The sequence below is a fragment of the Mesorhizobium sp. M1273 genome, from assembly GCF_040318195.1.
GTDB lineage: Bacteria > Pseudomonadota > Alphaproteobacteria > Rhizobiales > Rhizobiaceae > Mesorhizobium.
The window spans coordinates 56,592-114,262 of sequence record NZ_JAMYLV010000008.1 but is presented as its reverse complement, the minus strand read 5'-3'; the positions used below and the strand labels follow the sequence as shown (position 1 = coordinate 114,262).

The 57,671-nt window shown below is 62.8% G+C and carries 41 protein-coding genes, 1 tRNA gene and 1 pseudogene (2 of these 43 cut by a window edge); 35 read left to right on the top strand and 8 right to left on the bottom strand.

Translation table 11 applies throughout. From position 1 onward, the window contains the following. On the bottom strand, positions 1 to 530 hold the 5' portion of the coding sequence (gene cmk / locus NKH30_RS11605) for a (d)CMP kinase (RefSeq protein ID WP_352995505.1). 121 nt of this gene lie to the left of the window's left edge; only the first 530 of its 651 coding nucleotides appear in the window; the start codon lies at positions 528 to 530; its stop codon lies beyond the left edge, outside the window. A 273-nt stretch (positions 531 to 803) separates the two neighbouring features. Then, complete coding sequence (aroA, locus tag NKH30_RS11600; protein WP_352995502.1) at positions 804 to 2,162, bottom strand: 3-phosphoshikimate 1-carboxyvinyltransferase; 1,359 nt, start codon at positions 2,160 to 2,162, stop codon at positions 804 to 806. 194 nt (positions 2,163 to 2,356) lie between these two features. On the opposite strand from aroA, the gene NKH30_RS11595 reads away from it, so the two are divergent. Further along, positions 2,357 to 2,746, top strand: a complete 390-nt coding sequence (locus NKH30_RS11595) for a TIGR02300 family protein (protein ID WP_023676282.1) — start codon at positions 2,357 to 2,359, stop codon at positions 2,744 to 2,746. A 163-nt stretch (positions 2,747 to 2,909) separates the two neighbouring features. Beyond that, a tRNA-Ala gene (locus NKH30_RS11590) sits at positions 2,910 to 2,985 on the top strand. Positions 2,986 to 3,214: 229 nt separating this feature from the next. Here NKH30_RS11590 and NKH30_RS11585 read toward each other — a convergent pair. After that, positions 3,215 to 3,763: a hypothetical protein gene (locus tag NKH30_RS11585; protein WP_352469899.1), complete on the bottom strand. Its 549-nt coding sequence runs from the start codon at positions 3,761 to 3,763 to the stop codon at positions 3,215 to 3,217. A 44-nt stretch (positions 3,764 to 3,807) separates the two neighbouring features. On the opposite strand from NKH30_RS11585, the gene NKH30_RS11580 reads away from it, so the two are divergent. The 16 genes from NKH30_RS11580 (at position 3,808) to NKH30_RS11505 (ending at position 32,072) form a co-directional block, all read left to right on the top strand. Next, complete coding sequence (locus NKH30_RS11580; protein ID WP_352501159.1) at positions 3,808 to 9,519, top strand: HAMP domain-containing protein; 5,712 nt, start codon at positions 3,808 to 3,810, stop codon at positions 9,517 to 9,519. A 52-nt stretch (positions 9,520 to 9,571) separates the two neighbouring features. Then, entirely contained in the window at positions 9,572 to 11,638 is a 2,067-nt protein-coding gene (locus NKH30_RS11575; protein ID WP_352995499.1) for a PAS domain-containing hybrid sensor histidine kinase/response regulator, read from the top strand. 150 nt (positions 11,639 to 11,788) lie between these two features. Next, positions 11,789 to 13,288: a helicase HerA domain-containing protein gene (locus NKH30_RS11570; protein WP_352813848.1), complete on the top strand. Its 1,500-nt coding sequence runs from the start codon at positions 11,789 to 11,791 to the stop codon at positions 13,286 to 13,288. 496 nt (positions 13,289 to 13,784) lie between these two features. Beyond that, positions 13,785 to 14,891: an efflux RND transporter periplasmic adaptor subunit gene (locus NKH30_RS11565; protein WP_352470181.1), complete on the top strand. Its 1,107-nt coding sequence runs from the start codon at positions 13,785 to 13,787 to the stop codon at positions 14,889 to 14,891. Further along, a complete protein-coding gene (locus NKH30_RS11560; protein WP_352540391.1) occupies positions 14,888 to 18,091 on the top strand; it encodes an efflux RND transporter permease subunit in 3,204 nt (1,067 codons plus the stop codon). The genes NKH30_RS11565 and NKH30_RS11560 overlap by 4 nt, the downstream gene beginning before the upstream one ends. Positions 18,092 to 18,534: 443 nt before the next feature. After that, positions 18,535 to 19,134, top strand: a complete 600-nt coding sequence (locus NKH30_RS11555; RefSeq protein ID WP_023676288.1) for an ANTAR domain-containing response regulator — start codon at positions 18,535 to 18,537, stop codon at positions 19,132 to 19,134. Between the two features lie 2 nt (positions 19,135 to 19,136). Continuing rightward, complete coding sequence (locus tag NKH30_RS11550) at positions 19,137 to 20,375, top strand: CmpA/NrtA family ABC transporter substrate-binding protein (protein ID WP_352681461.1); 1,239 nt, start codon at positions 19,137 to 19,139, stop codon at positions 20,373 to 20,375. A gap of 359 nt (positions 20,376 to 20,734) precedes the next feature. Then, complete coding sequence (locus NKH30_RS11545) at positions 20,735 to 22,051, top strand: CmpA/NrtA family ABC transporter substrate-binding protein (protein ID WP_352681459.1); 1,317 nt, start codon at positions 20,735 to 20,737, stop codon at positions 22,049 to 22,051. A 75-nt stretch (positions 22,052 to 22,126) separates the two neighbouring features. Further along, on the top strand, positions 22,127 to 23,023 hold the full coding sequence (gene ntrB, locus NKH30_RS11540) for a nitrate ABC transporter permease (protein WP_352995496.1): 897 nt from the start codon (positions 22,127 to 22,129) through the stop codon (positions 23,021 to 23,023). An 11-nt stretch (positions 23,024 to 23,034) separates the two neighbouring features. Continuing rightward, positions 23,035 to 23,832, top strand: a complete 798-nt coding sequence (locus NKH30_RS11535) for an ABC transporter ATP-binding protein (RefSeq protein WP_352681456.1) — start codon at positions 23,035 to 23,037, stop codon at positions 23,830 to 23,832. Between the two features lie 391 nt (positions 23,833 to 24,223). After that, the gene (locus NKH30_RS11530) at positions 24,224 to 24,421 is read left to right on the top strand and encodes a twin-arginine translocation signal domain-containing protein (RefSeq protein WP_352469909.1); all 198 of its coding nucleotides are present in this window, start codon (positions 24,224 to 24,226) and stop codon (positions 24,419 to 24,421) included. Between the two features lie 58 nt (positions 24,422 to 24,479). Further along, positions 24,480 to 25,781 (top strand): MFS transporter, encoded by a 1,302-nt coding sequence (locus NKH30_RS11525; protein WP_352995494.1) that lies wholly within the window; start codon positions 24,480 to 24,482, stop codon positions 25,779 to 25,781. A 19-nt stretch (positions 25,782 to 25,800) separates the two neighbouring features. Beyond that, positions 25,801 to 28,251: a nitrite reductase large subunit NirB gene (nirB, locus tag NKH30_RS11520; protein ID WP_352995491.1), complete on the top strand. Its 2,451-nt coding sequence runs from the start codon at positions 25,801 to 25,803 to the stop codon at positions 28,249 to 28,251. 66 nt (positions 28,252 to 28,317) lie between these two features. Then, positions 28,318 to 28,647 carry a nitrite reductase small subunit NirD gene (nirD, locus tag NKH30_RS11515; RefSeq protein WP_023676297.1) on the top strand — a complete coding sequence of 110 codons (330 nt, stop codon included), beginning with the start codon at positions 28,318 to 28,320 and terminating at the stop codon, positions 28,645 to 28,647. 3 nt (positions 28,648 to 28,650) lie between these two features. Further along, on the top strand, positions 28,651 to 31,482 hold the full coding sequence (locus NKH30_RS11510) for a nitrate reductase (RefSeq protein WP_352995488.1): 2,832 nt from the start codon (positions 28,651 to 28,653) through the stop codon (positions 31,480 to 31,482). A gap of 104 nt (positions 31,483 to 31,586) precedes the next feature. Further along, a complete protein-coding gene (locus NKH30_RS11505; protein WP_352454703.1) occupies positions 31,587 to 32,072 on the top strand; it encodes a hypothetical protein in 486 nt (161 codons plus the stop codon). 27 nt (positions 32,073 to 32,099) lie between these two features. On the opposite strand, the gene NKH30_RS11500 is transcribed toward NKH30_RS11505, so the two are convergent. Next, positions 32,100 to 33,131, bottom strand: a complete 1,032-nt coding sequence (locus NKH30_RS11500) for a hydroxyacid dehydrogenase (protein WP_352995485.1) — start codon at positions 33,129 to 33,131, stop codon at positions 32,100 to 32,102. A 175-nt stretch (positions 33,132 to 33,306) separates the two neighbouring features. Here NKH30_RS11500 and NKH30_RS11495 point away from each other — a divergent pair, with 175 nt between their 5' ends. Continuing rightward, complete coding sequence (locus NKH30_RS11495) at positions 33,307 to 34,743, top strand: aldehyde dehydrogenase family protein (protein WP_352970037.1); 1,437 nt, start codon at positions 33,307 to 33,309, stop codon at positions 34,741 to 34,743. A gap of 37 nt (positions 34,744 to 34,780) precedes the next feature. Further along, positions 34,781 to 35,362, top strand: coding sequence for a DUF1349 domain-containing protein (locus NKH30_RS11490; protein ID WP_352540401.1), 582 nt, complete (start codon positions 34,781 to 34,783; stop codon positions 35,360 to 35,362). Positions 35,363 to 35,402: 40 nt separating this feature from the next. Here NKH30_RS11490 and NKH30_RS11485 read toward each other — a convergent pair whose 3' ends face one another. Further along, a complete protein-coding gene (locus NKH30_RS11485) occupies positions 35,403 to 36,155 on the bottom strand; it encodes an SDR family NAD(P)-dependent oxidoreductase (protein ID WP_352448445.1) in 753 nt (250 codons plus the stop codon). 342 nt (positions 36,156 to 36,497) lie between these two features. On the opposite strand from NKH30_RS11485, the gene NKH30_RS11480 reads away from it, so the two are divergent. Further along, a complete protein-coding gene (locus NKH30_RS11480; RefSeq protein ID WP_352995482.1) occupies positions 36,498 to 37,769 on the top strand; it encodes an O-antigen ligase family protein in 1,272 nt (423 codons plus the stop codon). Between the two features lie 125 nt (positions 37,770 to 37,894). On the opposite strand, the gene NKH30_RS11475 is transcribed toward NKH30_RS11480, so the two are convergent. Continuing rightward, the gene (locus tag NKH30_RS11475; protein WP_352540403.1) at positions 37,895 to 39,106 is read right to left on the bottom strand and encodes a polysaccharide biosynthesis/export family protein; all 1,212 of its coding nucleotides are present in this window, start codon (positions 39,104 to 39,106) and stop codon (positions 37,895 to 37,897) included. A 207-nt stretch (positions 39,107 to 39,313) separates the two neighbouring features. Next, positions 39,314 to 39,991, bottom strand: coding sequence for a sugar transferase (locus tag NKH30_RS11470; protein WP_023676307.1), 678 nt, complete (start codon positions 39,989 to 39,991; stop codon positions 39,314 to 39,316). A 558-nt stretch (positions 39,992 to 40,549) separates the two neighbouring features. Between NKH30_RS11470 and NKH30_RS11465 the strand changes: the two genes are divergently transcribed. The 8 genes from NKH30_RS11465 to NKH30_RS11430 all read left to right on the top strand — a co-directional run bounded on the left by NKH30_RS11465 (position 40,550) and on the right by NKH30_RS11430 (position 49,362). Beyond that, positions 40,550 to 40,870, top strand: coding sequence for an exopolysaccharide production repressor protein (locus NKH30_RS11465; protein WP_352995479.1), 321 nt, complete (start codon positions 40,550 to 40,552; stop codon positions 40,868 to 40,870). Positions 40,871 to 41,325: 455 nt separating this feature from the next. Then, the gene (locus NKH30_RS11460; protein WP_352681441.1) at positions 41,326 to 42,348 is read left to right on the top strand and encodes a glycosyltransferase family 2 protein; all 1,023 of its coding nucleotides are present in this window, start codon (positions 41,326 to 41,328) and stop codon (positions 42,346 to 42,348) included. Positions 42,349 to 42,617: 269 nt separating this feature from the next. Further along, positions 42,618 to 43,019, top strand: coding sequence for a hypothetical protein (locus NKH30_RS11455; protein ID WP_352469921.1), 402 nt, complete (start codon positions 42,618 to 42,620; stop codon positions 43,017 to 43,019). Between the two features lie 131 nt (positions 43,020 to 43,150). Next, complete coding sequence (gene exoK / locus NKH30_RS11450) at positions 43,151 to 44,017, top strand: endo-1,3-1,4-beta-glycanase ExoK (protein ID WP_352969973.1); 867 nt, start codon at positions 43,151 to 43,153, stop codon at positions 44,015 to 44,017. A gap of 85 nt (positions 44,018 to 44,102) precedes the next feature. Next, positions 44,103 to 45,434, top strand: a complete 1,332-nt coding sequence (locus tag NKH30_RS11445) for a UDP-glucose dehydrogenase family protein (protein ID WP_352995476.1) — start codon at positions 44,103 to 44,105, stop codon at positions 45,432 to 45,434. A gap of 31 nt (positions 45,435 to 45,465) precedes the next feature. Further along, complete coding sequence (locus NKH30_RS11440) at positions 45,466 to 46,545, top strand: glycosyltransferase (protein ID WP_352681437.1); 1,080 nt, start codon at positions 45,466 to 45,468, stop codon at positions 46,543 to 46,545. Positions 46,546 to 46,615: 70 nt separating this feature from the next. Then, entirely contained in the window at positions 46,616 to 47,902 is a 1,287-nt protein-coding gene (locus NKH30_RS11435; RefSeq protein ID WP_352469925.1) for a glycosyltransferase, read from the top strand. Continuing rightward, complete coding sequence (locus tag NKH30_RS11430; RefSeq protein ID WP_352469926.1) at positions 47,899 to 49,362, top strand: lipopolysaccharide biosynthesis protein; 1,464 nt, start codon at positions 47,899 to 47,901, stop codon at positions 49,360 to 49,362. The genes NKH30_RS11435 and NKH30_RS11430 overlap by 4 nt, the downstream gene beginning before the upstream one ends. Before the next feature lie 222 nt (positions 49,363 to 49,584). Here the strand turns inward: NKH30_RS11430 and NKH30_RS11425 are convergent. Next, positions 49,585 to 50,637 (bottom strand): annotated as a pseudogene (locus tag NKH30_RS11425) (polysaccharide pyruvyl transferase family protein); the annotation flags it as partial. A 293-nt stretch (positions 50,638 to 50,930) separates the two neighbouring features. On the opposite strand from NKH30_RS11425, the gene NKH30_RS11420 reads away from it, so the two are divergent. The 6 genes from NKH30_RS11420 to NKH30_RS11395 form a co-directional block, all read left to right on the top strand. Then, the gene (locus NKH30_RS11420) at positions 50,931 to 52,103 is read left to right on the top strand and encodes a glycosyltransferase family protein (protein WP_352995473.1); all 1,173 of its coding nucleotides are present in this window, start codon (positions 50,931 to 50,933) and stop codon (positions 52,101 to 52,103) included. A gap of 11 nt (positions 52,104 to 52,114) precedes the next feature. Continuing rightward, positions 52,115 to 53,107, top strand: coding sequence for a glycosyltransferase family 2 protein (locus tag NKH30_RS11415; protein WP_352469928.1), 993 nt, complete (start codon positions 52,115 to 52,117; stop codon positions 53,105 to 53,107). Beyond that, positions 53,107 to 54,057, top strand: coding sequence for a glycosyltransferase family 2 protein (locus tag NKH30_RS11410; protein ID WP_352681433.1), 951 nt, complete (start codon positions 53,107 to 53,109; stop codon positions 54,055 to 54,057). The genes NKH30_RS11415 and NKH30_RS11410 overlap by 1 nt, the downstream gene beginning before the upstream one ends. Next, on the top strand, positions 54,047 to 54,997 hold the full coding sequence (locus NKH30_RS11405; protein WP_352540411.1) for a glycosyltransferase family 2 protein: 951 nt from the start codon (positions 54,047 to 54,049) through the stop codon (positions 54,995 to 54,997). The genes NKH30_RS11410 and NKH30_RS11405 overlap by 11 nt, the downstream gene beginning before the upstream one ends. A 75-nt stretch (positions 54,998 to 55,072) precedes the next feature. Further along, the gene (locus NKH30_RS11400) at positions 55,073 to 55,969 is read left to right on the top strand and encodes a UTP--glucose-1-phosphate uridylyltransferase (protein WP_352540412.1); all 897 of its coding nucleotides are present in this window, start codon (positions 55,073 to 55,075) and stop codon (positions 55,967 to 55,969) included. A gap of 149 nt (positions 55,970 to 56,118) precedes the next feature. Then, positions 56,119 to 57,671, top strand: partial view of a polysaccharide biosynthesis tyrosine autokinase gene (locus NKH30_RS11395; RefSeq protein ID WP_352995469.1) — the 5' portion only. The gene runs 868 nt beyond the window's last position; only the first 1,553 of its 2,421 coding nucleotides appear in the window; it begins with the start codon at positions 56,119 to 56,121; its stop codon lies beyond the right edge, outside the window.

Below are 57,671 nucleotides of genomic sequence, written 5' to 3'. Positions count from 1 at the left end.
GAGTCCATGCGGCCCATATCGCGCTCGTCGCGGCGCACGATATCGGCAAGGATTTCGTCGAAATTGGCAGTGCCGCCGATGCTCTCGATTTCATCCAGCCGCCGCTTTGCCCGCACCTCGGCACTTGCCGTGACATAGAGTTTTACGTCGGCATCGGGACAGACGACGGTGCCGATGTCGCGGCCGTCGAGCACCGCGCCAGGCGGTGTTCTTGCGAAGTCACGCTGTTTCTCGACCAGGATGCGCCGCACCGACGGGATCACTGCCACTTTCGAAGCCGCCTCGCCAACGGCGTGTGCCGAAAGCACTGCGCGGTCGAGCTTTGCCAGATCGACCTGCCGGGCCGCGGTTTCAGCGGCCGAAACATTGTCGAGCGGCAGGCCGAGCCGGAGCAGCGCATGCGCCACCGCGCGATAGGTAAGGCCGGTGTCGAGCAGGTTCAGCCGGTAGTGATCGGCGAGTCGCCGAGCGAGGGTGCCTTTGCCGGCGCCGGCAGGTCCGTCGATGGCGATGGTGAAAGTTGAGGTCATTGGCCGCCCACCGGAATCGAAAAGCGCAATGATCCAGATAGGCGTGGCGATCCTTCGCGCCCCCCTCTGTCCTGCCGGACATCTCCCCCACTTGGGGGGAGATCGGCGGCCATCGCGGCTTTCGCCAATTGTCTACGTCGCAGGATTGAGCGGAGCGCCGAAGCTGCCAATCTCCCTCCTTGTGGGGGAGATGTCCGGCAGGACAGAGGGGGGCGCTGTCCCGCCGACGTTCCAGTTTGGCCCCAACCCCCAAGGCTATTGATTGCTATCAAGCTACTCGATCTCCGCCCCAAGCCCTTTCATCAGACCCATGAATTCCGGAAAGCTGGTCGCGATCATCGCCTGGTCGTCGATGGTCACGGGCTTTTCCGTCGCCAGCCCCATAACCAGAAAACTCATGGCGATGCGGTGGTCGAGATGGGTCTGGACGATGGTGCCCTGTCCGTTGGGATGCTGGCCGAGGCCCTTGCCGCCGGGTTTTCCGCGCACGACAAGCGAGGCCTCGCCTTCGCTGCAGTCCACGCCGTTGAGCTTCAGCCCTTCGGCCACTGCCGACAGACGGTCGGATTCCTTCACCCGAAGTTCTTCCAGCCCGAGCATCAGCGTCTCGCCCTCGGCGAAGCTGGCCGCCACGGCAAGCACCGGATACTCGTCGATCATGGTCGGCGCCCGTTCGGGCGGCACGGTGACGCCTTTCAGCTCGGAGTAACGCACGCGCAGATCGGCAACATCCTCGCCGCCTTCGTTGCGCGGCTCGATTATATCGATCCGGCCGCCCATTTCCTGCAGCGTCAACAGAAGTCCAGTGCGGGTCGGGTTCATCAGCACGTTTTCGATTGTAATGTCCGAACCCGGCACGATCAGCGCCGCCACCAGCGGAAAGCCGGCCGAGGAGGGGTCGCCAGGCACCGCGATCGTCTGCCCCATGAGCTTGCCCTGGCCTTCGATGAAAATGTGGCGCACGCCGCGCTCGTCGGTCTCGGCCGACAAATTGGCGCCGAACCCCTTGAGCATTTTTTCGGTATGGTCGCGCGTCATAACCGGCTCGATGACGGTGGTGATGCCCGGCGTGTTCAGCCCAGCCAGCAGCACCGCCGACTTGACCTGTGCCGATGCCATCGGCACGCGGTAGGTGATCGGAGCGGCGTGCTTGGGCCCGTGCAGCGTGATCGGCATGCGGTCGCCGGGCGTCGCCTTCAGCACCTGCACGCCCATCTGGCGGAGCGGCTCGAGCACCCGGCCCATCGGCCGGCCGGACAGCGAGGCGTCGCCGATGAAGGTGGTTTCCATGTCATAGGTGCCGACCAGGCCCATGGTGAGGCGTGAGCCGGTGCCGGCATTGCCGAAATCGAGCGGGCCTTCCGGCTGCAGCAGCGCGCCGTTGCCGGTACCGCGGATCACCCACTCAGCGCCATGCTTCTCGATATGGGCGCCCATGGCCTTCATGGCAGCGCCCGTACGCATCACATCCTCGCCTTCCAGCAGCCCGGTGATGCGGGTTTCGCCGGAGGCCAGGCCACCGAACATGAACGAGCGGTGCGAGATCGACTTGTCGCCCGGCACCCGTGCCGCGCCTGAAAGGCCAGATGATTTGCGGGCGGTGGCCTGCTTCGGGGCGGCAGTGTGCGACATGGTTCTTTCCTGGAAACGCCGGCGGCCGGCCATTTTCTGCTGGTTTGCGGGGTCTCCTATCATGGCGTGCCGAAATGGTCATCCCCTTGGTATGAAGGCCTTCGAATTCAAGCTTTTTGGGACGCCGGCTTTTCGCTTTGACAGCGCCGTAAACTCTGGTTAAGGGGACCAAACTTTCATCGACGAGGCTTGCTGTGGCAAAACCCGAACTTGGCACCAAACGCATCGACCCGGAGACAGGTCGAAAATTCTATGACTTGAACAAGGACCCGATCGTCTCGCCTTACACGGGCAAGAGCTATCCGCGCTCCTATTTCGAAGAAGGCAAGATCGCCGCCCTCGAGGAGGAAGAGGAAGTTGCCGAGAAGGAAGTGGACGCCGAGGAGGAAGAGGGCGTCGAGGTCGTCTCGCTCGAAGAGGCGGACGAGGACGCGAAGGCCGACGAGCTTCCCGATCTCGGCGATGACGAAGACGACGTTGACCTTGGCGATGACGAGGATGACACGTTCCTCGCCGACGAGGAGGAAGAAGACGACGACGTTGCCGACATGATCGGCGTCGGCGAAGACGACGACGAAGTCTGAGCGAACCGCATTCGCCGGCTTTCGCGGCGCTGCTTAGAAAAAGCGGTTCTTGAAGGCTTGATATTGACTGAAGGCGGGGTTAGAAGCCGCCTTCACTAACGGCGCGGTCTAGAACCCGCGCCGGATCTCTTCGCCGGAAACGGCGCCGGTGAACTGCCGGAGTGGGGCCATAGCTCAGTTGGGAGAGCGCTTGAATGGCATTCAAGAGGTCGTCGGTTCGATTCCGATTGGCTCCACCAGTTCTCTCCGCGAAAATCAGCAGAACGGCCGCCCCGCCCGCCGGGCTGGCCGCCGCCTATCGCAGAACCTAGCTGAGACTAGTTAATCGGCCGCCCGGCTTGGGCTCGCCGATCCATTCAGAAGTAATGAGCCCGTGCCCGGTCTGTGCATATTTCTGGCTGTGGTTTGAACCGCGAGCACCGGTCTGGACCAGGCCGCGGGCTGAAATGACCGCTGCGCAAAACTCCGTTACTTGTTGCAGTTCTGCATATCCGACGTCATAGCGCCGCTGGGTGTGTTGTTGTCGGTATCGCTGCCCGCCGTATCCTTGCAGCGATCCTCCATACCGTTTGTCTGCGGCGTGGTAGCGTTCGTTGCGTTCGGATCGATTGTGTTCGGGGTAGTTGCGCTGCCGGTCCCGGTGTTGCCGCCGGAAGTGCCTGTGTTGACGCCGGTATTGCCATCGGCGCTTCCGGTCCCGGAGCCCATGGATTGTGCCATGGCAGATGTGGCCAGGCCGATAGCAAGTAGGGATGCAGAGAGAATTTTCATCATCTTAGTGTCTCCATCGAGTTGCATCGCTGGATCGCGATCTATACCAACGAGAGTTTTTTCGAGATGTTCCGTTGGGCAGAAATATTGATCGATACAATCATTATGGATCTTTGTTGCTCGTCGTTTCGTGAATGCGGCTGCGAAATTCCTGCCGCATAGCGGCAATTTCGTCTGGAACCAAATCGAGCATGCCGCGTTCTTGCGCTTGCGGGGAGTTGTGTCGGCCGCAGGGGACAGTTTCACCGGGACATTCAAGAAATCCGTGAGCTGGGAGGGGCGCTGTGAGCGTGCTTGCATCCACAAGGCAATTGGACCGTCGTCAAATACTGAACGCGCTGAAGGCTTTTCGGAGCGGTGATTTCTCCGTTCGCATCGACAATGTCTACGCCGGCCTTGATTCCGAGATCGCCGACACCTTCAACGAAATCGTAGAACTCAACGATCAGGTCACGCGCGAGTTCGAACGCCTCAGCAAGGTCGTCGGCAAGGATGGCCGGATCGGCGAACGCGGCCGTGTCCGCAACGCCACCGGCAGTTGGGAATCGAGCGTCCGTTCCGTCAACGATCTGATCGAGGACATGGTTCAGCCGACGGCCGAAGTGGCGCGCGTCATCGGCGCGGTGGCCAAGGGTGACCTGTCGCAGACGATGATGGTCGAAATCGACGGCCGGCAGCTGCGCGGCGAGTTTCTGCGCATCGGCAAGATCGTCAACACCATGGTCGGGCAACTGGCCTCCTTCGCCTCGGAAGTGACGCGCGTGGCGCGCGAGGTCGGCACCGAAGGCAAGCTGGGCGGCCAGGCTCGCGTGAAAGGTGTGGCCGGAACCTGGAAGGACCTGACCGACAACGTCAACGCCATGGCGACGAACCTGACCGGGCAGGTGCGCAACATCGCCGAGGTGACGACCGCCGTCGCTTCCGGCGACCTGTCGAAGAAGATTACCGTCGACGTGAAAGGCGAAATCCTCGAACTCAAGAACACCATCAACACGATGGTCGACCAGCTCAATTCCTTCGCCTCGGAAGTGACGCGCGTCGCGCGCGAAGTCGGTACAGAAGGCAAGCTCGGCGGTCAGGCGCGCGTCGAAGGTGTCGGCGGCACCTGGAAGGACCTGACCGACAACGTGAACCTGATGGCCGAAAATCTGACAGGCCAGGTGCGCAATATCGCCGAGGTGACCACGGCCGTGGCGCTTGGCGACCTGTCGAAGAAAATCACGGTCGACGTCAAGGGCGAGATCCTCGAACTGAAATCGACCATCAACACCATGGTCGACCAGCTGAACTCATTTGCCGGCGAAGTGACGCGTGTCGCCCGCGAGGTCGGCACCGAGGGCAAGCTCGGCGGCCAGGCTCAGGTGCGCGGCGTCGCCGGCACCTGGAAGGACTTGACCGACAACGTCAATTCGATGGCCGAGAACCTGACCGGCCAGGTCCGCAACATCGCCGAGGTGACGACTGCGGTCGCTTCGGGCGACTTGTCGAAGAAGATCACCGTCGCCGTGCAGGGCGAAATCCTCGAGCTCAAGGACACCATCAACACGATGGTCGACCAGCTCAATTCCTTCGCCTCGGAAGTGACGCGTGTGGCGCGCGAGGTCGGAACCGAAGGCAAGCTCGGCGGCCAGGCCGAGGTGAAGGGCGTCGGCGGCACCTGGAAGGACCTGACCGATAACGTCAACCTGATGGCCGCCAACCTGACCGGCCAGGTCCGCAACATCGCCGAGGTGACGACCGCCGTTGCCCGCGGCGACCTGTCGAAGAAGATCACCGTCGACGTCAAGGGCGAAATCCTCGAGCTCAAGGACACCGTCAACACGATGGTCGATCAGCTCAATTCCTTCGCCTCGGAAGTGACGCGTGTGGCGCGCGAAGTGGGGTCGGAGGGCAAGCTCGGCGGTCAGGCGCATGTCGAGGGCGTCGGCGGCACCTGGAAAGATTTGACCGACAACGTCAATGCCATGGCCGGCAATCTGACCGTGCAATTACGCGACGTCTCCAAGGTAGCAACCGCGATTGCGACCGGCGACCTGACCCAGAAGATCACCGTCGATGCATTGGGCGAGATCCTGCAGATCAAGGACGTCATCAATACGATGGTCGACCAGCTGAATTCCTTCGCCTCCGAGGTGACGCGCGTGGCGCGCGAAGTCGGTTCGGACGGCAAGCTCGGCGGCCAGGCGCAGGTGCGCGGCGTCGCCGGCACCTGGAAAGACCTGACCGACAACGTCAATGCGATGGCCGCCAATCTGACCGGCCAGGTGCGCAACATCGCCGAGGTGACGACGGCAGTGGCGCTGGGCGACCTGTCGAAGAAGATCACCGTCGATGTGCGCGGCGAGATCCTCGAGCTGAAGGACACCATCAATACGATGGTCGACCAGCTGAATTCCTTTGCCTCGGAGGTGACGCGCGTGGCGCGCGAGGTCGGCACCGAAGGCAAGCTCGGCGGCCAGGCGCAGGTGCGCGGCGTTGCCGGCACCTGGAAGGATCTGACCGACAATGTGAATTCGATGGCCGAGAACCTGACCGGCCAGGTCCGCAACATCGCCGAGGTGACCACCGCTGTGGCGCGCGGCGACCTGTCGAAGAAGATCACCGTCGACGTCAAGGGCGAGATCCTGGAGCTGAAATCGACGATCAACACCATGGTCGACCAGCTGAACTCCTTTGCCGGCGAAGTGACGCGTGTCGCCCGCGAGGTCGGCACCGAGGGCAAGCTCGGCGGCCAGGCGCGGGTCGAGGGCGTCGCCGGCACCTGGAAGGACCTGACCGACAACGTCAATCTGATGGCGACGAACCTGACCAACCAGGTGCGCGGCATCGCCGATGTCGTGACCGCGGTCGCGCAAGGCAATCTCAAGCGCAAGCTGACGGTCGATGCCAAGGGCGAGATCGCCTCGCTCGCCGACACCATCAACGGCATGATCGAGACGCTGGCGACCTTCGCCGACCAGGTGACCAACGTCGCCCGCGAAGTGGGCATCGAAGGCAAGCTCGGCGGCCAGGCCCGGGTGCCCGGCGCTGCCGGCCTTTGGCGCGACCTGACCGACAACGTCAATCAGCTCGCGGCCAACCTGACCACCCAGGTGCGCGCCATCGCCGAGGTGTCGACGGCGGTGACCAAGGGCGATCTGACCCGCTCGATCAGCGTCCAGGCCTCCGGCGAGGTGGCGGCGCTGAAAGACAACATCAACGAGATGATCCGCAATCTGAAGGACCAGACGCTGAAGAATGCCGAGCAGGACTGGCTGAAGACCAATCTCGCCCGCTTCTCGCGCATGCTGCAGGGCGAGCGTGACCTGGCCACGGTCTCGCGCCTCATCATGTCCGAACTCGCCCCGCTGGTGAATGCGCAATATGGCGTGTTCTATGTGACCAACCGCGACGAGGATGAATTCTATCTGGAGCTCGCCGCCTCCTATGGCGCCGAAAGCAAGGCGGAAATCAAGCAACGCCTCGATCTGCGTGAAGGGCTTGTCGGGCAGAGTGCCGCCGACAAGCGCGCCATCATGCTGGACAATGTGCCGCCGAATTTCCTGCGCGTTACCTCCGGCCTTGGCAATGCCGCGCCGGCGAACGTGATCATTCTTCCGGCTCTGTTCGAGGACGAGGTGAAGGCCGTCATCGAACTCGCCTCGTTCAGCGAATTCCGCGACACGCACCAGTCCTTCCTCAACCAGCTGATGGAATCCGTCGGCATCGTTCTCAACACCATCGCCGCCACCATGCGTACCGAAGGCCTGCTCAAGCAGTCGCAGCTGCTGACCTCGGAATTGCAGGCGCGTCAGACCGAACTGACCAAGAAGCAGGAGGAGCTGCACGCCACCAACGAGGAGCTGCAGGAAAAGGCGCAGCTGCTCGAGAACGAAAAGAAGCAGGTGGAGAACAAGAACCTGGAAATCGAGATGGCGCGGCGGGCGCTGGAGGAGAAGGCCGAGCAGCTGGCGCTTACCTCGAAATACAAGTCGGAATTCCTCGCCAATATGAGCCACGAACTGCGCACGCCGCTGAACTCGCTGCTCATCCTTTCAAACCTGCTCGCAACCAACCAGCAGGGCAATCTCAACGACAAGCAGGTCGAGTTCGCGCGCACCATCAATTCGGCCGGCACCGACCTTTTGAGCCTGATCAACGACATCCTCGACCTGTCGAAGATCGAATCGGGCACCGTCTCGATCGACATCAACGACATGCCGGTGGTGCATCTTCGCCAGCACATGGAGCGAACCTTCCGGCAACTGGCGACCGACAAGGGACTTGGCTTCACCATCAACGTCGATCCCGAGCTTCCGGAGACCGTCCGCACCGACGAGAAGCGATTGCAGCAAATCGTGCTCAACCTTTTGTCGAACGCGTTCAAGTTCACCTCGCAAGGCGAGGTCCGCTTGAATTTCCGGGCCGAAAAGGCGGGCCGTCACAACGGTTCGGCGCAACCCATGGAGGCGCTCGCGATCGTCGTCAGCGATACCGGCATCGGTATTCCGCAGGACAAGCAGAAGCTGATCTTCGAAGCCTTCCAGCAGGCCGACGGCACCACAAGCCGCAAATATGGCGGCACTGGGCTTGGGCTTTCGATCAGCCGGGAGATTGCCCGGCTGCTTGGCGGCGAATTGAGGGTCGAGAGCACGCCGGGCAAGGGTTCGACGTTCACTCTGGTCATTCCATTCGACGGACCCCGGATGGCCTTGGCCCCGCAAGCGGCGTTGCTGCCGGCGATGGAGGTGGCCGCGACGACGGCGCAGCCGAGCCCGCCGTCCTCCGAATTGCTCGATGACCGCGACACGATCTCGTCGGAAGATCGGGTCGTGCTGATCGTGGAGGACGACCCGACCTTCGGCGGTTTGCTGCTCGGCCTTGCACGTTCGGCCGGGCTGAAAGGCGTCCTGTCGACCGCGGGCTCCGGCACGCTGGCTTTGGCACGCAAGCTGGTTCCCGACGCGATCACGCTCGATCTCGGACTGTCGGATATCGACGGCTGGGTGCTGTTCGATCTGCTTCGCCATGACCCGAAAACCAAGGACATTCCCGTTCATGTCATCTCGGGCGCCGAAGACATCGAGGTGCTTGCCCGCAAGGGTGCATCCAGCATTTCAACCAAGCCCGTATCGTCGGACGAACTGATGAAGGTCTTCCAGGATATTCATTCCAGAAAGCTCCGCGTCCAGAGCCGCGTCCTGATTGCCGATCCCGATCCCGAGCGCCGCCTTTCGCTGATCGAGGCGATCCGCGACGGCGTCACCTCGGTCACCGCGATCGGCCGCGTCGCCGCGAATGCGGACGATATCGGCATCGCCAACTATGATGCCGTTGTGCTCGGCTTTGGCCGCTCGGCCAAGGACAACGCCCAGATGCTGGATGAGATTGCCGTCCTGTTCGGACAGTCGGTGTCGCGGCTGCTGTTCTTTGCGCCTCATCCGGAAGCGCTGCAACAGTCGCTCGCCTTGCATCCGGCATTGGCGGACGTTCCGCGGGCGGAGAATTTCGCGCAGCTGGCTCTCCTGATATCCGCGACGCTCCCGGGGCGAGGCCACGACAACAATAGTGCGGCAGCCGAACAGCCGGACAAGTTCGACCTCGCCGGCGCAAAGGTCCTCATCGTCGACGACGACATCCGCAACATCTATTCACTCACCAGCGTTCTCGAGACCTATGACATCCAGGTGCTGCATGCGGAGCGTGGCCGGGAAGGTATCGCGCTTCTGGAGCAGAGCCCGGACATCGATGCGGCACTGATCGATATCATGATGCCGGAAATGGATGGCTACGAGACGATGCGGCAGATCCGCAGCATGCCGGCGATCGCCCATATCCCGTTGATCTCGGTCACAGCCAAGGCAATGAAGGGCGACCGGCAGAAGTGCCTCGACGCCGGCGCCTCCGACTACATCGCCAAGCCTGTCGACCTTGATCTGCTGCTGGCATTGCTGCGTGTCTGGATCGGCCGTTCGCGATCCCGTGTTCATGGTCCGGAAAAGACGCTCATGGCAGTGAACTGACGGCCGCTCGATGCAGAAACTGTCGAGAAACGGAGCAAGGAAGCTGGAGGTTATGGCGCCGGCAGCAGGGCCGGCAAAGGCGCGCATCCTGGCCGTGGATGACGACGAGCGCAATCTGCTGGCGATCGGCGAGGTTCTGGCCCCTATCGGTGAAGTCGTCTGCGTGCAGTCGGGCGAAGAGGCGTTGCGCGCACTGCTGAAGGAGGATTTCGCAGTCATCCTGCTGGATGTGCTGATGCCCCGGCTGGATGGCTACGAGACCGCGGGATTGATCCGCCAGCGCGAGCAATCCAGGCGAACGCCGATAATTTTTCTCACCGCCATCAACAAGGAAGACGCGCACATGCTGCGCGGCTACGACGCCGGCGCGGTCGATTACGTGTTCAAGCCTTTCGACCAGGCCATGCTGCGTTCCAAGGTCGCCGTGTTCGTCGAACTTCATGAGAAGACGCTGGAAATCCAGCAAAAGGCGGCTGCCGAGCAACGGCTGCTGGCCCAGGCACTGCAGGCGCAGAAGGAAAAGCTCGAGGCCGAGCGAGCCCTGCGCAGCGCCCAGGAGCGGCAGCATGCCATTTTGAGCTCTCTTCCGGTCTGCTTCCACGCAAGGGCGGCGGAGCCGCCGTTCGGCGCCAGCTTTGTCACCGAAGGGGTCGAACGCCTGACCGGCTTTCCTGCCGAACGGCTGATCGCCGATCCAGGCTTCGGCCTGAGCCGGGTTCATCCCGACGATCTGCCGAGAGTGAGGGAGGTCCTGCTCGCAACCAAGGCCGCCGGCTCCTACACCTGCGAATTCCGCTGGCAATGCGCCGACGGCAATTACCGGATTTTTCTCGACCAGGGCGTCCTGTCGAATGGCTCCGACGGCGAAGAGCCTGAGATCCTCGGCACGTTGCTGGACGTTACCGAGCGGCGCGAGCTTGAGAACCAGCTGCTGCAATCGCAGCGCCTCGACGCGATCGGCAAGCTTACCGGCGGGCTGGCGCATGATTTCAACAATCTGCTTGCCGCAATTCTCAGCGGATTGGGATTGCTCGAGCGCCACGCCGAGTTCGATGGACAGACCAGGCAGGTTCTGGAACTGACACGCCGGTCGGCAAAACAAGGCGCCGAGCTCGTCAACCGCATGCTTGCGTTCTCGCGCCGCCAGACGCTGAGGCCGCAGGCCGTGCGCCTCGCCGCGCTCGGCGATACAATGAACGGGTTGGTGGCCCCGGTCCTGGGCGGCCTGATCCGTTTCGATTGGCTTGTCGACGACACTGTGTGGCCGGCGCATGTCGATGCCAGCCAGCTGGAGCTCGCGCTGATGAACCTGGTCTTCAACGCGCGCGATGCCATGCCGTCCGGCGGCACGATAATCGTGGAGGCGCAAAATCGAACGCTAGGCCGTGCAGCCGAGGATATTTCGGCGGGCGACTATGTCGTGGTCACCGTCAAGGACACCGGGTCGGGCATACCGGCTGACATTCTCGCCAAGGTCGTCGAACCGTTCTTCACCACAAAACCGGTCGGCAAGGGCACTGGCCTCGGTCTGAGCACGGTGCATGGTTTCGTCAAGCAATCGGGCGGCACGCTTCGCATTGAAAGCACCGTCGGCAGTGGAACATCCGTCCAGCTCTGGCTGCCGCGTTCAATCGAGCGTCCGGTCGAAATCCCCGAGAAATCCGATGCCGACGACAGCGTCGTGAATGCCGGCGAGGACTATCCATCGGTCCTGCTGATCGACGACAGCAACGTACTGCGGGAACTGACGGCGCAATCGCTTCGCCAACACGGCTTTGCGGTTACCTGTGCCGCGGGCGGTGCCGAAGCGCTGGCGATGATCGAGCGCGCGCCGTACGATTTCGATGTCATCGTCACCGATTTTGCCATGCCGCTCGTCTCGGGCCTGGAGGTCATTCGGTTCGCCCGCAATCTGCGGGCCGATTGGCCGGCGGTGATGATAACCGGATATGCCGATGCCGACGCGATCGCCGGCCGGCCCCCCGACGTGCCGCTGCTCGGCAAACCGCTGCGCGACAAGGATCTTGTGGAGAGCATTCTTGCAGCGGCCGCGCGCGCCGGCTCGCAGAAAGCCAGGCAGGCCCAGCCGGTGAAAGGCGGGTACCGGTTTTCGACCTGAGGAGACAAGCCTCATCGAATCGAAACGGTACGTTCCGTATCCTCGATCGTCCGCGACATCCAGCCTGTGCGCAACACGGAGCGCCGGCCATGCCGCGCTCGACGGGCTGTGATGCGATTGATAAGCCCTCTCCGCAAGGAGAGTCGAGACATGACCGTTGCGATCGAGATGGGCCAGACGAGCGCAGGCGCCCCGGCGGCGCTGGATCTCGAGGAGCTGCTGGCGACCCGCCTTTTGGTGCAGGGCAATTCGGGCTCCGGCAAGTCCCACCTGCTGCGCCGGCTCTTGGAGCAGAGCGCGCCCTGGGTGCAGCAGACCATCATCGACCCCGAAGGCGACTTCGTGACGCTGGGCGACCGTTTCGGCCACCTGGTGATCGACGCCGAGGAGCATACCGAGCGCGGCCTGCAGAGCGCCGGCGAGCGGGCGCGCATCCACCGCGTCTCCACGGTGCTCAATCTCGAGGGGCTCGACGCCGAGAACCAGATGCGGCGCGCCGCCGCCTTTCTCGGCGGGCTTTTCGAGGTCGCCCGCGACCACTGGTACCCGATGCTGGTGGTGGTTGACGAAGCGCAGCTGTTCGCGCCGGCTGTCGCCGGCGAGGTTTCCGACGAGGCGCGCAAGCTCTCGCTCGGCGCCATGACCAATTTGATGTGCCGCGGCCGCAAACGCGGGCTGGCCGGCATCATCGCCACCCAGCGGCTGGCCAAGCTTGCCAAGAACGTCGCGGCCGAGGCTTCCAATTTCCTCATGGGCCGGACCTTTCTCGATATCGACATGGCGCGCGCCGCCGACCTGCTCGGCATGGAGCGGCGCCAGGCGGAGGCTTTTCGCGACCTCGAGCGCGGGCAATTCATGGCGCTCGGCCCGGCGCTGTCGCGCCGTCCGCTGGGCTTGCGGATCGGCCCGACCGATACAAGTCCGCGCAACGCGACCCCGCGCCTGATGCCGCTGCCGGAATCGGCGTTGGAGGACGCGCGCGCGATCATCCTGGCGGCCCCGCCGCCCGAAACCGTCCGGCCGCAGCGCCGGTCGTCGCCGGACCTGCTCGACCAGCTGATGGCGGCGAAATCGGCGGCGCTGGAAATCCGCCCCGAAGCGGTGGAGCCGCCGATCAGCGCCGAGGATTTGGCGGAGCGCCGCGAGCGCGTCGACCGGGTGCTGCGCGCCGTGCTGGCGCAACCCGATGCCGGCTTCCGGGTCATCGGCGTGCTTTATCAGGAGTTCGTGGTCCGCTGCCGCATCGAGGGCCTCGCCTCGGTCGTGCCGGACCTGCCGGAGTTCCGCCGCATGCTGACCCGCGCCCGCGCCGGCCTCGGCTCCGACATGGCAGGCGATGACGCTTGGCAGGACGTCTCGGCGCGCGCCTCGCTGCTCCCCGAGGACATGCAAGGCGTGTTCATGATGATCGCCCGCGCCGCCAAGGAGGGCTGGCCCTGCCCGAGCGACGCGGCGATCGCCCGCGCCTACGGCTCGCACTCGCTACGCCGCGCCCGGCGCCTGCTGATATATATCGAGGAGCAGGGGCTGATCGTCTGCCAGCTCGACGGGGTTGGAAGGCGGACGGTGACGCTGGTGGAGCTCGCCTGGGCGACCGCGCCGGGCGATCCCAATGCAGAGGACGCGGAGCAGGGGAGGTTGGTGGTGTAAGGGCTGACGCGGTTTGGGCGAAAGCTGACGTCGCTCAACATCAGCAAGCGCCAGAGTGTTCATCGCCGAACCAGTACTCAGACGTCGCGTTTGGGGCCGATAGCGAAATGGCGGCTTTAACGTTTGAAGAAGGATTGCGGACGTTCAGCCCGACGGGACCAAGGTCTGTTCCCAGGTCTAGCCGCCCCCTCTCAATGGCATCCCCGGACCGCCTGGTGGATCTGCATCGCAAGTGGCGGGTGGCGGGGCAGCCACAGGGTGGACATTTCAGCCCACATCGAAAATGATCATGTTGCCATGCACAACACTGTAGTGCTCTGATTTCGACGAAAAGCCTGAGCGTAGAAGCGGATCAATCGACCTCCGGGTCCAGCGAGCGAGGACGCAAATGGACACCCAAGAGAATGGGCAATTGCATCGCGACGCGGACGGGCGACCCTGTCGATCGGCCGGCTGGCTTACCCGCGCCGCCGTGTCGGCGGCATTCCTGCTCGGCATGGCTTTCAGCAGCACTGCGTTTGCGCAGGACCAACAGTTACCCGTGGTGACGGCGGCCAAGCCGGTGGTCCGTGAAATCGTCGAAGACGACGAGTTCGTCGGGCGCTTCGAAGCCCTCGACCAGGTCGCCATCCGTTCGCGCGTCAGCGGCTATCTGGACAAGGTCAGCTTCCAGGACGGCGCACTGGTCAACAAGGGCGACCTGCTCTTCACCATCGATCAGCGTCCGTACCAGGCGGCTTATGATGCCGCCAAGTCGCAAGTGGACGTCGCCAAGAGTCTGCTCGAATTCTCCAAGATGCAGCTGGATCGCGCCGACGAACTCGCCAAGACCGGCAATATCTCAACCGCGACGGTCGACGACCGCCGGCGGGAATACCTTTCGGCGCAGGCGCAGATGCAGGGCGCGACGGCTGCGCTGACGACGGCCAGACTGAACATGGAATTCACCGAAATCAAGGCGCCCTTGTCCGGCCGCATCGACCGCCGGCTGGTGTCGGTCGGCAACCTCGTGCAGCCGGATTCCACCTTGCTGACGACCATCGTTACGCGCGATCCGATCGACTTCTATTTCGACGTCGATGAGCGCCTGTATTTCAGCTACGCCCGCGACGCGAAGGAGCGCGGCGGCAGCATGCAGGAAGGCGCCGGCGGGCTTGAGGTGGTGGTTCGCGTCGCCGACCGCGCGGAGGCGGTATTCAAAGGCAAGCTCGATTTTGCCGAGAACCGGATCGACAACGCGACCGGCACCATGCGGGTGCGTGCAAGGTTTCCCAACGCCGACGGCATTCTCCAGCCAGGCATGTTCGGGCGCATCAACGTGCCGGGGTCGCTGCCGCATAGCGGCGTGCTGGTGCCCGACGAGGCGATCGGCGCCGATCAGGATCGCCGCATCGTGTTCCTGGTGGATGAGGCCGGGATGGTGTCGGCGAAGCCCGTGCGCACCGGCCCGCTTCTCGACGGCTACCGGGTGATCCGCCAGGGCCTGACCGGCGATGAGACGATCATCGTCAACGGGCTGATGCACGCCAGGCCCGGCACCAAGGTCAAGGTCGAGATGGTGACGTTGCCGCCCAGGGCCGAGACCGCCGAGTTGCAGCAATGAGGTTCGCACATTTCTTCGTCGACCGTCCGATCTTCGCATCGGTCGTTTCGATCGTCCTGCTGATCCTCGGCGGGATTGCTTATACCCAGCTGCCGGTCGCGCAATATCCCGAGATCGCGCCGCCGACCATCGTCGTTCGCGCCCAGTATCCGGGCGCCGACGCCGAGACGGTCGCAGCGACGGTGGCAACGCCGATCGAGCAGGAGATCAACGGCGTCGAGGGCATGCTCTACATGTCGTCCTATTCGTCGGGCGACGGGGCGATGGCGCTGACCATCACCTTCAAGCTGGGCACCGATCTCGACCAGGCGCAGGTGCTGGTGCAGAACCGCGTGTCGGTCGCCGAGCCACGCCTGCCCGAAGAAGTCCGCCGCCTCGGCATCACCACCACCAAGACCTCGCCCGACCTGATGATGGTCGTGCACATGCTGTCGCCCGACAATACCTACGACCAACTCTACGTCTCGAACTACGCCCGCTCGCGGGTGCGCGACATATTGCTCAGACTAGACGGCGTCGGCGACCTCATCATCTTCGGCGAACGCGAATATTCGCTGCGCATCTGGCTCGATCCGGAAAAACTGTCCGCCCTGGGGATGACCTCGGGCGATGTGGTGCAGGCGCTGCGCGACCAGAATGTCCAGGTGTCGGGCGGCTCGATCGGCGCGCCGCCGACCAGCACCGGCACGGCGTTCCAGTACACGGTCACAACGCAAGGCCGCTTCAACGACGCACGCGACTTCCGATACGTGATCGTCAAATCGACCGACGACGGCCGCCTGATCTCGCTCCAGGACGTGGCGCGCATCGAGCTCGGCGCCAAGGATTACGTCACCAACTCCTATCTCAACGGCAAACCGGCGGTGGCGCTCGCCATCTTCCAGCGGCCGGGCACCAATGCGCTCGCCGCAGCCGCGGAGATCCAGGACAAGATGAAGGAGCTTTCCCGCGACTTCCCGAAGGGGTTGAGCTACGACATCGTCTACAATCCGACCGAGTTCGTCGCCGAGTCGATCCAGGAGGTCTACAAGACGATCCTCGAGGCGATGCTGCTGGTCATCATCGTCATCATCGTCTTCCTGCAATCGTGGCGCATGGCGATCGTGCCGATCGTGGCGATTCCCGTGTCGCTGATCGGCACGCTGGCGGTACTTTACGCCGCCGGCTTCTCGCTCAACATGCTGACGCTGTTCGGCCTCGTTCTGGCGATCGGCATCGTCGTCGACGATGCGATCGTCGTGGTCGAAAACGTCGAGCGCAATATCGCCAGAGGGCTGGCGCCCAGTCCGGCGTCGCACCTGACCATGGACGAAGTCGGAACGGCCGTCATCGCGATCTCGCTGGTGCTGATAGCCGTGTTCGTGCCGACAGCCTTCATCCCCGGCATTTCTGGGCAGTTCTATCTGCAGTTTGCTATCACCATCGCGGTGTCGACGGCGATCTCGGCATTCAATTCGCTGACGCTTTCGCCGGCGCTGGCCGCACTGCTGTTCAAGCCGCATCACGCCGCGGCGGCGCCGCCGCGCTTTTTCCTGGCGCGGTTCGGACGGGCGCTCGCCGACGGCTTCAATCGCGGCTTCGACAGGGTCGCCCATTGGTATTCGAGCATTATCCGCGTGCTGGTCGGCTCGTGGATAACGATGGCCGCCATGCTGGCCGTTTTCGCGGCCCTCATCTACGCCACGGTCTACATGGTGCAGGCGGTGCCGCGCGGTTTCATTCCGTCGCTTGACCAGGGCTATGCGATCGTCGTCGTCCAGTTGCCGGACGGCGCTTCGCTGTCGAGGACCGATTCGGTCATCCAGCAGGCGTCGCAGATCATCCAGAAAACGCCAGGCGTCGATTACGCTGTCGCCTTCGCCGGCTTCTCCGGCGCGACCTTCACCAACGCCAGCAACGCGGGCGTGATCTTCGCCAGGTTCAAGCCGTTTGACGAGCGACTGAAAGCCGGCCAGTCGGCGACCCAGGTCATCGGCAATCTGTTCGGCAGCCTGCAAAGCATCAAGGAAGCCTTCATTATCGCACTGCCACCGCCGCCGATCCGCGGCGTCGGCAATGCCGGCGGCTTCAAGCTGCAGATCCAGGAGCGCAACAGCGCCGACATGCGGCAGATCCTGGCGCTTGCCTACGAAATCGCCGGCAAGGCCAACAAGACGCCGGGGCTGACGGGCGTGTTCACCACCTTCTCCGCGTCGAGCCCGCAATTCTTCCTGGCGATCGATCGCGACAAGGCGCGCATCCTGAACGTGCCGATCCCCAACATCTTCGAGACGCTGTCGATCAATTTGGGCACCGCCTACGTCAACGACTTCAACGCGTTCGGGCGCGTCTACCAGGTGCGGGCGCAGGCCGACCAGGCGTTCCGCCTCGATCGCGCCGACATCTTGAAACTGAAGGTGCGCTCGGCGACCGGCGCGCTGGTTCCGCTCGGCACGTTGATCGAGATCCGCGACGTCACCGGCCCGGCGCTGGTCCAGCGCTACAACATGTACGTCTCAGTGCCGCTGCAGGGCAACGCCGCGCCCGGCGTTTCCACGGGCGACGCGCTGGCATTGATGGAAGGGATCACGGCAAAGACGCTGCCGGCCGGTACCTCCTATGAATGGACCGAACTCGCCTATCAGGAGCGCAACACCGGCAATGCCGCTGTCTATATCTTCGGACTGTCGGTGCTGTTCGTGTTCCTGGCGCTGGCGGCGCAATATGAAAGCTGGGTGCTGCCGTTCGCCATTGTGCTGGTGGTGCCGCTCGGCGTGCTCGCGGCGTTGCTCGGCGTGTCTTTCCGAGGGCTCGACAACAACATCCTCGTGCAGATCGGCCTCATCGTGCTGATCGGGCTTGCCGCGAAGAACGCGATCCTGATCGTCGAATTCGCGCGGCAGGCGCAGGAACGCGGGCTGTCGGCCGCCGAGGCTGCCGTCGAAGCCTGCCGGCTCAGGCTGCGGCCGATCCTGATGACCGCCTTCTCATTCATCCTCGGCGTCGTGCCGCTGATGATCGCAACGGGACCGGGCGCAGAAATGCGCCAGTCGCTCGGCACCGCGGTATTCTCCGGCATGCTCGGCGTCACCTTCGTCGGCCTGTTCCTGACGCCGGTGTTCTACGTCACGCTCAGGTCGCTGTTTTCACGGCGCAAGCCCCGTGCCGAGGCCGAACCTTCGGGGCCGGCAGAGGCGCCATCGGAGACGGCCGCCGAGTAGGGTTACGAATTCGCCGCGCGAGCGCGGTTATCACTCCAGAAAATCGGCGCGGCGCGGCAACGGCTACGATCTGCGCAACCTCGGCGTCGAGGTGCCGCGGAGACCCTGCTCGGTCTGATCCAGCCTGACAGCCGCATCCAGTTCAGCGAGACGATGCCGGGCGGAGAGGCCAATGCGATCTTCTATCTGGTCGACCAGGCGGGGCTTGAGGGCGCAACCGCGACCTCCGGAGTCCTCGCTTGCGATGTCTGCTTCCGCCCGACGCGATCACCGTGCGCCGACAGACCTGCAGGCAGCCGATCAGGCGGGTGCGGCGCCCGCGGCGTCAACTTCGTGGCGCCGGCCGTCGTCCAATTCCTCAGGCGGCGCCTGGACGCCGGCTTTGTTTCCGTGAATCTCGCCATGCCGCATTGCACAATCGTCTCGCCTGCGCAAAATGCGGCATGATCCGCAAATCCCTCACTGTTCTGGTGATCGATGAAAACCACATCCGCGCTTCGATAATCGAAGCGGGATTGCGGGAGGCCGGGCATCAGCAGGTCACGGTCATCCACGACGTCGCCGGCATCGCGCGGCGGATCGCCGAGATCGAACCCGACGTGATCGTCATCGATCTCGAAAATCCCAACCGCGACATGCTCGAAAACATGTTCCAGCTTTCGCGCGTGGTGAAGCGGCCGATCGCCATGTTCGTCGACCGCTCGGATCAGGCTTCGATCGAAGCTGCGGTGGAAGCGGGGGTATCGGCCTATGTCGTCGACGGCCTGCGCCAGGAGCGGGTCAAGCCGATCCTCGACATGGCGATCAGCCGCTTCAACGCCTTCTCGCGCATGGCGCGCGAACTGGAAGAAGCCCGCAGCGAGTTGGAGAGCCGCAAGGTGATCGATCGCGCCAAGGGCATCCTGATGAAATCGCGCGGCCTGTCGGAGGACGCGGCCTACACGCTGCTGCGCAAGACAGCCATGAACCAGAACCGCAAGATCGCCGAAATCGCGCAGAGCCTGGTGACGGCGGCAGGGCTTCTGGATCCCGAGGAGAGTTGAGAATGGCGGCCGAGCACCGGATCAATGCTGGCTTCATGCCGCTCTTCGACAGCGCCATCCTTGTCGCGGCGAAGGAAATCGGCTTTGCTTTGCGCGAAGGCATCGACCTCACCCTCAACCGGGAAACGTCCTGGGCCAACATCCGCGACCGCATCGCCATCGGCCACTTCGATCTGGCGCACATGCTGGGGCCGATGCCGATCGCCTGCAATCTGGGGCTGACGCCGCTCGCCTCCGACACGGTCGTGCCGTTCTCGCTCGGCCTCGGCGGCAATTGCGTGACGGTTTCAAACGCGGTCTGGGCCGGCATGGCCGCGCACGGCGCCCAACCCGATCTCGATCCGGCGCGGGCCGGCAAGGCATTGCGAGCGCTGATTCGCGAACGGGCGAATGGCGGCGGCGATCCGCTGCGCTTCGCCGTCGTCCATCCGCATTCCGGGCACAATTACGAATTGCGCTACTGGCTCGCCGCCTGCGGCATCGACCCGTCGCGTGAAATCGAGATCGTCATCGTGCCGCCCCCCTTCATGGCCGACGCGCTCGCCGCCGGCAGGATCGACGGCTACTGCGTCGGCGAACCTTGGAACAGTGCCGCGGTCGTCGCCGGCACCGGCCGCATCGCCACGGTCAAGGCGGCCATCTGGAAGACCAGCCCGGAGAAAGTCGTTGGCGTGCGCAAGGCATGGGCGGAAAGAGAGCCGGACGCGCTTTCAGCCCTGCTGCGTGCGCTTCATCACGCGGCGCGCTGGTGCCAGGATCCGGCAAACCGTGACGAACTCGCGGCCCTGATGGCGCAGCCGGCCTTCCTCGGGCTTGCGCCGGCGCTGCAGATGCCGATTCTCAGCGGGCATCTGGCGCTCGGCGGCGGCGCCGAACTCACCGTCGGTGACTTCTTTCTGCCCTTCAACAAGGCGGCGAACTTCCCGTGGAAGAGCCATGCGCTGTGGTTCTACACGCAGATGGTGCGCTGGGGGCATGTCCCGCACACGCCGGAAAACCTCGCTATTGCCCGCGACTGCTACCGCCCCGATCTCTACCGCTCGGCGTTGAAGCCGCTTGGCGTGGCGCTTCCCGGTGCCAATGCCAAGGTCGAGGGCGCGCTGAAGGCCGCGACTCCGGTCGGTTCGGCGGGGGCAAGCCTGGTGCTCGGTCCCGATGGCTTCTTCGATGGCCAGATATTCGATCCCGACGAGATCGACGCCTACATTGCCGGCCAGAAATTGGCGCGCGCTGAGGCCTGATCATTTCTCCGGCATTCTTGTGCGCTGCACAAAAAATGTGCGTGCAACTGCGCTAATGAACAATCCTTGGCTTGCTCGCCCAGCGGCCCGGCGCGCCGAAGATTGTGGCATGCCGTTGATCTCATTGATGTTTGTCACCCATTCCGAAACTGGCACGGTTCCTGCTTTGTAATAGGCAGACTCTTCTCGGGTCACGGAATAGGCGTCCAATGGCGGGCGCTACAGGCAAAGCTGCCGCTCAGGTCAACACGCGATCCCGGATGGACGGACGCGCGCGGCCTGGCCGGCGGCTTTTTTTGTTTTGGTCGAACACGCAATCGACGGCGCCGATCCCAAGCCGCGCCCAACCGGAGATGACGATGACGAAAAGCACCAATAGCCATTCCGCCCAAACGGCGATCAGCCGCCGGGATTTCCTGAGGATCAGCGCGGCCACCGCGGCAACGCTGGCCGCGGCGCGTGCGCTGCTGCCCTCCGGCGCCTATGCGGCGCCCGCCGCGCCGGAAGTCACCGGCGCCAAGCTCGGCTTCATCGCATTGACTGATGCAGCACCGTTGATGATCGCCAAGGAGAAAGGCCTGTTCGAGAAATTCGGCATGCCCGATGTCGAGGTGCTCAAGCAGGCCTCCTGGGGGGCGACGCGCGATAATCTGGTGCTCGGCGGCGAAGCCAACGGCATTGACGGCGCCCATATCCTGACGCCGATGCCTTATCTGATGCACACCGGCAAGGTGACGCAAAACAAGCAGCCACTGCCGATGGCGATCGTGGCGCGGCTCAACTACGACTGCCAGGGCATTTCCGTCGCCCAGGAATATGCCGGCACCGGCGTCGGCCTCGACGCCTCCAAGCTGAAGGACGCCTTCGCTGCGAAAAAGGCCGCAGGCAAGGAGGTGAAGGCCGCCATGACCTTCCCGGGCGGCACGCACGATCTTTGGCTGCGCTACTGGCTGGCTGCCGGCGGCATCGATCCCGACAAGGACGTCTCGACCATCGTCGTGCCGCCGCCGCAGATGGTCGCCAACATGAAGGTCGGCAACATGGACGTGTTCTGTGTCGGCGAGCCGTGGAACGAGCAACTCGTCCACCAGAGCGTCGGCTTCACCGCCGCCACCACCGGCGAACTGTGGAAGGGCCATCCGGAAAAGGCGCTCGGCCTGCGCGCCGCCTTTATCGACAAGTACCCGAACGCCACCAAGGCGATCCTGATGGCCGTCATGGAAGCCCAGCAATGGTGCGAGGCAAAAGAAAACAAGGACGAGATGGCCGCCATCATCGGCAAGCGGCAGTGGATGAACGTGCCGACTGCCGACATCATCGGCCGCCTCAAGGGCGACATCAACTACGGCAATGGCCGCGTCGCCAACGGCACCGACCTCTATATGAAGTTCTGGAAGGGCGGCGTGTCCTATCCCTTCAAGAGCCACGACAGCTGGTTCCTCGCCGAAAATATCCGCTGGGGCAAGTTCGCGCCGACCACCGACATCAAAGCACTGGTCGGCCAAGTAAACCGTGAGGATCTGTGGCGCGAGGCGGCCAAGGATCTTGGTGTCGCCGCGGCCGATATTCCGGCGTCTACGTCGCGAGGCACTGAAACCTTCTTCGACGGCAAGATATTCGATCCGGAGAACCCGTCGGCCTATCTCGACAGCCTGAAAATCAAGGTGTCGGCCTGAGCCTGACGGGGGATGCGCGGCAGGCGGTGGCAGCGCCGCCTGCCTTGCACCTGCCGCCAAGGAGTTTTTCGAGAAATGTCTATCCAAGCCATCGAGGACCGCAAGGTGAAGCCGTTCCCCGCACCGGCCAAGCCCGCCGAGGTCATCGCCTTGACCGCCAGGGCGCGGCGCCGCTTCGACCCGGCCGCGGTCGCCGCCAAGCTGGCCAGCACGCTGGTGCCGCCGGTCATCGTCATCACCATTATGCTCGTCGTCTGGCAGGTCGCCTGTTCGTCGCCCACGGCCAGCCTGCCACCGCCGAGCCAGGTGTGGAACGAGGCCTATGACCTGATCGCCCACCCGTTCTTCGACAATGGCCCGCAGGACATCGGACTCGCCTGGCGGGTGCTGATGTCGCTGCAGCGCGTCGCCATGGGCTTCGGCCTGGCAGCAATCGTCGGCGTCGCGCTCGGCGCGCTGGTCGGCCAGTCGATCTGGGCGATGCGCGGTCTCGATCCGGTCTTCCAGATCCTGCGCACGGTGCCGCCGCTCGCGTGGCTGCCGCTGTCGCTGGCGGCGTTCCGCGATTCCAGCCCGTCGGCGATCTTCGTCATCTTCATCACCTCGATCTGGCCCATCATCATCAACACCGCGGTCGGTATCCGCAACATCCCCGAGGACTACCGCAACGTCGCCCGTATCCTCCGGCTCAACCAGTTCGAGTTCTTTGTGAAGATCATGGTGCCGGCGGCCGCGCCCTACATCTTCACCGGCTTGCGGATCGGCATCGGCCTGTCCTGGCTCGCCATCGTCGCCGCCGAAATGCTGACCGGCGGCGTCGGCATCGGCTTCTTCATCTGGGACGCGTGGAACTCGTCGCGCCTGCCCGACATCATTGTCGCGCTCGCCTATATCGGCATCACCGGCTTTTGCCTCGACCGCCTGGTCGCGGCGGTCGGCGTCTTCGTCACCCGCGGCACAACGGCAAAGTGAGGAGAGGGACGATGACGGCCTATCTGAAACTCGACCACATCAACAAATCCTTCGCCCGCGGCAGCCAGGTCAGCGACGTGCTGAAGGACATCCGGCTGACTATCGACAAGGGCGAATTCGTCTCGATCATCGGCCATTCCGGCTGCGGCAAGTCGACCTTGCTCAACCTGATCGCCGGCCTGACCAAGGTCTCGGCCGGCGCCGTCCTGCTCGAAGACAAGGAGGTCGACAGCCCCGGCCCGGAACGCGCCGTGGTGTTCCAGAACCACAGCCTGCTGCCATGGCTCACCGTCTACGAAAACATCAACCTTGCGGTATCCAAGGTCTTCGGCGGCAAAAAGAGCCGGGCCGAACGGCATGAATGGATCATGCGCAATCTCGATCTCGTGCAGATGGCGCATGCCAAGGACAAACGTCCGGCCGAGATTTCGGGCGGCATGAAGCAGCGCGTCGGCATCGCCCGGGCGCTGGCCATGGAGCCGAAGATCCTGCTGCTCGACGAGCCCTTCGGCGCGCTCGACGCGCTGACCCGCGCGCATCTTCAGGACGCGGTGATGGATATCCATTCGAGGCTCGGCTCGACGACGATCATGATAACTCACGATGTCGACGAGGCGGTGCTGCTGTCCGACCGCATCGTGATGATGACCAACGGGCCGGCGGCCACCATCGGCGAGGTTCTTCCCGTGCCGCTGGCCCGGCCGCGTCGGCGCATTGAGCTTTCCTCCGACCGCACCTTCCTGCGCTGCCGCGAGGCGGTGCTGAAATTCCTCTACGAACGCCACCGCTTCGTCGAAGCGGCGGAGTAAGGCCATAATTGGAAACTCGTCATCATCATTGGCAAATCTGCATCGGCAATGGGCAATCTACCGCATTGCACAAATATTATGCTGCTGTGCAAGGCATTTTGACTAATCTTTGATCCGCTGCCGAGCTTGGTCAAAAGTCGCGCGGCTGCGGTTCATATTGATTTCATTCTATAATTAAGAGCGCTGTCGAATTGGCACGCTTCCTGCTTTCCAAAATGTAGGGTCCGCAAGGGCCAAGTGACACGGCGTCCAATGGCGGGCGCCACAGGCAAAGCTGCCGCTCAGGTCCACACGCGCTCCCGAAATCCCGGACGCGAAGACCTGGCCGGCGGCTTTTTTGTTTTGACGCAATCGACACGCTGGTCCCAAGCGGCGCCAACCGGAGACGACGATGACGAAACGGATCGGAACTGGCGCGTCCCTCGCGGACTTCACGCGCCGCGATTTTCTGGCCGCCAGCGCGCTGACGGCGGCGCTGTTCACCGCCGCGCTCCTCCTCTTTCCCGCCGGCGCCAAGACTGACGGCAAGGGTCTTGAAGTGACCGCGCAAAGGTCGGTTTCAACCAGTTCGCCGATGCTGCGCCGCTGACAGTCGCGAACGAACAGACAAGGGCGGTGCCTCCCACGCCGCAAACCGGAGCCAGAAAATGACCGCAAATCTCCCAGCCGCGCCCAGCCAGGACAGCGCTCCCCGGCAGGCGCTTGCCATGTCCACCATCGCCTTCACCGTCTGCTTCGCGGTGTGGACGATCTTTTCAATCATCGGCGTGCGCATAAAGCAGGAGTTGGGGCTGAACGAGACGGAGTTCGGCCTGCTCGTCGGCACGCCGATCCTCACCGGCTCGCTCGTGCGTATGGTGCTCGGTGTCTGGACCGACCGTTTTGGCGGACGGCTGGTATACACCGCGACCATGCTTGCGGCGGCGGTCGCGACCTTTCTGCTCGCTTTTGCGCACACCTACGGGCAGATGCTGGTCGCCGCATTAGGCGTTGGGCTCGCCGGCGGTTCCTTCGCCGTCGGTGTCGCCTATGTCTCGCGCTTCTTCCCGGCCGGCAAGCAGGGTACGGCGCTTGGCATTTTCGGTGTCGGCAATGTCGGCGCCGCGGTCACCAAGTTCCTGGCACCGTTCGTGCTTCTTTCCTGGGGCTGGCAGTCGGTCGCGCTGATCTGGGCGGCAGCACTCGTCGTCATGGCCGCCGTCTTCTGGTTCACGACTGGCGACGATCCGGTCATCCGCGAGCGCCGCGCCGGCAAGGCAGCGCCCAAGAGAAGCTTCTTGCAGGAATTCGCGCCGCTCAAGAACCTGCAGGTCTGGCGCTTCGCCTTCTATTATTTCTTCGCCTTCGGTGCATTCGTGGCGCTCTCGCTGTGGCTGCCCCGCTACCTGATCGGCGTCTACGGCTTCGGGCTTGCGACCGCCGGCATGATTGGCGCGGCCTATTCAATTCCGGCAAGTATTTTCCGCGCCTATGGCGGCGTGCTTTCCGACCGGATCGGCGCCCGCACCGTGCTCTACTGCACCTTCGCTGTCAGTGCCGTCGCGACTCTCGTTCTGTCTCTCCCCTCGGCAGACTACGTCGTGCGCGGTATCAGCGGGCCGATCGCCTTCCATTTCGAGATCGGCCCGCTTGCCTTCATAGCCGTTGCCTGTGTGCTCGGCTTCTTCATGAGCCTTGGCAAGGCCGCCGTCTACAAGCACATCCCGGCTTACTATCCGCAGAGTGTCGGCGCGGTCGGCGGCGTTGTCGGCATGATTGGCGGGCTCGGCGGCTTTATCCTGCCAATCGCCTTCGGCGTGCTCAACGACCTCACCGGCGTCTGGTCGAGCTGCTTCATGCTGCTCTTCGTCATTGTCGCCACCTGTTTTGCCTGGATGCATTTTTCCATCCGGCGGATGGAGCGCACGGCGTCTGACGAAGCTTCAGGCCTTTCCTACGCGCCTGAGTGAGAGCGGAGTGGATCAGGACATGACCGAGAAACTCGTCATCATCGGCAACGGCATGGCCCCCGGGCGCATGCTGGAGCATCTCCTGGAAAAGGCGCCTGGGCGCTACCAGGTCACCATCTTCAACGCCGAGCCGCGCGTGAACTACGACCGCATCATGCTGTCGCCGGTTCTGTCGGGAGAAAAGGCCTATGAGGAGATCATCATCCATGGCGACGGTTGGTACATCAAGCACGGCATCACCCTCTACAAGGGCCACAAGATCGTCGCCATCGACCGGCAGGCAAAGACCGTCACCTCCGATCATGGCGTGACCGAGCCCTACGACAAGCTCGTCATCGCCACCGGCTCGGTGCCGTTTATCATTCCGGTGCCAGGCCATGACCTGCCGGGCGTGCTCACCTATCGCGATCTCGACGACGTCCGGGCGATGATGCTTGCCGCCCAGTCGCGGGCCAAGGCTGTCGTCATCGGCGGCGGCCTGCTCGGCCTGGAAGCGGCTGCGGGTCTGAACGCGCAGGGCATGGACGTCACCGTGCTGCACGTCATGCCGACGCTGATGGAGCGTCAGCTCGATCCGGCCGCCGGATATCTCCTGCAGCGCGCCGTCGAGCAGCGCGGCATCAAGGTCATCACCAAGGCCAACACCCAGGCGATCACCGGCAACGGCAAGGTCGAGCGGGTGGAGCTTGCCGACGGCACAGTCATTCCCGCAACGCTCGTCGTCATGGCGGTGGGCATCAGGCCGAATGCGGCGCTGGCGAAGGAAGCCGGCATTGCGGTCAATCGCGGCATCGTCGTCGACGCCGGCATGCGCAGCAACGATCCCGATATCTACGCAATCGGCGAATGCGCCGAGGTCAACGGCCAGGTCTACGGGCTGGTCGCGCCGCTCTACGAGATGGCGCGCGTCGCCGCCAGCCATCTGGCCGGCAATGACGCGGCGGCTTTCGTCCACATGGACACGCCGACTAAGCTCAAGGTCACCGGCATCGAGCTGTTCTCTCTCGGCGACTTCGCCGAGGGCGATGACCGCCAGGAGATCGTGCTGCGCGATGCCGCGGCCGGCGTCTACAAGCGCCTGGTACTCAAGGACGACCGCATCATCGGCACCGTGCTCTATGGCGAGACGGCGGACGGCGCCTGGTTCAACGACCTCAAGAAGAAGCAGACCGACATATCCGAGATGCGCGATACGCTCATCTTCGGCCAGTCCTACCAGGGAGGCGCCCCCCTGGACCCTATGGCGGCCGTTGCAGCCTTGCCGGATGATGCGGAAATCTGCGGTTGCAACGGCGTATGCAAGGGAAAGATCACCGGCGCGATCACGGCCAGGGGCTTGACCTCGCTCGACGATGTGCGCGCCCACACCAAGGCGTCGGCCTCCTGCGGCTCCTGCACCGGGCTGGTCGAAAAGCTGATGGTGCTGACCATCGGCGACAAATACAACCCCGCGGCGGTCCAGCCGATGTGCAGCTGCACCGCGCTTGGCCATGACGAGGTCCGCCGGCTGATCAAGGCCAAGGGCCTGAAGACCATTCCCGCCGTCATGCAGGAACTGGAGTGGAAGACCTCCTGCGGCTGCGCCAAATGCCGGCCGGCGCTCAACTATTATCTCGTCTGCGACTGGCCCGACGAATACGCCGACGATTACCAGTCGCGCTTCATCAACGAGCGCGTCCACGCCAACATCCAAAAGGACGGCACCTATTCGGTAGTGCCGCGCATGTGGGGCGGCGTCACCAACGCGGCCGAATTGCGCGCCATCGCCGACGTCGTCGACAAGTTCGAGATCCCGATGGTCAAGGTCACCGGCGGCCAGCGCATCGACATGCTCGGCATCCGCAAGGAAGACCTGCCGGCGGTATGGGCCGATCTCGGCCAGGCTGGCTTCGTCTCCGGCCACGCCTATGCCAAAGGACTGCGCACGGTGAAGACCTGTGTCGGTTCGGACTGGTGCCGCTTCGGCACGCAGGATTCGACCGGCTTGGGCATCCGTATCGAAAAATTCATGTGGGGCTCGTGGACCCCGGCCAAGGTCAAGATGGCGGTGTCGGGCTGTCCGCGAAACTGTGCCGAGGCGACCTGCAAGGATGTCGGCGTGATCTGCGTCGATAGCGGCTACGAGATCCATTTCGCCGGCGCCGCCGGTCTCGACATCAAGGGCACCGAAGTGCTCGGCCTGGTCAAGACCGAGGACGAGGCGCTGGAGCATATCGTGGCGTTAACGCAGATGTATCGCGAGCAGGGCCGCTATCTCGAGCGTATCTACAAATGGGCCAAGCGCGTCGGCATAGCTGAGATCAAGCGTCAGATCATGGACGATGGCGAGAAGCGCAAAGCCTATTTCGACCGCTTCGTCTTTTCGCAGAAATTCGCCCAGGTCGACCCATGGTCGGAACGTGCTTCCGGCAAGGACAAGCATGAATTCCGGCCGATGGCTTCGGTCGGCTTTGCCCAGGCGGCGGAGTAGGCGCGTGTTCCCGAAAAGTGGAATGCGGTTTTCGGACAAGAACACGCGCAAAAGAGGAATGGCCACATGAATTGGGTATCGATCGGCACGCTCTCGGACATTCCGCGTCGCGGCGCGCGCTGCGTCGCCACGCCGGAAGGAAAGATCGCCGTCTTTCGCACGGCCGACGATCAGGTCTTTGCCATCGACGACCATTGCCCGCACAAAGGTGGGCCGCTCAGCCAGGGCATCGTCCATGGCACGGCGGTGACCTGTCCCTTGCACAATTGGGTGATCTCGCTGGAGACAGGCAAGGCGCTCGGCGCGGACGAGGGCGCGGTGCGCACCATTGCGGTGCGGATCGACGGCGAGCGGCTGTTCATTGCGCTGGAAGCGCTGGCCAGCCGCGCGGCGTGAACCATGCAGATTGATGAAGCGCGCGAGGTGAGGACCACCTGCCCCTATTGCGGGGTGGGTTGCGGCGTGCTGGCGAAGGTCGCCGCGGACGGTGAAATAACCGTTCGCGGCGACCCGGACCATCCGGCGAATTTCGGCCGGCTCAGCTCCAAAGGCTCGGCGCTGGCTGAGACCATCGATCTCGACGGCAGGTTGCTATACCCGGAGATCCACGGTCGCCGCACCGACTGGGACGAAGCGCTCGACCTTGTCGCTTCGACCTTCTCGCAAACCATTGCCGAACACGGCCCTGGTTCGGTCGCCTTTTATGTTTCCGGCCAGTTGCTGACCGAGGACTATTACGTCGCCAACAAGCTGATGAAAGGCTTTATCGGCTCGGCCAATATCGACACCAATTCGCGCCTGTGCATGGCCTCGTCGGTCGCCGGCCACCGCCGCGCCTTTGGCTCGGACACCGTTCCGGGAAATTACGAGGATCTGGAACTTGCCGACCTGATCGTGCTGGTCGGCTCCAATCTCGCCTGGTGCCATCCGGTACTCTACCAGCGCATAGCCGCCGCCCGGGAAAAGCGGCCCGAGATGAAGGTGGTGCTGATCGACCCTCGCCGCACCATGACCTCAGACATCGCCGACATGCATCTGGCGATCGCGCCTGATGGCGACGTCGCTTTGTTCACCGGCCTGCTCGCCTATCTCGGCCAGCACAATGCGCTGGACCGCACCTATATCACGGCGCACACGACCGGCTTCGGGCAAGCGCTTTTCGCCGCCTCGGCGCTCGATCTTGCCGGCATCGCGGCTGCCACGGGTCTCAGTGAGGACGAACTGGCCCGCTTCTACAGCCTGTTTGCCGCGACGGCGAAGACGGTGACCGTCTACAGCCAAGGCGTGAACCAGTCGTCTGCGGGCACCGACAAGGTCAACGCCATCATCAACTGCCATCTGGCCACCGGCCGCATAGGCAAGCCCGGCGCCGGGCCGTTCTCGGTGACCGGCCAGCCCAACGCCATGGGCGGCCGTGAGGTCGGCGGCATGGCCAACATGCTGGCCGCCCACATGGAGATCGAAAACCCCGAGCACCGCGAACGCGTGCAGCGCTTCTGGAATGCCCCAACCGCCGCCGAAAAACCCGGCCTGAAAGCGGTCGAGATGTTCCAAGCGGTGGCCGACGGACGCATCAAGGCGCTGTGGATCATGGCCACCAACCCCGTCGATTCGATGCCGGACGCCGATGCCGTCGAGGCGGCGATCAAGGCCTGCCCGTTTGTTGTGGTGTCGGACGTGCTGGCCAAGACCGACACGGTCCGCCACGCCCATGTCCGGCTGCCGGCCACCGCATGGGGCGAAAAGGATGGCACCGTCACCAATTCGGAGCGCCGCATCTCGCGCCAGCGAGCCTTTTTGGCCACGCCCGGTGAGGCAAGGCCAGATTGGTGGATCATCGCTGAAGTCGCCAAGCGGATGGGCTTCGGCGAGGCTTTTTCGCATGAGTCGCCGGCCGACATCTTCGCCGAGCATGCCGCGTTGTCGACATTCGAGAATGACGGGGCACGCGATTTCGACATCGGCGCCTACGCCGGGATCGATGCAGGGACGTATGAGGAGTTGGCGCCATTCCAATGGCCAGCGCCGAGCCAGGGCACCCCCCTCTGGCCTGGCGGCCATCTCCCTCTCAAGGGGGGAGATTGGATGTCGCCACCGGTTTCGCCAATCGTTGCCATTGCTGAAAAGGCGGTGCCGACAAAACTGCCAATCTCCCCCCTTGAGGGGGAGGTGGCCGGCAGGCCAGAGGGGCGCGCGCGGCGCCAGCCGGAGGACAAAAGCACCCGCTTCTTCGCCAACGGCAATTTCTACACACCCGACGGCAAGGCACGCTTCATTGCCATCCGCCCAGCCGCACAAACCCGCACCAGCCCGGACTTCCCGCTGGTGCTCAACACCGGGCGCGTGCGCGACCATTGGCACACCATGACGCGGACCGGCAAGAGCCCGCGCTTGTCGCAGCACATGGCCGAACCGTTCGTCGAAATCCACCCGTCGGATGCGCAGCACTTCGGCATCGGCGATGCCGAGATCGTCCGCGTCTCGACTGCCCATGGCGAGGTGCTGGTCCGCGCCCTGGTGACGGTGCGCCAACGCCAAGGCTCTGTATTCGTTCCGATGCACTGGACCGATCAGTTCTCCGCCCGCGCGCGCGTCGATGCACTGGTCGCGCCGACGACCGATGCGATTTCAGGCCAACCGGCCTCGAAGAATGTTGCCGCCCGCATCGAGCGGTTCGCCGCCACAGCCTTCGGCTTCGCCGTGCTTGCCGAACGGCCCGCATCGATCGACGCCGATTACTGGAGCCTCGCCCGCGGCCCCGCCGGCTGGCGGCTTGAAATTGCGCTGCAGGACAGCCGCGACTGGACCGGGTTTGGCGCCTCCCTGTTAGGCATGGAAGGGGAGACGCTCGCCTATCACGACATCGCCGGCGGGCACCATCGCTTCGCCCGTTTCGCGGGAACTCGGCTGGTCGGCGCGCTCTATCTTGCGCCAACCCCGGTGGCGGTGTCGCGCGGCTGGGCAGTCGAACAACTTGGCGCTGACCATGCCGATCGGCAGGCGCGGCTGGCGATTGTCGCCGGGCGGCCGGGCGGCAACAGCGTCGACCGCGGTGCCACCGTCTGCGCCTGTTTCGGGGTCGGTGCCAACCAGATCGCGGAAGCGGTACGCGGCGGCTGTACCAGCGTCGCGGCAATCGGCGCCGCCCTTCACGCCGGCACCAATTGCGGCTCTTGCCGCGCCGAGATCAAGACCATTATCGACGGGCGGCGTCTGCAAGCTGCGGAGTGAATGCGCCGAGAAACTCTGCCGTGCCGCTGCATGATGCTTACTAGCAATTTACAAACCATGGGCTACCAACGTTCTGACTTCGATTCGCTCGGAACGGGAGCCTCATGAGCAAAGCCCTGACCTCATTCGCGCTTGCCGCCGCGCTGGCGGCCTTGCTGATGGCGCTCTGCCTGATGGTGGCCAGGCATGGCTATCCCTATGGCGCGATCGGCGCCAAGCGCTTGAGCGACATCGCCGATGCGGGGACGTTCATTCCGCTCGCGGCGATGTATTTTTTCAGCGCACTGCTGATGATGGTTCTGCCGATCAGGCTCGCTGGCATCGTCCTGACACATGCCGCCGATGCGATCTTCTGGACGGTCATCTTGTTGTTTGCGGTCATCGTTGGATGTCTCGCCGCGAGATTTGCTTTCGGTCAGCGCGATGTGCTCCCGGCACTGCTGAACTGGCGGTTCCTGTTTGTCGCAGCCGTCGTCGGATGCCATCTCTTCATCAACGAGCTGCGCCGGAACATCCTGTTGCGAAGCCTGTTCTTCGTCGTCTTCGCCGCAGCGACACTGGCCTGCCTGTTTTGGTCCTTCACCATCTGAGCATGTGCGACCCGTCGGGCAGACGGCCTAATTCTTGTCGACCGGCTTCGAACGCATTCGCGAAACGGTCTCACGCTCGGCCCGCTTCGAACGCATCGGCGGCAGGCCGCGGTCGACCAGGTCCATGTCTTCCAGCACCATGTCGCCCATCCGCTTGAAAGCGATGTCGAGCGCACCGGCCCGGTGGGCGGAGCGCAGGAACCCCGGCAATGTGCGGACCGGGTGATCCTGGGCAAGCGGCTCCTCAGGAAAAACATCGCTGGCGGCGACGATATGGCCGCTGCGGACGATGTCCATCAGCGCCGGGAAATCGACCACGCCGGCTCGGCTGAGCAGGATGAAAGCGGCTCCCTTGCGCATCCTGGCAAACGCCTCGGCGCCGAGGAAGCCCTGGTTTTCGCTAGTCACGGAAGCGACGACGAAGACGAAATCGCTGTTCGACAGAACGTCGTCGAGAGAGGCGGGCTCGACGCCGTTTTCGATCAGGATCGACGGCGGCAGCCACGGGTCGAAGACTTTTGTCCGCGTGCGAAAGCCTGACAGCAGCCGGTTGAGCGCACGGCCAAGATCGCCGAAGCCGATAATGCCGACATCCGCGCCGGAAAGAAGCCGTGCCGTCCGGTTGCCGTCGCCGCCCCACAGCTCCTTGCCCTGACGAAAGGCGAGATCGGCGTCGACGATGCCGCGGGCGAGGTTGAGCGCCATGGCAAGGCCGAGCTCGGCCACCGGTTCGGCAAACACCAGCCCGGTGGTGACGACATGGATGCCGCGCGAAAACAGCGTCTCGTAGGGCATGTTGTTGATGAGGTTGCTCTCGACATTGAAGATGCAGCGCAGCGCCTTCATTCTTTCCAGCGTCTCCCGCGTGATAGGTGGCTGGCCGACGATGTAGCGCGCCTCGGCAAGGATATCGGCCGGCAGCGCCGCCACCGCTTCGGGCGATATTTCGATGATGCGGTATTTCGATCGAAATTTCGCCAGCGCAGCCGGCGTGAAGATCAGGTCGAGCGTGCGCGGTTCGGGTGCGCTGATCACCAGTGGCAAGGCGCTGTCGGACATGATGATTTCCTCCCGTGCGATCCGCGTCGCACCACACTAGAATCGTCTTCCCCGCCCCGACACCTATCACATGCCTGTCGAGGAGGAGAAGTTTGCCTGGCTTCGGCCTTGCGGTGCAGCGGTCGGTGGTCCAGATAGACGGCGATCGAAGGACGACAAGGAAGACAGCGACATGATCCCGTTTCGAAAGAACCTCATCGATGGAGAGTGGGTAGGCGATGCCGGCTCCCGTAACATCAACCCGTCCAATCTCGACGACGTGGTCGGCGAATATGCATCGGGAGGCGCCGAGCACGCCCGGCAGGCCATCGCGGCGGCGAAGGCGGCATTTCCCGCGTGGTCCCGATCGGGCCTGCTGGCCCGCCATGCGGTGCTGAGGAAGGCGTCGGACGAGATCACCGCGCGGAAAGATGAAATCGGCCGGGCGTTGGCGCGCGAGGAAGGCAAGACGCTGGTCGAGGGCATCGGCGAGACTGTCCGCGCCGCCCAGATATTCGACTTCTTCGCCGGCGAGACGCTGCGCCTGTCGGGCGAGCTGGTGCCGAGCGTGCGGCCCGGCGTCGGCGTCGAGATCACCCGTGAAGCGGTCGGCGTCGTCGGCATCATCACGCCGTGGAATTTTCCGATCGCCATTCCGGCTTGGAAAATCGCTCCGGCGCTGGCCTACGGCAACACCATCGTCTTCAAGCCGGCGGAACTCGTTCCGGAGAGCGCCTGGACTATTGTCGACATCCTACACCGCGCCGGGCTGCCCAAGGGTGTGCTCAACCTGGTGATGGGCAAAGGTTCGGTGGTCGGCCAGGCCATGCTCGACAGTCCTGACCTCAACGCGATCACCTTCACCGGATCGGTCGGCACCGGCAAGCGCGTCGCCGCCGCCAGCGTCGAGCACATGCGCAAGTTCCAGCTCGAAATGGGCGGCAAGAACCCGCTTGTCGTGCTCGACGATGCCGACCTTGCCGTCGCTGTCGACTGCGCCATCAACGGTGCCTACTTCTCGACCGGCCAGCGCTGCACGGCGTCGTCACGGCTGGTGGTGACGGACGGCATTCACGACCGCTTCGTCGAGGCGCTCAAGGACCGCATGGCCAAGTTGGTCGTCGGCGACGCTCTCGATGCCAAGACCCAGATCGGGCCGGTTGTCGACCAGAGCCAGTTGAAACAGGACGAGGACTATATCGCCATCGGACGTCAGGAAGGTGCCGATCTCGCCTTCGGCGGCGAGCGGCTCGATCGTGAAACCCGCGGCTTCTATTTGCAGCCGGCGCTGTTCACCGAAACCACCAACGCCATGCGCATCTCGCGCGAGGAGATTTTCGGACCGGTCGCCAACGTCATCCGCGTCAAGGATTATGACGAGGCGCTGGCGGTGGCCAACGACACGCCGTTCGGCCTGACCTCCGGCATCTGCACCTCGAGCCTCAAGCATGCCACGCACTTCAAGCGCAATTCGGAAGCCGGCATGGTCATGGTCAATCTGCCGACGGCGGGCGTCGACTTCCACGTGCCTTTCGGCGGGCGCAAGGGATCGAGCTACGGCCCGCGCGAGCAGGGCCGCTATGCCGCAGAGTTCTACACCACGGTGAAGACCGCTTACACGTTTTCCGGCTAAGAAAAGGCGGCAGACCAGCCAGGCAGCGAGCAAGTCGATGGCATCTGAGAATACGGACCTGACCTGGCTCAATCCGCCGCCGCACCACGCCTTCGGCAACAATACGGTGCATGTACGGACCGGCGAGGAGACCGACTTCTGGCGCGAGACGTTCTACGGCTTCTGGCGCGACAATGGCCATTTCCTCTATCGTGAGGTCGAGGGCGATTTCAGCGCCGAAGTCACGGTCAAGGGGCACTATGAGGTGCTTTACGATCAGGCCGGGCTTATGGTCCGCCTGAGCGAGACGCACTGGATCAAGGCCGGCATCGAATACACTGACGGGCTGATGTATTTTTCCGTCGTCGTCACCAACGATGCCTCCGACTGGTCGCTGGCCAGCATACCGGCCGATCCGGACGGGGTCAGGATCCGCCTGACCCGCCATGCCGAGACGGTCCGCGTCCAGTATCGCGACGCATTCGACAAGCACTGGAAACCGGTGCGGCTTGCCTATTTCCCCCCGTCGAAAACGGTCGATGTCGGCATGATGTGCTGTTCGCCGCAGCGCGAGGGCTTCGAGGTGACATTCAGCGATTTTTCGATCGGCCCGCCGATCTCGCGAGAACTTCACGACTAAGGCGCCGCGATCCGGTCGCGCGGTTTGCGTCCGGCCTGCCTCAGTAGGTCGCCCGGCCGCCGGAGACGTCGAAGACGGCCGCCGTTGTGAACGAGCATTCCTCGGACGCGATCCAGCAAATCAGCGCCGCCACCTCCTCGACCTCGCCGAACCGCGCCATTGGTATTTTGGACAGCATAAAGTCGATGTGTTGCTGGCTCATCTGCTGGAAGATCGCGGTGCGCACGGCCGCCGGCGTGACGCAGTTCACCGTTACTTTGGTCTTGGCCAGTTCCTTGCCGAGCGATTTGGTCATGCCGATCACCGCCGCCTTGGAGGTGCTGTAGGCCGAGGCGTTCGGGTTACCTTCCTTGCCGGCAATCGAGGCGATGTTGATGATCCTGCCGTAATTGCGTTCGAGCATATGCGGGACCAGCGCCTTGTTGCAGAAGAAGACGCCGTTGATGTTGATGTCGGTGACCCGGCGCCAATCCTCCACCGAATACTCCCAGGTCGTCATGTTCGGCCCGGTGATGGCAGCACTGGTGACAAGGACATCGACCGCGCCAAGCGCTTCGATCGTCTCTCCGGCGGCGGCTTCGACCGCTATGGGGTCGGCGACGTCTAAGGTGACGCTGTGCAGGCCTGGAACAATGGCCTTGGCCTGCTCGATCTGGGCGGCATCGCGATCCCAGACCGAAACACGCCCGCCTTCGCCAGTGATCCTTTGCGCGACGGCCAGGCCGATGCCTGAGGCGCCGCCGGTGATAACAGCAGATCGTCCGGCAAATCGTCCCGCGAAACTCATCGGCATGTGGTCTTCCTCCCAATGGGCGGCGAATGTGAAGTCAACGGCGGACAAGTTCAAGCGCGGACTTGCAACCTCAGAACAGCTTATGATGGGCCAGCACCGGTCAATTGTACGGCACTGCCTTCTGGCCAAATCGTCTCGCCCGGTATGGAGAGCCCGATACGGAGAGAACGGCTGGAACGACGCGCCCGGTTGGCATCCGGGTGACAGGCGGCGCCGGATGGGTTATATTGCACTGCACAATGCGAGCGCCTGCAGGCGAGGCTCCCATCGGTCCGACGAATCGGCCCACGAGCGGCCCATGAAATCGGCATTGAGCTGCAAGGACGGAAAACCGCTATCGAGATGAAGATTCCAAAATCTCTGTTGATCGATCCGGACAAGAACACGGTCTACGGCAGCTTTGCCGTTGCCGTCTCGATCTGGGCGTTTTCCTACTCGACCATTTTCGGCCAGGCCATGATCCTGGCCTACTATGCGGTCTGGCTACCGCTCATCCTGGTCGACTACCGCAAGATATTAAGGCACGCTTCCAGCGCCTGGCTTCCGCTGGCCTTCGCGACCTATGTCTGCTTCTCGGTGTTCTGGTCGGCAGCTCCCGGCACCACGGCAAGGACGGCCGTCCAATATTGCTCCCATATCGCCTGCGCCTACATTGCCGCGCGCACCGTCAGCGTCCGGACCTTGACCATAGGTGCCCTGATCGGGATTTTCGTCGTCCTGCTCTACTCGCTCAAGGTCGCGAGCTATTCCTACGACGTTCTCGATGGGACGTATAATTTCGTCGGCGCGTTCAGCTCCAAGAACCAGATCGGCTTTGTCGCATCGCTTGGCATCTATTTCTGCGTTGTCTACCTCGCCTTTCTCAGGCGCGGCCGGATAAGCTGTTTGTTGATCGTACCGATTGTCCTTCTATCGGGCTATCTGCTGATGGTGTCGCATTCCGCCACTTCGATGGCATCTACCCCCGCGGTTCTCGCTCTGGTCGCCCTGCTTTCCATCGGCAAGCTGCTTTCGCTCCGCCATCGCCGGGTGATTTTCATGATCGGTGCGGGCGGGCTGGTCGCCTGCACCGTGATTGCGCTGAATCTCGGGCTGATGGACTTTGTCCTTGGCCTTTTCGGCAAGGATTCGACGCTCACCGGACGAACCTACCTCTGGCAACAGGGCTGGAATGCCGCGCAGCAATCGCCCATCCTCGGCGTCGGCTACGCGGCTTATTGGGTGCAGGGCTTCTCCGAGGCCGAGCGGCTGTGGAACGAATTCTATATCGCCGCGCGAAGCGGCTTCCACTTCCACAACACCTACATCGAGACCTTGGTGGAACTCGGCTTCGTCGGCGCGACACTGCTTTCGCTGATCATCCTGCGCACGCTCTGGGGTCATGTCTCGGCGCTGATATTCAGGACATGGCAAGCCGAGTCCGTGATTCTTGCCGGCGTCATGGTGCTTCTGTTCATCCGATCCTTCGTCGAGGTCGAGACCCTCAATCCCTACATCATGGGATCGTTCCTGCTGTACTACAGCTACTTCAAGCTGGTGAGGGTGCCGGCCGTCGCTCCTTCCCGGTGGAGCGCCGTGAACCATCTAGAGGAACCGGACGCCGTGCGAGGCTAGAGCGGGCGGATCCAGGCGGTTCGTTGCCCGAAGGCCGGCTTGTTTTCTGATCCATAAGATCCCAAACGCAAAAACCCCGCAGACCGCTGCCTGCGGGGTTGGTGCTTTGCTCCGGTGGAAAGAAGCTACTGGATGGCCAGGGGCGCCGGTTTGACCTTGATCACGTCCCCTGGCAGCACCGGCGTGTCTTCATCGGCGGTGATTTCGCTGGTCTTGCCGTCGACCACCCGCACCAGGGAAAATGATAAGGCCGCTGGTTCGTTGTTGCCGTAGAATTGCGGCATGGGGCTGCCCGACAAGGCTTCGGACATCAAGGCCTTTTCCATATTCAGCTTCAGCGTCACCTCGTTGAGATCGGCTTCCGTCTGTTGCCGGTCGGTCGCGAGGCTGGAGTTCTGGGTATTCTCGAGATCGATGGCGTCCTGGGTGGCCTTGCTGATCGACTGCTTGGCCGTGAGAATCGCCGTTTCGTAATCCAGGATCTGGCCCTCGAGATCGGCGATGGTTTGCTGCGAGTTCAAAACCCGCGTGTTGACGACCAGGCCCTTTTGCGCCAGCGAGCCGATGCCGTTGAGCTGCTCCTTCGCCAGATCAACCTGCTTCTGCTGGTTGACGATCTTTTTCTGCAGCGAATCGATCTCGCTCTGCAGCAGCGCCTTCAAATCGTCGAGCGCCTGCAAGCGCAGCTTGAGTTTCTTCTGGTCGGCCGCCAGGATCGCCGTCTCATCGGCAACGATGCTGGGCAGCTTCGGATCGTCGGCCACCTCTTTCGGCACCGCGAATGCCGGCTTGTCCGCCAGTTCCGCTTCGATGCGGGCGCGCTTGACGGTCAGCCTGACCAATTGGTCTTGTAATACGTCGAAATTGCCCTTCGCATTGATCAGGTCGCGGTCGTAGCGCTGCCCGCTCTCCGGGTTCCGCCGGGCTCCGCCGGCAATGCTCATCGCTTTCAGCACGGACAACCCAGGCACACAAGGATACTGGCCGGGCGATTGCACCTCGCCGGAGATGTAGAATGGCCGGTACTGTGCCATTTCGACGGAAGCCTCCGGCTTGTCGGCCAGAGCGAGCTTGCGCTGCAGCGCCTCGCCGAGCGATGCGGCGATCTCCGAAGTCGTCTTGCCGGATGCGGGCATCTCGCCGACGAAGGGAACCGACAAGGTTCCAGCGGGCCCGACCGTGTATTCTCCATTGATGGCCGACCAGTCACGGAACGTGCCTTCGACGGTCTGCCATTCCGCCACGCGAATGGTCAGCTTGTCCTGTGCTCCTAGGCGATAGTCGTCGGCGAAGGCAAACTGTGGCAAGGCGAGCGACAGCGTCAGGCCGGTCGCCATTGTAAGGCAAGTCGTCAAAAGCCGTACTCGCCGCATGCGTCTGGAGAGAATACCGGTGCAAAAAATATCGATTATATCTGCTTTCAACTGAGCGTTTCCGATCTGGTTTGCCCCGCCCGATGAGCTGCCGATGCCTGAGTTAGGGGCCTGAGTTCCAGGCCCGAATTCTGGACAGTCGCTCCTCGATGCACGGCCAGCAAGCGGCCGTCAGTAGCAGCCTCGCGACATCCAGACCGCGGGTACGGTCTTGATGATGATGCGGATGTCTTCGAACATCGACCAGTTCTCGACATAGTGCCTGTCGAATGCGACGCGGCTGTCATACGAAACATCGTTGCGTCCGCTGACCTGCCACAGCCCTGTCAGGCCGGGGCGCGATTTAAGATAATAGACGGCCGAATTGCCATAAATCTCCAGCTCATCGCGCACCACGGGACGAGGCCCGACCAGGCTCATATCCCCCTGCAGGATGTTGATGATCTGCGGCAACTCATCGAGGCTGAGCTTCCTCAGCACCGCTCCGACGCGCGTGATCCGCGGGTCGTTCTTCAACTTGCGGGTCGCTATCCATTCGGCGTTGGCCTCCGGATTCGCGGCGAGATAGGCAGCAAGCACCCGCTCGCCGTCTGGAACCATGGTGCGGAACTTGAGGCACGGAAAAATCCGTCCTCCGCGGCCGATCCGGCTGTGACCATAGAAAATCGGCCCGCCATCGGAAAACCTGACAAGCAGCGCTATCATCACGAACAGCGGGCTGAGAGCGACCAGGCCGATCAGCGAACCGACAATATCGAAGCTGCGTTTGAGCAGGCCGCCAATCGGTGGCGGAAAATCGACGCCGGCCTGCGAAAAATCCGCATCGGCCGGCTTGGCTACGTCCCTCATGCGTAAACTCCATACGTTGAACGGATGGTTTACCGCACGATACCAAAAAAATGTTGCAGCGCAACACACAATTTCCCAGACGGCTGTAATAGTCGCGTCATGAACTGACTAAATAATAAACTCGTCCTGCACAAAATTTCGCCTTTATGTCGCAAAAGAGACAGATTATGGGCAATTTTGGAAAAACTAGTCCAATTTTGGGGCTGATTTTAGGCGAATCGCTCTTTATACCCTCCTGTGGAGCTTTGCCGTCATTTAGAATTTCAAGATAATGACTGATGTTATGCTAAAATACTATTCAATATTATAAATCTTACTGGAGCGAGTCGATATCCGGCAATCAGTGGTGATGCCGACGTGTGCGTTGCACCATGGCAGAGTCGATCCCGAGGATTCGTTTAAAATTTATTGCGCAGCTGCCCTTGCCGCCTATTGCGCGGCTCAATAGAGTTGCAAATTGTTTCTGTCGGACTATGGACAGATTGGGCTAGGCCGGAAGCAACCGGCCAGAAGCGGGCAACCTAAATAAGCTCGCAGAGTTTAAGGGAGGTGCTCGGGGTGGGCTTGTCGACATTTTTTCCCGAGCCGGTTGATGGGCTATCGGGTATGTCACTGCCAAAGTTCATTATCGGAATGTGTTTTGCGCTGGCGATCGTGATCGTCTGGTCCTATTTAGGCGGCGCGTCGCTCGGTACGACGCTGTTTCGTGTCATCGGCTGCGCTATAGCCATCCAACTGGGTTATTTTCTGCTGGTCTTTGCCATGGTTGCCAGAAATGCCCCGACCCCGGCCGACAAAATCCGCGACGCTGAACGAAAGCTGAGTTCGAACGAAGCGGCCGAAGCCGAGAAACTCAGCGCCAGGAGAGGCCTTCACTGATTTCGGGCCTGGCCGCGGTCTGCGATGTCCATGTGACCTGTGGTTAAGCTCGCCGGTCCCCTGACGAATTGCTCGCCTCAACGACACCGGCAGTCGGCATTCCTGTTCTTTCAATTCCTTGACACTGCGGGCCTCGACGCGCTCGCTCCGCCCCGCCGCCGTCCGGTCGGCGAGGATCAGCAACTGGTTTCTGCCAGTTGAGCGCTCTGATGGAGCGTGTAGGAACGGCTCTGCCAAGCGGCGCATTTCTGGAGCCGTCCCGATTGAGGCTCGCCGCGTGCCCAACCGGGCCATGACACCCAGCAAAATGAAAAACTGGACGGCGCCGATGATTTTGGCGATGCTTGCTTCGCAATTGCAGCATAGGCGTTTGGGCCGATGCATTTCAGAATGGGCGGTGGGGCATTGAGCGGACGGGGCGAGGAAATCCGCAACGGCTTCTGCAACCGAGAGGCATGTCCATGACATCATTCCAGGTCTGCGTGATCATCGCCGCCCGCAATGCGGCGCGGACAATCCCGGCTGCCATTGCATCGGCATTACGCGAGCCTGAGGTTGCGGAAGTTGTCGTCGTCGACGACGCGTCCACCGACGACACCGCGAAAGTCGCCAACGCGGCCGGCGACGGCACGGGCCGTCTTTCCGTCATCCGCTTCGACGCCAATCGCGGCCCATCCTTTGCACGCAACGCCGCGATTGCCGGTTCCAGGTCGCCGTTCATCAGCATTCTGGACGCTGATGATTTCTTTTTCGAAGGCAGGTTTCACAGACTGTTCGCCAGCACCGATTGGGATTTCGCCGCAGACAACATCATGCTTGTCAGGGATGACGCGGCAACCGACGTTTCGAAAATCGTGGCTCCACCGTTCTCGCCCGAGCCGGAATTCCTCGATTTCGAGGGTTTCATCGACGCCAACATCTCCAGGCGCCGTGTGCAACGAGGGGAACTGGGGTTCCTCAAACCCGTGATCAGCCGCGCCTTCCTCGATCGGCATGGGCTGCGCTACGACGAGAAGCTGCGCCTGGGTGAAGACTATGAACTCTATGCGCGCGCGGTTGCCCTTGGCGCGCGCTTCAAGGTCATCAAATCCTGTGGCTACGGCGCGATCGTGCGCGCCGATTCGCTGAGCGGACGGCACAAGACCCAGGACCTGAAGCATCTGGCCGATGCCGACCTGGCACTGCTTGCGATCGACAGTTTGCCGGAGGCATCGAAGGCTGCGCTGAGAAGGCACGAGCGGCACATCCGCGACAAATACCGGTTGCGGAAGTTTTTAGACGTGAAGGCTGAGCGCGGGTTGGCACCGGCCGCGGCCTACGCCTTGGCCGGCTCGTCCAACCTCACAGCCGTCGTCCGCGGCGTTGCCTCCGACAAGCTGGATGCGCTGTTTCGCCGCGCTGGTCTCGCTGCGAAGCGTCAGCATGTGCCGCCGCTGCGCTTCCTCATGGCCGGAACCAGCACGGCCAACGAAAGCTAGGCACGTCAACGTGCGATGGCGGTAGCCACTCCCTTACCCTTCGGTCGGCTCGCACCATTTCAACGAGATTCATGAGTTTACGATCTAGGTGGTTGCCTATGCGCGCAGGGAATGGCAATCTATGTTGCGGTGCAGCAATTTTGGACGGCCAACCGAACTGGCCCGAGACATACCCTGTCGGAGGAGCTGGACGATGCAAGAAATGTCTTTTGAATGTGGACGGGCACTAAGGCCGTTCACCAGCTCGACGATGATGGGGCGCTGACTGCATGGCCTCGATCTTTCGCTTCCGGTCGAGAGATCCGGCGCGCGACACGCAGACCGACACCTCGCGCCTTGATCGGTTGGCAAAGCTGCTGGACCAGATCTCGGCCGAAGTCGAGGCGGAGAAGAGCGGCCTTGAGAACCGCTACAGGACAACGGCTACCAATGCCGCCTTTCTGGTTGAGGCGATGGAGAACGGAACGGTCTCCTCTCGCAGGTCTTCCGAAGTCGGCGAACTGACCAGGTCGATCCTGAATTGCGAGCGGCGCATCGCAGCGCTGTCGCGCCAGATGCAGAAGATGAAGGATCTCCGTCATTCGCTGGATGAAATCTTCGAAGAGAAGCGGCAGAACGGTCCCGACATAAGGACCGATTTTGTGAAGCCCGCCGATTCCGGCACAGGCTGAGCGAACACCCGGGTCGGCGCAATGGTTTTAGGCACAACACGGAGCTTGGGAGCGACAGAGGTCAAGATCAGGTTGTTTCGTCACGGTTCGAACGATCGCTTTGGGGGCGCACAGCACAAGGTGAGTTTGATATGAACGCAGATCTTAAAAGCACGCCCGCCCCGGCAACCCGAGGCACCCCGTTCACGCGCCCGATCCCAGGCAAGCTGCGGCGGCTCCGTTCAGACGGCGCGTTTCTGCTGGTCGTTCTCGGCAGTCTGGTTGCGGGCCTGGTGCCCGCCGGCGCGCAGGATCTCCCAACCGCGCCGTCCTTTGTCGATGATTTCACCAGCCTCAGTCGCGCGCGCTGGTACATTTCCGACGGCTGGACGAACGGCAAGCATCAGAACTGCACCTGGTCCAAAAGCCTGATCGGGCTTTCCGACGGCATGCTGACGCTCGGTTTCGAGAAGCGCAAGCTGAAGGATCGCGAATTCGCCTGCGCCGAGATCCAGACCAAGCAGCGCTTCGGCTACGGCACCTACGAGGCGCGGATGAAGACCGACACGGGCTCTGGCGTCAACGCGGCATTCTTCAGCTTCGTCGGCGATGCCGACAAGCAGCCGCATGATGAAATCGACTTCGAGGTGCTGACCAAGGACACGTCCAAGGTCCAGGTCAATGCCTACATAGCCGGCAAAGGCAAGAACGAGAAACTGGTCGACGTCGCCGGCGGCACCGACAAGGCCTTCAACGACTACGCCTTCGTCTGGGAAAAGGACCGGCTGCGCTGGTACGTCAACGGCAAGCTTGTCCACGAGATCACCGATCCGGCGAAGCTGCCCACCCATTCGCAAAGGATCTATTTCAGCCTGTGGGGCAGCGATACGATGAAGGGCTGGATGGGGCCGTTCTCGGATCCGGGCCGCAAGCTCACCATGCAGGTGGATCGTGTTGCATTCACTGCACTTGGCCAGCCCTGCCAATTCCCCGAATCGCTGGCATGCAAGACAAACTAGAAGCGCATCTGAACCGGCCGGGCCGAAGGTGGTCGGAAAACCGAAGCTCGAACAGGCCCGAAGCCTTGAACAGGGATGAAACCGAATGAATTTGACTGTCTTTGGAATCGGCTATGTCGGTCTTGTACAGGCGGCGGTGCTTGCCGAAGTCGGCCATCAGGTGGTCTGCGTCGACATCGATGCAAAAAAGGTCGAGCGGCTCAACCAGGGTCATGTCCCGATCTTCGAGCCTGGGCTCGAAAACATGGTCAAGGAGAACCATGCCGCCGGCCGCATCAAGTTCACCACCGACGCCGCCGCGGCGATCAAGCATGGCCAGATCCAGATGATCGCCGTCGGCACGCCGCCGGGCGAGGATGGTTCGGCCGACCTCAAATATGTGCTGGCCGTCGCCGAGGCCATCGGTCGTGAGATGGACGAGCCCAAGATCGTCGTCGGCAAGTCGACCGTGCCCGTCGGCACCTGCGAAAGGATAAAGGCCAGGATCGCCGCAACGCTGAAGGCGCGCGGGCGCGAGGATCTGGCTTTCGACGTCGCCTCCAATCCGGAATTCCTCAAGGAAGGGTCCGCTGTGAGCGACTGTATGAAGCCCGACCGCATCATCGTCGGCACCAGCAGCGAGGACACCGAGGCGGTGATGCGCGAGCTCTACGCGCCGTTCAACCGCAACCACGAAAAGATGATCGTCATGGATGTGCGCAGTGCCGAGTTCACCAAATACGCGGCCAATTGCATGCTGGCGACCAAGATCAGCTTCATGAATGAAATGGCCAACCTGGCCGAGCAACTGGGCGCCGACATCGAGGAAGTCCGCAAGGGCATCGGCAGCGACCCGCGGATCGGCTACCACTTCATCTATCCGGGCCTCGGCTATGGCGGCTCGTGTTTCCCGAAGGATGTGCGTGCCCTGATCAAGACCGCCGAGGCTGTCAAGTTCGACGCCAAGCTGCTGCGTGCCGTCGAGGAGCGCAACAACCAGCAGAAGTCGGTCCTGTTCGAGAAGGTGGACCGCTATTTCAAGGGCAATCTCAAAGGCAAGACATTTGCGCTGTGGGGCTTGGCCTTCAAACCCAATACCGACGACATGCGCGAGGCCCCGGCCCGCACGCTGATGGAAGCGCTCTGGGCCGCCGGTGCCAATGTCCAGGCCTACGATCCCGAGGCGATGCAGGAATGCCAGGCGATCTACGGGCTGCGCGACGACCTGCAACTATGCGGCACCAAGGAGGCCGCGCTGCGAGGCGCCGATGCGCTCTTGATCGTGACCGAGTGGAAAAGCTTCAGCGCGCCGTCTTTCGATGCGCTGAAGAACGCGCTGACCACGCCCGTTATCTTCGACGGACGCAATCTCTACGACCCCAAGGTCATCGCCCGCCACGGCATCGAATACCACAGCATCGGCAGAATGGCGGCGTGACGCAAGGGCGGTCCAGCAAGGAGCCAGGTCCATGAAAGTTCTGTTTGCGGGCGGCAACGGCTACACGCCGCAGTTCAGCGGTGGCGTTCAGTCGAGCACGCATCATCTGGTCGAGCAGCTGCGCGAGCACGGTCATGACGCCTCGGTTCTGGCGGCGCTGTTCGGTGACGGCATGTTCGGCTTCAAGGCGCGCGCCAAGATGAAGCTGCTTCGCCAGCGAGCGGTCATCGACAGCTATCCCGGCTACCCGGTCGTGCGGGCATGGTTTCCCTGGGAGGCGGCGCGCTTCGCGGTCGAACGGCTCGATCCCGATGTCGCCGTCGTGCAGTGCCACAAATCGGTGCCGATCGGAAAGGCGCTGCAGGCGCTCGGAATACCGCTGGTGGTCTATCTGCGGAACGTCGAATTCCACGAATTGGCCGGCGACCTGCGCGAATTGCATTCGGCGCTTTATATCGCCAATTCCGAATTCACTGCGCGCACCTATAAGGAAAGGTTCGGCATCGACTCGACCGTGATCCCGCCGACCATCAATCCCGGGCTCTACAGCACGCCGACCACCGGTGAATTCGTCACGCTGATCAATCCTTACAACGAAAAAGGGTTCGAACTCGCCGTGCGCATCGCCGGCCAATGCCCCGAAATTCCGTTCCTGTTCGTCGAAAGCTGGAAGCTCGACGACGACCATCGGGCGCAGATCGAACAGATCATCGCCCCGCTGCGCAACGTCAGGCTGGAAAGCCGCACCAGCGACATGAAGACCGTCTATGGCCGCACCAAGATTCTGCTGGCGCCCAGCAAATGGGAAGAGGCCTGGGGGCGGGTGGCATCCGAGGCCCATTGCAGCGGCATTCCAGTCGTCGGGTCCCGTCGCGGCGGCCTGCCGGAAGCGATTGGCGCCGGCGGCGTGGTGCTCGACTATGACGCACCGCTCGACGACTGGGTCGCCGCGGTCAGGCGACTATGGAGTGACAAGGCCGAGTACGATCGGCTGTCGGCGGCGGCGCAGCTGTTTTCGGAGCGGCCGCAAATGAACCCCGACAGCCAGTTCGCGACTTTTCTCGGCGTTCTCGACCGCGCCAGGCAAGGCGCGCTGGAGCGTGCCGCCTGATGTATTTCGTCCAAAGCCATGCATGTCGCCTAAAAGCCGGCTCTCGCGCCTGACCAGGGTGGGAGCTGCTTTGGGACAACGACACGCACAACACCGGACGCTTGAGGCGCCTCGCACGGCGGCGACGGGCGTCATCCCTCATCCGCGCGAGCAGATCGCCGACCGGCCTCGAAAGATCGTCCATTCGATGAAGATTTGCTTCGTAGTTGATAAGTTCCCCTCTTTGTCGGAGACCTTCGTCCTCGACCAGATAGAAGGGTGCCTCGAGCGCGGCATGCAAGTCGGCGTCGTCTGCAACGAGACGTCCTTCGGCAAGGACAGCAACATCGACGATCGCCGCTGGCAGGCTCTCCCTGGCAAGGTCGTCTGCTGGTGGGGCGGGCTGGGGCGCTTTCGGCCGACGCTCAGGAGATGGTCGGGCAGGTTCTGGGATAAGCTCTCGACCGCTGTCGACATCGCTTTTGCGCGCAAGTTGCAGAACGCCGATGTGATCGTCGCGCATTTCGGCAATAACGGCATGCGCGTCGCCCGCGCCATGAAACGAGGCCGGATTTCCGCTCCGCTGGTGACCATATTCCACGGCCGCGATGTCGGCGAACCGCTGCATGACAACACGCTCACGCGCTACAAGGTTGTCTTCGACAAGGGCGTTCTCCAGCTCCCGGTGAACGCGTTTTTCCGCGACGCCCTGATCGGCGTCGGCGCACCCCCGGCGCAAGTCATGGTTCACCATATGGGCGTGCGGCCCGGTGAGATCGGCTACCATTGGCGTTCCTGGGACCGGGACACGCTGTCCTTCATCTCGGTCTGCCGGCTGACCGAAAAGAAGGGCATCGAATTCGCCCTTCGGGCGCTCGCCAGCCTGCCGCGGCGCGACTGGGTCTATTCGGTGATTGGCGGCGGCGAATTGCTGGAAGAGTTGAAGAAGCTCGCCGCAAATCTCGGCATTGCCGACCGGGTGACTTTCCTCGGGCCGCGTCCGCATGCCGAGGTCAAGCAGCGCCTGCGCAATGCCCACGTATTCCTGCTGCCTAGCGTAGCCGCGCGAGACGGCGATCTCGAGGGTATTCCGGTGGCGCTGATGGAAGCTATGGCCGCCGGGCTGATCGTCGTCAGCACCTATCACTCGGGCATCCCCGAACTGATCGAGGATCAGGAGACAGGCTTCCTCGCACCGGAGCGAGACGTTGCGGCGTTGGCCCGCAAGCTTGTCTGGGTGGCAGAGAACCCGGACAAATGCGAGCGCATCGCATATGCGGCGCGCCGCAAGATCGAGCAGGATTTCAACGCGGACGTACTCAACGAACGTTTTGCGCAGATCGTTGCTCAACTGGCCGAAGCCAGGCAGCCGGCATGAACGCCAACCCGCCCCCCCAGTTCGGTCGCGTCGCCCTGCGCGGCGGCATGGTGACGATCGGCGCGCAAGGCTTCAAGATGGCGATCCAGTTTCTCTCGGTCATCGTGCTTGCCCGTCTGCTCGTGCCCGAGGATTTCGGCCTAGTGGCTTCCGTCGGGCCGATCGTGGCCTTTGTCGGGCTGCTTCAAAATCTTGGCCTGCAACAGGCTGTGGTCCAGCGCAAGGATATCAGCACCGAGCAGCTCAACCAGGTATTCTGGATCAGTGCGCTGGTGGGGATGGGCAGTGCCGTGGTGGTTGCATGCCTGGCGCCCGCCATCGCTGCCTTCTATGGCGATCAACGCATGGTCGGGATCACCATCGGCTCTGCCTTGCCGCTGCTGCTTGGCAGCCTCGCCGCGGTGCCGCTGGCGCTGATGAACCGTCACTTGCGCTTTGGCCAACTCGCGCTGAACGACGTGATAACCGCCGCTGCCGGACTTGCGACTACCGCAATCGCCGCCTATGCGGGGCTGGGCTACTGGTCGCTGGTCATTGGCCCGGCGGTTTCGGCTGTTGTCGCGCTGGCCGCGGCATGGCAGGTGGCGCGCTGGACGCCGTCGCGGCCGGACCTGAAGGTCGATACCGACATATTGTCCTTCGGCGCCAATCTGACCGGCTTCAATCTGGCCAACTTCTTCTCGCGCAATCTCGACAACATCCTGATCGGAAAATATTCGGGCGCGATCGAGCTCGGCTATTATGACCGCGCCTACAAGCTCCTGCTGTTTCCGCTGCAGAATATCAACCAGCCGCTGACACGCGTGATGGTGCCGCTGCTGAGTCGCATCCATGAGGACAAGGCGCGGTTTCGCGACATCTATGTGCGAACCAATTGGATGCTGGCGGCCATCACTATGCCCGGCATCGCGGCGCTGACGCTGACGTCGGACCAGGTCGTCGGGCTTCTCTTCGGCGAGCGCTGGACGGCGGTGGCGCCGATCTTCGCCTGGCTGGGCATCGCCAGCCTGATCCAGTCCGTCTCGAGCACCACCGGCTGGATCTTCATCTGCCAGGGCAAGACCAAGACCATGTTCCACTGGGGCATCTACTCGTCGCTGACGACGGTCGCCGCCTTCATCATCGGCCTGCACTGGGGCGCCGTCGGTGTCGCGGCGGCCTACGCGATCAGCGGTTATGTGCTGCGCGTCCCGGTACTTGCCGTTCTTGTCCACCGGGTCGGCCCGGTGACCGCAGCCGACTTCCTGGTCATGCAGGGACTATTCATCGCGTCGTCGCTGCTTGCCTGGTCCGTGTACCGCGAGTTGCCGGCATCGCTGACCAGCCAGTCAGACCTGCTCGCGGTGGTCCTGGCGGGTGCCCTCAATTATTCGATCGGCCTGGTCCTCATGCTCGCCCTTCGCCAGTCGCGCAGCGCCCTGTTCACCACGCTTTCCAGCGCCATGCGCAACGCCCGCTAGGCCGGCAATCACCGGCCTCAAAAGCTCACCTGCCGACATCGCCGACGCATGCTCCTCAAGCACTGCCTGAAGGCTCGTCCTGCGATAGAGGTCGAGATTGGCGGTAAGTCTGCCGAGCTTCGCGCTCGCTTCCTCGGGCGTCACCGTGTCGATGTCGAGCAGCAGGTCGGCGACGCCGATCCGCTTGGCAAGTTCCTTGGTCTTGAATTCATAGGCAATCGGCAGCACCGGCGTGCCGACGCAGAGCGACATGATCATCATGTGCATGCGCGTTGCGACGACGAAGTCGAAGCCTTTCACCAGTGCCATCAGTTGCTCCGGCGTGTGGAACGAAGCGTCCACGCTGACATGCTTGGCGATCTCCGGATCGAGTTCGGCAACGATAGCCCGCGCCGTCTTGGAATCATCATGGGCGTATTCCGGCACGCCCTGGCAGGTGGAGACGAAGGTGACCTCCTTGGCGTGGTCCCTGACCAGGATGGTCGCGATCGCGCGGATCGAGTCGATGTAGCGGCGCATGCCGCCCTCGCCGTCGCTGACATAGTTCCAGTGACGGACGGAAATGGCGACGCGGCCGGTGACGGTCGCCGACTGGCCGGAGGCCAGAAAACTTCCGATCCTGTCGGTATCGGCCAGCGCAAAGACGGCGTCGGCCACGACATGGCATTTGCCGGGGTCGTTCACCATGTCCACAATGTGGCCTCGCGAACGTTCGTCGCGCAGCAGGATGAGCGGGCTCCGGTCGAAGATCGGGCTCAACTCCTGGCGATTGTAACTTTTGTTGAACGGGCCGAGCGATTGCGTGAAGAAGACCGGGTCCTTGCCCAGAATCGCGTCGATCCGGAATTGATTGAGGCGCCGTTCTAGATTGTAGGTCTCGACGAGATAGGTTCCGCCTGTCGTGACCACGAGGTCGGCGTCTTTGTAGATCTCGAGACCACGGCGATTGCTTGAGCTGAACAAACGCCCGAGAACGCCGCGGATGCCGAACCGCCGCAGGGCATTGAGTACGAGCCGATTGTAGATCGGCTTGAACAGGTTCTTCAGCCCACTGCCGTATTTGTAGCGGAACAGCGATTCCGACAGCAGCTTGTGGAATTCGAGATCCGGATACTCCTTCTTCGTGTAGAGCCTCGCCGCCACCTCCGGCTGGCTGTCGAAGACGTAGAACTGGATATCGTCCTGCATGATCGTCTTGAAAACATGGCGAATCGCCAGGAGAATCGCTGCGTCTCCGGTATTCAGGCAGACGGTGTTTTCAACCGCGATCTTCATTGAATGACCTCATTTCGTGAGTAGTCCCGCGGTTCGGTCGTCGGATGCCGAGGTGCGGGTTGGCCGAAAATGCTGCACGCCAAGGATGGTCCTCGCGTCGTGATTATTGGCGCGTAGCCCGACGGCAGGGCCAACGCGCGGTCCATGCGGCCCAAGCAGAGCGAGATTAACCCATCGATTTTGCAGTGCAACAAAAAATGTGGATCTTTGCTACGCTGCAACCAAAAATGTTGCGATGCAGCAAGAGCTGTACTAGCATTGTCGCGGGGCGGGCCAACAGCGGTCGAGTTTTCATGCTGCATGTCTTGTACTTGGTACACGACGTCTCCGACCCGGCAGTGCGCCGGCGGATCATAATGCTCAAGGCAGGCGGCGCCCAGGTTACGCTGGCGGGCTTTCGTCGTACGGCAAGCGCGGTTGCTGATGTCGAGGGCTTGCAACCGATCGATCTCGGCCCGACGCGTGATGGCCGATTCGCCCAGCGTCTGGCGGCGATCATGAAGGCGGTGGTCTCGACCGGCTCCAAGCTAGGTTCAATGCAACGGCCCGACCTCATTATCGCGCGCAATTTGGAAATGCTGGCGCTTGCCCGGCGGGCCAGGTCGGCTTTCCAGGCAACGGTGCCGATCGTCTACGAGTGCCTGGACATCCATCGCCTGCTACTTCGCGACGATCCGCTGGGCTGGGCGATGCGCGGCGCGGAACGCTTCCTGGCCAGGGATGTGAAGCTTCTGGTGACCAGCTCGCCGGCCTTCATCGCCAATTATTTCAAGCCGTTCGGACAGATTGCCGCGCCGGTCGAGCTGCTCGAAAACAAGTATTTCGAGCCAGCCGCGGCCTCGCTGGATGACCGCGCGGCGCCGGAGAACCCCGTTGCGCCGCCTTGGCGGATCGGCTGGTTCGGGGCGCTCCGCTGCCGCCGATCCCTGGAGCTTCTGGCCGATTTTACGCGCCGCCTCGACGGCCGCTTTGAAATCGTCCTCAGGGGCCGGCCGGCGCTGTCCGAATTTCCCGATTTCCACAGTTTCGTCGAGTCCGAACCTTGGCTCTCGTTTGGCGGGCCTTACCGCAATCCCGAGGATATGGCGGCGATCTACCGCCAGGTTCACTTTTCCTGGGCCATCGACTTTTTTGAGCAGGGCCTGAATTCCGAATGGCTGCTGCCCAACCGTCTCTATGAGGGCTGCCGCTTCGGAGCCGTGCCGATTTCGATGGGAGCCACCGAAACCGGCCGGTTCCTCGACCGGCAAGGCATAGGGGTTCTTTTGCCAGAAGCCACGCCCGAGGCGCTCGAAGCCGCCGTCGGCACGATGGAGCAGCGTCGGTTCGAGACATTGAGGGCGCGTGTTCTCGCCCGCAATCCGCGCACCTGGAGCTACGACCGCGCCGATTGCCGGGCACTCGTCGAAAAGCTCCGCGGGCTGACTGCGGCTCCCGGTCCATATGCTGCCGAAGCATTGGCATAGAAGGACTGCCGATGACGCAAACCGAAATTCCATCCTGCACGATCGTGGTTCCGTGCCTGAACGAAGCGGCCCATATCGGCGCGTTGCTTCGAGAGCTCCGCCCTGCGGCCGAGAGGCTGGGCGCCGTGATCATCGTTGCCGATGGCGGCAGCACGGACGGCACCAGGACGATCGTCGCGGACATCGCCGCAAAAGATCAGCGGGTGATCCTGCTGCACAATGAAAAGCGCTTGCAGAGCGCGGCAATCAATCTCGCCGTCGCCAGGTTCGGGGAAGGCGTCGACTATCTCATTCGCATCGACGCGCATGGCGGCTATCCTGCGGATTATTGCGACCGGCTGGTCGAAGAAGCGCAGGCCACCGGTGCGGATTCGGTCGTCGTCTCGATGCTGACCAGTGGCAGCGGCATGGTTCAGAAAGCAGCGGCAGCGGCGCAGAACTCCAGGCTCGGCACCGGCGGCTCCAAGCACCGGCATCTTTCGGCGGGAGAATGGGTCGATCATGGCCACCACGCACTGATACGGATATCGGCGTTCACCGCGGTCGGCGGCTATGACGAAACGTTCAGCCACAATGAGGATGCCGAACTCGACTATCGGCTCCGCCAGGCCGGTTACCGCATCTGGATGACCGGCAAGACGCAAATGGTCTACTACCCGCGTTCCTCGCTGAAGGGCCTCTATTTTCAGTATCTCGGCTATGGCCGTGGCCGGGCGAAGAACGTTCTCAAGCACCGCATGATCCCGAAGATCCGGCAGATGGTGCCGCTTCTGGTGTTCCCCGTGGTTCTTCTCGCCGCCTTTTCCTTCGTCCACTGGCTGGCGGCCGTGCCGCTTTTGCTATGGGCGTCGGTCTGCCTCGGCTACGGCTTTTGGACCGCTCTCAGCCAGCGCAAAGCCGACATTGCGCTGGCCGGGGTCTCGGCAATGGTCATGCATTTCGGCTGGTCGGTCGGTTTCTGGCTGCAACTGCTCGCACCGCGACCGCAGCGCGGGGTAGCGTGATGGACCCGGTCAGGAAAAATCGAAGCATCGATATCTGCGTCTGCACATTTCGCCGGCCGGAGCTTGCCGACACGCTTCGCTCCATAGCGGCCATGGATATGCCCGCGGGATTCGACGTCGGTGTTATCATCGCGGACAACGACGATACGCCGACGGCCGAACAGATGGTGACGACGCTGGCTGCGGAGTTGAAGCTGCCAATGACCTACCGGCACGCCCCGGCCCGCAACATCTCGATAGCGCGCAACGCTTGCCTCGATGCCAGTGCGGCGGATTTCGTCGCCTTTATCGACGATGACGAGACGGCCACCGCTGGCTGGCTTGCCGAACTGGTGGCGACGGCGGAAGCAACAGGTGCTGCGACGGTGCTTGGGCCGGTGCAAGCCCGTTACCTGCCGGATGCGCCCGCCTGGATGCGCAAAGGCGATTTCCACTCGACCTTGCCGGTCTGGGTGAGCGGCGAAATCCGCACCGGCTACACCTGCAACGTCCTGCTCAGGATTGGCGCTGAGAGCCTGCGCGGCCGGCGCTTCAGCCTGGCACGTGGCCAGACCGGCGGCGAAGATACGGAATTCTTCGACCAGATGGTCAAGGCCGGCGGCCGCATCGCCTTTTCGCCGGAGGCTTGGGTCGACGAAGCGGTGCCACCTGCCAGGGCGGCATTCGACTGGCTCGGCCGCCGCCGGTTCCGCGTTGGGCAGACGCATGGTCATCTTCTGGGGCGCAACGCACACGGCCTTGCCCGGCTCAAGCAGGTCGGCATTGCCGCGGCAAAGGCCGCCTACAGTTTCCTGTCGGCAATTCCGGTCGCCATCGACCCCGTACGTCGGAACCGCAGCGTGCTTCGCGGCATTATGCATGTCGGCGTCGTCAGCGGCCTCGTCGGGGTTCGTGAAATCCGCCAATACGGCCTGTCTTCGCCGCAGCAAGGGGGCAAGCGTGCAGCCTGACGTGAGCTTCGTGATTGCCGCCTACAATGCCGAGGCGACCATCGATCGGGCGATTGCCAGCGCCGTCGCCCAGCGCAATATCAGCGTCGAGGTCATCGTCGTCGACGACAAGTCGCGCGACCGGACGCTCGACCTGGCGAGATCCTACCCCGAAGACATCGTACGCGTTGTCGCGCTTGAGCAAAACCGTGGCCCCGGCGGCGCCAGGAATGCCGGCCTTGAGCTTGCCCGCGGCAGGTGGGTCGCGGTCCTAGATTCGGACGACGCGGTCTATCCCGGGCGAATCTGCACCATGATCGAGCGCGCGGAGAAAGCGGGCGCCGAGATCGCGGTCGATAATCTGCAGGTCGTTCGCGAGGATGGCGTTGCCGAAGAGACGATGTTCCCGGCCGACTATCTGGAAGGCCTCGGTTCAATCTCGCTGGCGGATTTCATCGGCGGTAACGTCCTCTTCGAATCGAGCTTCAATCTCGGCTACCTCAAGCCGATCTTCCAGCGCCGGTTCCTGAACGAGAACGGGCTTCGTTACGATGAAAGCCTGATCATTGGCGAAGACTATATCCTCCTGGCCAGTGCTCTGGCTAAAGGCGGCAAATGCATGGTCGAGCCGACGACGGGCTATATCTACCACATTCGCACCGGTTCCATCTCCCGGGTGCTCGAACTTCATCACGTCGAGGCGATGCGCAGGGCCGATGCCACCTTCGCCGCGACCCATTCCATGGATGCTGCGGCCGAGGCGGCGTTCGCCAGGCGCGCTCGCAGCCTGCGGCGGGCGGCATCATTCCTGTCGCTGGTTCAGCACATCAAGGCGCGGTCGCCGCTCAAGGCGATATGGACGGCGCTCAGCGATCCGGCGGCGGTTCGGCATATGAGCATGCCGATCGCCGTCCGGCTGCGAAGGGTAGCGGCACAGTTTGCCGTAGTGGCGGGGAGGTGAAGGGCTGCAGGTGAATGAAGACAGTTTCGCCGCCTGCGACAGGGTTGAAATCGATCTCCTCAGAAGGAACATGCAATGAAAAAAGTCAGGAAGGCAGTCATACCGGTGGCGGGGCTCGGAACGCGGTTCCTGCCGGCGACCAAGTCCATGCCGAAGGAAATGCTGCCGGTGGTCGACAGGCCTGTCGTGCAATATGCGGTTGACGAGGCGTTCGAGGCCGGCATCGAGCACATCGTCTTCGTCACCGGCCGCAACAAGGCGGTGATCGAGGACTATTTCGACCTGCATCCTGAACTGATCGGAACCCTGGAGCAGAGCGGCAAGAAGGCGCAACTCGAATCGCTTGAAAGCCTGCTTCCCGTCGCCGGCGCGACGAGCTTCATCCGCCAGCAGTCGCCGCAAGGCCTCGGCCATGCCGTCTGGTGCGCGCGCGAAGTCATCGGTGACGAGCCCTTCGCATTGCTTTTGCCGGACATGGTGTCCTTCGGCGGGCGTGGCTGTCTCGCCGAAGTCGCTGATCTTTACGCACGGACTGGCGCAAACGTCATCGCCGTCGAGCGTTGCGATCCGACCGAGACCAGCAAATACGGCATTGTCGGGCGCGGCGCTGATGTCGGCACGGGCTTCGAGGTAACGGCCATGGTCGAAAAGCCGGCTCCTGCCAACGCGCCGTCGAACTTCTACATCAACGGCCGCTACATCCTGCAGCCCGAGATATTCTCGTTGCTTGCCAGCCAGCAACGCGGCGCCGGAAACGAGATCCAGCTGACCGACGCAATGGTGCGTCTCGCACAGACCCAGGCCTTCTTCGCCCAGCCTTTCGACGGCCGCATGTTCGACTGCGGTTCGAAGGAGGGGTTCATCCAGGCCAATATCGCTTTCGCGCTGGCGCGGGAGGACATGAAGGGCCCGATCTTCGAGATGCTGCAGGAATTCGTCCGGTCGCATCAGCGTCGGGAAGAAGCCGCATAATGTCCATTTTTTCGAGGCATTGTGGGTGCGGCTGATGACGCAGGACAGGCCGTTGCGCCGCGCGTAACGCGCACTGTCCGCCGCAAGGTTTGCACCCTATGTCCCGACCTTCGAGGCGGTAGCGCCTGCAAACTAGAATTGGACCGAAGATGAACTATGCCAATTTTCCTGTCGACAAGAGGACGCCATTGCCGGCTTCTAATGCGGCAAACGCCGAAGACTTCATCGACATCGAGCGCCTGCTTGGCATGGCCGCGCGGCAGGCGAAAGTGGTTGCCGCCTGCGCCGTCATCGGTCTCTTTCTCGGCGTGCTCTATTTGCAGACGACGCCTCCTACCTATGTGGCGACGAGCAGCGTGCTGATCGACGAAGGATTGAACAAGGTCGTCGACGACATTTCGGCGGCGTCGGTCAGCATGCAGACCGACTCCGCCGTTCTGAGCCAGATCGAAATACTACAGTCGGCCAGGCTGGCTGGGGTGGTCGTCGACAAGCTGAAGCTCGATCAGAACGACGCTTTCATGAACCCTCCGACGTCGGCCCTGTCGAAGGTTGCTGGCTTTGTGCGCGGTATCGTCCAGTCTGTCCGCCCCAAGCGCGCCGCTAGCACAACCGATGTCACTCAGCTTGATGCTGCGACGCGTGACGCGATCACCGCATCCTCATCGCCCCGTGACTACGCAATCTTCAAACTGCAGACCCAACTCGATGCCGAGCGGATCGGCCGGAGCTTTGTCATCAGCATCTCCTTCCAGGCGACGGATCCGGCGCTTGCGACCGCCATCACCAAGGCCTATGCCGATGCCTATCTAGCCGATCAACTCGATGCCAGCTTCGACGCGACCGAGCGGGCGGCGGTCTGGCTGCAAGGCCGGCTGACCGAGCTTCGTGAGAGCTCCCAGGCGGCTGCACTGGCGGTCGAAAAGTTCAGGGCCGAACACGGATTGGCCGTCAATGACGGCCAGCTGATCAGCGACAAGCAATTGTCCGATCTCAACACCCAGCTGATCGTCGCGCAGGCGGATACAGCACGTGCCGGCGCCCGCTATCAGCAGTACAAGTCGATCGTCGAAAGCGGCTCGGACAACGCGTTCAAGGACGCTGCGATATCGAACGATCAGCCGAGCAGCTCGGTCATCACGACGCTGAAGAACCGCTATCTCACCGTATCCAAGCGACAGCAGGATGTCGAAGCCAATTTCGGCCCGCAACATCCGCAGGCCGTCGCGCTCGCCAAGGAGAAGGCCGACATATCGGCGCAGATTTTCGGCGAGCTGAAGCAACTGACCGAAAGCTACCGCAACGAATACGAGGTCGCTCTGGCGCGCGAAACCGCGCTCCGCGCAAATGTCGCCTTGGCGGCTGGCAAGAGCTCCATCGACAACCAGTCGCAGGTCAAGCTGCGTGAGCTGGACCAAAAGGCGACGGCGCTGTCGACGCTCTACCAGACGTTCCTGAACCGCTATGAGGAGGCCGCCCAGCAGCAATCCTTCCCGGTCGGCAAGATCCGGGTCATCTCGGACGCGACGATGCCGCAGTCGGCCGCAACCCCCCGCACAGCCATCGTGCTGGGGCTTTCGCTGGCGCTTGGCATGATGCTGGGGGCAGGGGTTGGTGGCCTGAATGAATTCAGGGAACGCTTCTTCAGGACCGGCGAGGATGTCCGCGACCGTGTCGGCCTCAAATTCCTCGGCTACTTGCC

Coding starts and splice junctions, on each gene's coding strand:
- aroA (WP_352995502.1), bottom strand. CDS start 2,162: ATGTCGCACACTGCCGCCCCGAAGCAGGCCACCGCCCGCAAATCATCT.
- NKH30_RS11575 (WP_352995499.1), top strand. CDS start 9,572: ATGGCGCCGGCAGCAGGGCCGGCAAAGGCGCGCATCCTGGCCGTGGAT.
- NKH30_RS11570 (WP_352813848.1), top strand. CDS start 11,789: ATGACCGTTGCGATCGAGATGGGCCAGACGAGCGCAGGCGCCCCGGCG.
- NKH30_RS11565 (WP_352470181.1), top strand. CDS start 13,785: ATGGCTTTCAGCAGCACTGCGTTTGCGCAGGACCAACAGTTACCCGTG.
- NKH30_RS11560 (WP_352540391.1), top strand. CDS start 14,888: ATGAGGTTCGCACATTTCTTCGTCGACCGTCCGATCTTCGCATCGGTC.
- NKH30_RS11555 (WP_023676288.1), top strand. CDS start 18,535: ATGATCCGCAAATCCCTCACTGTTCTGGTGATCGATGAAAACCACATC.
- NKH30_RS11550 (WP_352681461.1), top strand. CDS start 19,137: ATGGCGGCCGAGCACCGGATCAATGCTGGCTTCATGCCGCTCTTCGAC.
- NKH30_RS11545 (WP_352681459.1), top strand. CDS start 20,735: ATGACGAAAAGCACCAATAGCCATTCCGCCCAAACGGCGATCAGCCGC.
- ntrB (WP_352995496.1), top strand. CDS start 22,127: ATGTCTATCCAAGCCATCGAGGACCGCAAGGTGAAGCCGTTCCCCGCA.
- NKH30_RS11535 (WP_352681456.1), top strand. CDS start 23,035: ATGACGGCCTATCTGAAACTCGACCACATCAACAAATCCTTCGCCCGC.
- NKH30_RS11530 (WP_352469909.1), top strand. CDS start 24,224: ATGACGAAACGGATCGGAACTGGCGCGTCCCTCGCGGACTTCACGCGC.
- NKH30_RS11525 (WP_352995494.1), top strand. CDS start 24,480: ATGACCGCAAATCTCCCAGCCGCGCCCAGCCAGGACAGCGCTCCCCGG.
- nirB (WP_352995491.1), top strand. CDS start 25,801: ATGACCGAGAAACTCGTCATCATCGGCAACGGCATGGCCCCCGGGCGC.
- nirD (WP_023676297.1), top strand. CDS start 28,318: ATGAATTGGGTATCGATCGGCACGCTCTCGGACATTCCGCGTCGCGGC.
- NKH30_RS11510 (WP_352995488.1), top strand. CDS start 28,651: ATGCAGATTGATGAAGCGCGCGAGGTGAGGACCACCTGCCCCTATTGC.
- NKH30_RS11505 (WP_352454703.1), top strand. CDS start 31,587: ATGAGCAAAGCCCTGACCTCATTCGCGCTTGCCGCCGCGCTGGCGGCC.
- NKH30_RS11500 (WP_352995485.1), bottom strand. CDS start 33,131: ATGTCCGACAGCGCCTTGCCACTGGTGATCAGCGCACCCGAACCGCGC.
- NKH30_RS11490 (WP_352540401.1), top strand. CDS start 34,781: ATGGCATCTGAGAATACGGACCTGACCTGGCTCAATCCGCCGCCGCAC.
- NKH30_RS11485 (WP_352448445.1), bottom strand. CDS start 36,155: ATGCCGATGAGTTTCGCGGGACGATTTGCCGGACGATCTGCTGTTATC.
- NKH30_RS11480 (WP_352995482.1), top strand. CDS start 36,498: ATGAAGATTCCAAAATCTCTGTTGATCGATCCGGACAAGAACACGGTC.
- NKH30_RS11475 (WP_352540403.1), bottom strand. CDS start 39,106: ATGGCGACCGGCCTGACGCTGTCGCTCGCCTTGCCACAGTTTGCCTTC.
- NKH30_RS11470 (WP_023676307.1), bottom strand. CDS start 39,991: ATGAGGGACGTAGCCAAGCCGGCCGATGCGGATTTTTCGCAGGCCGGC.
- NKH30_RS11460 (WP_352681441.1), top strand. CDS start 41,326: ATGTCCATGACATCATTCCAGGTCTGCGTGATCATCGCCGCCCGCAAT.
- NKH30_RS11455 (WP_352469921.1), top strand. CDS start 42,618: ATGGCCTCGATCTTTCGCTTCCGGTCGAGAGATCCGGCGCGCGACACG.
- exoK (WP_352969973.1), top strand. CDS start 43,151: ATGAACGCAGATCTTAAAAGCACGCCCGCCCCGGCAACCCGAGGCACC.
- NKH30_RS11445 (WP_352995476.1), top strand. CDS start 44,103: ATGAATTTGACTGTCTTTGGAATCGGCTATGTCGGTCTTGTACAGGCG.
- NKH30_RS11440 (WP_352681437.1), top strand. CDS start 45,466: ATGAAAGTTCTGTTTGCGGGCGGCAACGGCTACACGCCGCAGTTCAGC.
- NKH30_RS11430 (WP_352469926.1), top strand. CDS start 47,899: ATGAACGCCAACCCGCCCCCCCAGTTCGGTCGCGTCGCCCTGCGCGGC.
- NKH30_RS11420 (WP_352995473.1), top strand. CDS start 50,931: ATGCTGCATGTCTTGTACTTGGTACACGACGTCTCCGACCCGGCAGTG.
- NKH30_RS11415 (WP_352469928.1), top strand. CDS start 52,115: ATGACGCAAACCGAAATTCCATCCTGCACGATCGTGGTTCCGTGCCTG.
- NKH30_RS11410 (WP_352681433.1), top strand. CDS start 53,107: ATGGACCCGGTCAGGAAAAATCGAAGCATCGATATCTGCGTCTGCACA.
- NKH30_RS11400 (WP_352540412.1), top strand. CDS start 55,073: ATGAAAAAAGTCAGGAAGGCAGTCATACCGGTGGCGGGGCTCGGAACG.